This is a genomic window from Pseudomonas sp. GL-B-12 (assembly GCF_019955895.1).
Taxonomy (GTDB): domain Bacteria; phylum Pseudomonadota; class Gammaproteobacteria; order Pseudomonadales; family Pseudomonadaceae; genus Aquipseudomonas.
The window spans coordinates 1-56,312 of sequence record NZ_JAHBCX010000025.1 but is presented as its reverse complement, the minus strand read 5'-3'; the positions used below and the strand labels follow the sequence as shown (position 1 = coordinate 56,312).

The window sequence follows — 56,312 nt, the reverse complement described above, 5'->3', positions numbered from 1 at the left end:
GAAGAGCCGATAACGATTAAGCGCAATGCGGTCGTATGTCCAATCTCGAAGTTTGCGAGGGAAGATGCGCAATAGATTCACGGGGCGCCAGAGTGCGGGAAACTGGGCGATGATTTCGAAAAATGCATCCGAACGTGCCCAGTAGTGTCGGTCGCGGATCACCGCCATGGTGTCGAATTGATCCATGGGCAAACCCGCCCACGCGAGCAGAGCCTGCCCCTCGGGTGACTGAACCGCCGCCAACCGCAGGCGCCGCTGGCGATCATGGCGAATCAACAACCTCACCCAGCCATTGCACAGCTTGCAGACACCGTCGAACAAGACCACCGTCTCTCCAGGTTTGAGCAGTGGCGCGGGTGACGGGCGGATGTGCGAGGCTGGCATAAGCGTGGGTCCAAGGGAGCCTGGTTATCCCGGAACACTGGATTTTGTGTAAACGGGATTTCGGTTAAAACGACAAATGCAGCACCTTGAGTGCTGCATTTGAGGCTTGAGACCGCACATTATTGTCGGCCTGGGGACGCGCTACTCAGATCAGCTTTTGGCGCGATCGGTCGCCTTGGCTTTGCTTTCAGCTACAGCGCCTTCAGTCTTCTGTTTCTGTGCAACCTGGAAGGTTTTCATCGAGACTGTCCGGGCCGACTCCATGCGAGCGAAGGTCCGGTCACCGCCACCGGTGGCCATGGCCAGAGAAGAAGCGGTCAGGGTGGCGACTACGAAGAGAACTTTCATGGATTTCATTTGGGTATCCTCAAGTGAGATTTTGTTAACAGCTAAAAGCGGAATTTATTTACTAAAGCTGAACTTCCTTGTTCAACCTGGCGTCACCATCCAGCCAGAGCGGCGTTTCCTGGTGACCAGGTGCCTTGCTCCATGCGCCCTTCGGAGTCTTTGTTTTTTGCCCAGGCAGTGAGCAGTACCATCATCGCGAATCCACCAACGATGAGAACCGGATAGGCTGCCAGCAACTCCACCAGCGAGTACTTCCAGGCCAGCGGACGACCAACACCGAGCATGGCGGCATAGAACCACGACACGCCAGAGAGGGCGCCGGAGAACAGCGCCAGCATGCGCAGGTTGAAGGAGAGTTTCAGTAACGAACCGGCTTTTTTCAGCGCCGGCAATACAGCGCTATGCAACAGGAAGCCGTTAAAGGTCAACAGTACAACGATGCCGATCTTGGCTTGCAGTTTTGGATTGAGGAAGTACTCCATCCCCTTGCCGGCATAATCGATCCCGATAATACCAATGCCCGTAATCCAGAGCGCTACAAGTGCAAGCGATACGGTTTTTTGAAGGCTTTCCATGTGCGCGTCATCGTGGTGACCTGACGCATCGCCTTTCAGGAGTTGCTTGACCATTGCAATGTCACTGGTCAAAACCAGCCCGATTGCCACACAGCAAGCGATAAGATGGAAATATACAACGCCCAAACGCAAATATTCCACGGTGGACGAAGAAAGCATACTAAGTTCCATGGTTACCTCTTGGTTATAATAGTGAATCAACATGGCTCTCATGTACGGCTTAGTTGATATTTGCCGTTGCTGATTGCAATCAAGATCCAGAAGTTTCTATTAATTAATCTTGCGGCGTTACGCTGGCAAGACAATAGCGGGTTTCGCGAATGAACTTTTAGTCATTCGATCATGTCCATTTTCAGGTAACAAAAAACCTCAATCGCACTGGGTGCATAGGAGGTTTAACTTCCGCTTCTGGGGTCAGGTGAGGGGGCAGAGCCCGTGTCATCTGTTGCGTATTCTGAACGAAAAAACCCGGCTCCGTTCATTTTTTGATCAATTATCCTGACCAACGGCAGTGAAATGGCTAGTCGCTCATTGCCTGCCAGGATAGCGCCAGCCAGCACCATTACTGGCTTTGCGGCGAGTTCGGAGGCAGCTGAGAGCCCCGCCGATTTTTTCGTCTTTTTTTGTGGATTCCATGGAAAAAACGGGGGGGGTACAAGCTGGTCGGCCATAAAAAAGCACCTGGTCGGGTTTACAAACCAGGTCAAGGTACTGTCATTTCCCCCCCCTGAAAAAGTCAGATTCTCCACATGTGGGGGTACCCACGGAGAAAGACCGAACCCGGGAATCGCGTAGTCGTTACTCAAGCAACTGATCAATCAATACCGCATTGGTATAGATCAAGCTGCCATCGCTCGCACGGTGCCCGACCAGATGAAACTGACCGCGTTCGTCGTGCAAATAGACACGCATTTGACAGTCGGACAAGGGGGCGTATCCCTCGGGCATGATCAAGTCCATCGAGTCCATATCGACATCGACCATGGCTTCAGGCTCGTGGGTCTTCTGCAAGCGCTCTTCGGCCTCCTCCAGACGGACATGCAGAGGTCCGTCGACGTAGAAATGGACTTCCCCCATCGGGATGGACTTTTGGGCGCCGCTGGTTTTGCACCAGCCTTCGATCGTCAGGGCACTCATGACGAAACCTCCCATGTGGATTGTTGGACTCTGTAGCTATCGTCTCTGCTCAATGCCGTCACTTATGTTTGATGACTACACCAGGGCAGGGTTCGTCTTTTGGGGCCGCTTCTGGCCGAACTCTGCCGTCCGTCATCAGAAATTCAGTATAGCCGGTCGCCGGGCCTCGCTTGCCGACCTCGCGGTACAAGCCGATGGCTCTATACTTCTTACTGACTTTGCCGCCCGGATGGGTGGTAGTTGTCTGCCCTGCTTGGACGTCAGTGGCGATGCTTTTGCATAACCGATGAACAACAGGAATAGGATGAAGAGGAAATGGCAATAGCAATTATCTTGATACTAATCGTTATTGCATCAGTGCTATTCCACATATTGGCGCCTTGGCAGGCGACACCGGCAGCATCCAACTGGGGATCCATAGACACCACCCTGTTCATCACCCTGATCATCAGCGGAATATTTTTCATTGCCATCACGGTATTCATGGCGGTAGCGGTGATGCGCTATCGTCACAAGGAAGGTTCCAGGGCGGCCTACCAGCCAGAAAACAAAAAACTGGAATTATGGTTGATTGTCGTTACCTCGCTAGGTATTGCCGGGATGTTGGCGCCAGGACTGGTTGTTTACAACGATTTCATCCGGGTGCCGAAGAATGCTTACGAACTTGAAGTAGTCGCCCAGCAATGGCAATGGGCCTTTCGATTTCCCGGCCAGGACGGGAAGTTGGGCAAGTCGGATATCAAGTTTGTCAATTCCGCCAATCCCCTCGGTGTTGATCCCAAGGATCCTGCAGGGCAGGACGATGTGCTTGTAATGAATAATGAAGTTCGCCTTCCGCTCGATCGGCCGGTGAAAGTCTTGTTGCGCGCTAAAGATGTACTGCACGATTTCTATGTACCGCAAATTCGCAGCAAGATGGATATGGTGCCAGGGATGGTGTCGTACTTTTGGTTTACGCCGACTAAAACCGGAAAATACGAAGTCCTTTGCGCTGAATATTGTGGCGTAGGTCATTACAACATGCGCGGCCATATGATCGTGGAAGAGCAGGGCGTCTTCGATCAATGGCTCAAAGGCCAGCCGACTTTTGCGCAGACATTGACCACAGCTGCCACGCCCAGTCGAGACAGCGTGCTGGAAAAAGGCCGCCAGTTGGTCGAACAACTCGGCTGCAAGGCCTGCCATAGCCAGGATGGCGGTGCCAGTCTCGGCCCGGGATGGAAGGATTTGTACGGCCGCACTGAACAGCTTGCCGATGGCACCAGTGTGCTGGTCGATGAGGCCTATCTGAAAGAGTCGATTCTCGATCCGAAGGCCCGATTGGTACAGGGCTACCCGCCGGTCATGGTGGCCTATACTCTCAATGGCGATGAACTGGGTGCTGTCATCGCCCTGATCAAATCACTGGGTGCTGCGCGGCAAGACGATGAACCTTCGACTGGCGAAGCGTCGAGCCCGGGTGAAGACCTGGTGGCGCAGGGACAGCGACTGGCCGGGTCGCTCGGCTGTCTGGCCTGCCACAGTGTCGATGGCAACAAGGGCGTCGGCCCCAGCTGGCAGGGCCTGTATGGCAAGACGGAAACCTTTGCCGACGATACGAGCGTAAAGGTCGATGAGGGCTATCTCAAAGATTCGGTTCTTCATCCCAATGCCAAAATCGTCAAGGGCTATGCGGCCGTCATGCCGGCATTGGCTCCGAGTGACGAGGAGCTGAATGCACTGATCGCTTTCATCAAATCCAAAGCGAATGCCGACGCTGATGCGAGCAAGGCGGAGCCAGGGAAGTAGCCGTAAAGCAGCCAGGAATGCACCGAAACTTCGACAGGAGGATGACGTGATGGCCTATGCGGAGCAAGCCGAAACAGAAGCACTGCACGAGCCCAAAAGTTTCCTGACCAAATACATCTGGAGTCAGGACCACAAGGTCATAGCCATTCAGTATTCGTTGACGGCCATCTTCGTGGGGCTCATCGCTCTGGTGTTGTCCGACTTGATGCGCATGCAGATAGGCTTCCCCGGTAGTTTGGCGTTCATGGACGCCAGTACTTATTATCAGGCGATGACCATGCACGGCATGATCATGGTCATTTACTTGCTGACGGCCTTGTTTCTAGGCGGCTTCGGCAACTATCTGATCCCGCTGATGGTGGGCGCCCGCGACATGGTCTTCCCCTACGTCAACATGCTCAGCTACTGGTTTTACCTGGTGGCGGTACTGGTGTTGCTCAGCAGTTTTTTTGTCCCTGGCGGCCCCACAGGTTCCGGCTGGACGCTCTATCCGCCACAGTCCATAGCTCAGGGGACACCGGGGGTCGAGTGGGGCATCGTCCTGATGCTCGTCTCACTGGCGATTTTCATTGTCGCGGCCACCATGGGCGGGTTGAACTACGTCACTACGGTGTTGCAGGCGCGCACGCACGGCATGACCTTGTTTCGCATGCCACTCTCGGTATGGGGCATCTTCATGGCCTCGATCATGGCCTTGCTGGCGTTCCCGGCGTTGTTTGTCAGTGCGGTCATGATGCTGTTCGACAAACTGTTGGGCACCAGCTTCTTCATGCCGGCGATGATCTCGCTGGGGCAGCAGCTCGATCACCAGGGTGGCAGCCCGATATTGTTCCAGCACCTGTTCTGGTTCTTCGGCCACCCGGAGGTCTATATCGTTGCTCTCCCTGCGTTTGGTCTGGTGTCCGACTTGATCAGTACCCATGCGCGTAAAAATATCTTCGGCTACCGAATGATGGTGTGGGCCATTATCGCGATTGGCGTACTCAGTTTTGTGGTCTGGGCGCACCATATGTATGTCAGCGGAATGAACCCGTACTTTGGCTTTTTCTTCGCCGTCACCACCTTGATCATCGCGGTGCCGACCGCGCTGAAAGTCTACAACTGGGTGCTGACCCTGTGGCAGGGCGACATCCATCTGACCGTGCCGATGCTGTTTGCCCTGGCCTTTATCGTCACCTTCCTGGTCGGCGGCCTGACCGGGTTGTTTCTCGGCAATGTGATCGTGGATATTCCGCTCTCGGACACCTATTTCGTCGTGGCCCATTTTCATATGGTCATGGGGGTCGCCCCGGTCCTGGTGGTGTTCGGCGGCATTTATCACTGGTTCCCGAAAATCACCGGGCGCATGTGGAACGACACCCTGGGCAAGCTGCATTTCTGGATTACCTTTCTGGGCACCTACGCCATCTTCTTCCCCATGCACTACCTGGGTTTCCAGGGCATGCCACGACGCTACTACGCCTATGAAAACTACGCGTTCATCCCACAGTCTGCGCAAGAGTTGAATGCCTTCATTACGGTGGTCGCATTGATCGTCGGCGTGTCCCAATTGCTGTTCGTGTTCAACCTGGCCTGGAGTGCATTCAAGGGCAAGCCGGCAGGCAGTAATCCCTGGGGCGCGGCCAGCCTGGAATGGCAGACGCCGAACACCCCGCCGAAACACGGTAACTGGGGAGAGAAGCTGCCGGTCGTGCATCGCTGGGCCTATGACTACAGTGTGCCGGGGATAGAGCAGGATTTCGTGCCGCAAACGGTTTCCGCCGAGGAGCTGGAGCACATGCGGCAACTCAGTGCCGGAACTAAAATAGCGGACGTCAAGACATGAACAGACTGCTATTGAGAAACGCCGACGGCGCTGATCCCGGCGGCAGCTGGAGTCGCGACCCTGAGGGAATTCAGGCCGGCGAGGGTGCCGATAGAAGGCAAACCGCAAGGGTAGGTCTGCGCTTGTTTCTGGTGGTGGTGAGTTCGTTATTCTTCCTCTTCCTGATCGCCTTTGTCGCCCGTTCACAAATGGCCGACTGGCTACCCCTGACAGAGCCTTTGGCGCCGCTAGGCAATCTCCGACCGCTCTGGCTGAATTCGGCTTTTCTGGTATTGAGTTGCATCGCACTGCAGTGCTCGCGCATGGCCGCCCGACAGGCTCGGCTGGGCGCAACTGTCATTGGTTTTGCATTGGGGGGTGTCTTTGCCATTGCCTTTCTGGCGGGGCAACTCTGGGTCTGGCAGCAGTTTGTCGCCTGGGGCTACTTTGTCGCGAGCAATCCGGCCAACAGTTTCTTCTACCTGTTGACCGGTCTGCATGGGCTCCACCTACTGGGCGGGCTGATCGCCTGGTGCTGGATCGTCGCTAAATTCCTGCGTCATGTGCCGCTGGTGCAACTTGGCGCCAGCGTAGAGCTCTGTGCCATCTATTGGCATTACTTGCTGGGCCTGTGGTTCGTGCTATTCGCGCTGTTGGCCAGCACGCCGCAAACCTATGAAGCCATCGCCAGATTCTGCGGCCTGAGGTGAACAGCCATGGCATTGCACCCACAAGCCCAAGCCCAAGCCGAGATCAGTTCATCCAATCCACCAGGCTTGCCGCCAGCACCGGGATGGCAGGGCATCGCCAGCGATTGGTCCTCGGATAAAGAGGCCTTCAAGCAGGTGCCTTGGGGCAAGGCGATGATGTGGATATTCCTGCTCAGCGATACTTTTATATTCACCTGTTTTCTGACCGGCTACATGTCGGTACGCATGACCATCACCAGCGCCTGGCCGAACCCCAGTGAAGTGTTCGCATTGACGATCGGCGGCAGGGAAATCCCGCTTATTCTGATCGCCATCATGACCTTTGTGCTGATCAGTAGCAGCGGCACCATGGCCATGGCCGTCAATTTCGCCTATCGCCGTAATCGCGCGAAAACCACGGTGCTGATGCTGGCGACCGCTGCCCTGGGGGTGACTTTCGTCAGCATGCAGGCATTCGAATGGAGCAAGCTCATCGCCGAAGGGGTGCGTCCCTGGGGCAACCCCATGGGGGCGGCGCAATTTGGTGCCTGCTTTTTCATGATTACCGGGTTTCACGGACTGCATGTGTCAATCGGCGCCCTCTACCTCAGCATCGTGGCGCTGAAAGTATGGCGCGGAGATTATGAGCGCTCCGGAAACTACCAGAACGTCGAGATAGCCGGGCTTTACTGGCACTTCGTGGATCTGGTGTGGGTATTTATTTTTGCATTCTTCTATTTATGGTAGAGGAGCACGAGTGATGGCACATGCTCAGGGTCAGCAACATCCAATCAGTCTGTACCTTAAGATCTGGGGGCTGTTATTCGTCCTCAGCACGATGTCGTACCTTGTCGACTATTTCCACTTCCATGGCTACCTTCGGTGGTCCCTGATTATCACTTTCATGCTGTTGAAGGCAGGTTTGATTGTCTCCATCTTCATGCATATGGCATGGGAGCGCCTGGCCATGGTCTACGCCATACTGGTGCCACCTTTGTGTTTACTGGTGCTCATCGGGCTGATGGCCACCGAGGCAGACTATGTTTTCCTCAGCCGGGTCATTTCCTTTGGCCAATAAGCAGCTTTCGGATGGCCTTGATTCTCCAGGCGCTAACCCGATATCACTCGCTTGAATTGATGCCATTTGTGCTGCCAGGCCACTGTCCAGTGGGGGGCTGCCGCTCCCGTGCCAGCGATCTTCAGTTTTGGATGATGTTTGATTACCTGGTCCAATACCGATTCTTGATTCGGTTCAACATCCACGAAAAAGATATGTTTGCCCTCGGTTACCACCTGCTTGAAATTGCGGAAGTGAGTGTTCGGCACCTGGAACCCAAAAAAACCGCCTTCCCAGATGCAGAAGCCCAATACAACAATGGCAAGGAAGATGAAGGGCATCCAGCCTGCGGCGGATTCGGTCCAGCCCATCCAATAGGCACCACCCAGGACCAGCGCCGCGAGTGGCACACCGATCACCGCACCAATCTCACCAGAGTGAACAGCATCCTGTTCCATTAACGAGTTGACCTCGTGGAGGTGATGTTGTTCTACATCAGCAACTTGTTCACTGAGCACATGAATCTGTTCGGAATTGATGCCGCTGGCTTCCAATTCATATTCAACGGTTTCGAGATCGTTGAGATTGTCGCTGATGTAATAGTGTCGATTCATGCCACACCTCCAAACTCGTGTTTGCTGTAGACCTCCTCTGTCCGGCAGCAGTGATTATCTGTACCCTGGGGAACGTTGCACACTTCATGCAATCTGAGAAAAAGTATAGCACTCACCACCCTGTGGATCGGTCGCTAGTTGATCTGCACAATGACCGGACCCTCCGTTACGATCGGCGGGTTCGCGTGGATGTTCGAGGTATTTTTCTGAATCCAGTCACGCGCGACTTTCAGGCTCGCATCACTGCCGGCCTTGTCCGCGCAAACGGTGATCGACGTACCACCGTCACCCGTATTCAGCAGTGTGTAGCTTACGAGGCCAGGCACTGTCCGCAGGGTTGCTTCGATGTCGACTTTGCGCTCTTCTAAAAGCTCGAAAAGCTGCTTTGCTCCAGTACCCAGGTAGGTTCTTATCACCGCATACATAGTCGTCTCCTTTGGGAGTAACTTCTTGATGCCAATCCAGATCCGTTGATGGCGGCAATCACTCAGGTTTCAGTTCGCCCTGATTTATTAAGCTTAGCCAAACGCCAGCGACAATCGAAATGCAACGACCACCGGCCACGTTTGGCCGATTTCTGCTTGTCAGCAACGGCAGGCAGAAATCCGCCCGTTGCAAACAACAAGTTAGCCCGGCGCTAACTGAACCTCGAACATTGACGCAACTGCGCCGGACTCACTCCAAGGCGTTGCTTGAAGGTGGTCGCCATATGCGCCTGGGAATTGAAACCGCAGGCGTAGGCGATCTCCGTCAGTGTGGCAGTCGAATCGCGCATCAAGGCACGGGCCCTGGCGAGACGTCGGTCGATCAGGTAACTGTGCGGGCTTTTGCCTGTGGCGTTTTTGAATGCCCGCATGAAATATCCTTCGGACAATCCAAGCAGGCCCGCCATCGCCGGTACGCTCAACGGGCTATCGAGGCCTGCATCAATGAACTCATCGAGCAAGCGCATCCGGCTGCCGGTTATCGAGCCATGGGGTGCTGTCGACACCGCTTCGCTATCCGTCGCCCGCTCGGACAATGCCAGTGCCCAGGCTTCCCAATCGTTCTCCACAGAGGCCAGCAACAGCGCGGCGCGCATTCGCCGTGCGAGGGCAGTGGCCTGCCGATCGATGCGATTGTTGAAGGTACGATCCCCCACCAACGCCATACCGTCGGTGCGCATCACCCGCAGGTATTCACCGCCCTGGGGTGATTCGGACAGCACGTCACACCCGGCGGGGACAAATGCCAGGCCGTTGGGCACGGCATCGAAGGGGCGTATTCGGTCACTGCCGATGGCGTGCAGGCCTCGCTGGCTGTCGAAGGCAAAGCCGATTCCCGCCTGGGTCGCGACATATCGGGTCGCGTAGGCGCAGCCGGGGAGCAATTCGATCGCCCAGGGACCGGCCTCGATACGGCGGACCGGTTCGGACAGGAGTGGTGGCGGCAGGCGATTTCGATGACTCATGGACAGCATAGTAGTGAAGAGTGGGGGCAAAAGTCAGGTCAGTTTTCTGAAAGCCGGAACACTGCGCCCGTGTTCAGACTGGGCAAAATCTCAGGGGGGACAACTCATGCACAGACTGACTCGCGACGACATCGAACAGGCCGCTCGCAGCGTTTACCAGGTCATGCCGGCCACCGCCCAGTACCCTTGGCCCTTGCTGGCTCAGCGGTTGGGTTGCACGGTGTGGGTCAAGCACGAAAATCACACGCCTACCGGTGCTTTCAAAGTACGTGGCGGTATCACCTTCATGCACTGGCTCAAATGCGAGCACCCGGCCGCGAAGGGCATTGTCAGCGCTACCCGCGGCAACCATGGCCAGAGCCTGGCGCTGGCGGCTGGCGCACTGGGTTTGAGGGCGTTGATCGTCGTGCCGCAAGGTAACTCGGTAGAAAAGAACAACGCCATGCGCGGCTTTGGCGCTGAAGTGGTCGAGTATGGCCGCGATTTCGATGATGCCCGTGAAGAGGCTGCCCGCCTGGCGCGAGTGCATGACCTGTTCCTGGTTCCGCCGTTTCATACCGAGCTGGTCAAAGGCGTCGCCACTTATGCGCTGGAGCTGTTCAACGCCGCGCCAGACCTGGATACCGTTTATGTGCCGATTGGCTGTGGATCGGGGATTTGCGGGGTGATCGCCGCCCGCGACGCGCTGGGTCTGCAAACAGAGGTGGTTGGCGTGGTTTCCAGTGAGGCTCTGGCCGCAAAGTTATCGTTTGACGCTGGAGCAATACGCGAAACCGCCTCTGCCAACACCTTTGCCGACGGCCTTGCCGTGCGTAAGCCGATTCCTGAAGCCTTTGCCGTCTACTCCGCAGGTGCCGCACGGATCGTAGCGGTCAGCGATGACCAGATCGCCGAGGCCATGCGTGTGTATTACACCGATACCCATAACCTTGCCGAAGGGGCCGGTGCGTCGGCGTTGGCAGCGCTGATCTCGGAGCGTGAAGCCATGTCGGGAAGAAGGGTGGGGGTGATTCTGTCCGGTGGCAACGTCGACAGATCGGTGTATGCGCGAGTGATTGCGTGAAGGGGACCTTGAGAACGACTGCTGATCGGGCGAAACAGTTGCTCCTGGCCCAGTGGATCAGCGAGCTGCTGGCTTGAGTCCGGTTCGGGGTTTGTACGAGTCTTCGCTTATGTGGACGATTGATCCGGTTTTTTTCCGGACCCACCATTGCCTTTGGCCAGGCGGGCACTGCGGCGCAGTTCCTGTGGCGTGCGCCCTATGACTCGCACGAAGCTGCGAAGCATGTGATCGGCATCGCCGAATCCGAAGCACCTGGCGATCTCCTCGAAAGTCTGGTGCCCGTCCTCGACCAGTGGCCGCGCTGACTCGATACGCAGGCGCTCGATAGCTTTCGCCGGCGTCACCCCGACCGATGCTGCGAACACGCGGCCAAACTGGCGTACGCTCATATGTGCAACGTCTGCCAGGCGTTCAACTGACAGATCATCACGCAGGTGATCGCGCACATAGCTCAGCACGGTGCGGATCCGATCCGAGCCTGGGTCGAAATCCAGCAGCGAAGAGAACTGATACTGGCCACCGGGTCGCCGATAGTAGACAACCAGCATGCGCGCGACGGAGCGTGACACCTCCTTGCCCAGGTCCTGCTCGATCATCGCCAGGGCCATGTCGATGCCCGCCGACATACCGGCGGACGTCCAGACATTCCCGTCTTCGGTCCAGATTCGATCTCCGTCCACGCGCAGTGACGGATAGCGTGCTTGCAATTGCGGCGCGTAGTTCCAGTGCGTGGTCGCGACACGACCGTCGAGCAGGCCGCTCTCGGCCAGCAGGAAGGCGCCAGTACAGACGCTGGCAGTGCGGCGAGCGCGCGGGGACATCTGCCGTATCGCCGCTGCCATCGGCAGCATCCTGTCATCGATCGGAGCGGTGGGGGCGCCGACGATGATCAGCGTGTCGAGGTGGTCGACCACCTGCAAGGCTTCGGTCGCGACTTGCAGCCCGCTCGAAGCGCTGATCAATCCACCTTCAAGCGAAGCGACTGTGAATCGATAGCCAGAAGGGCGCGCACGATTGGCGTTGGAGAAGGCTTCGAGCGGGCCACTCAGATCGAGCAATACGAAGCCCGGATAGACCAGGAAACATATGTGACGCTGCATGCACGGAACATCCACAGTCTGAATGGCGGCCATAGTACGCGCTTGGTGTCTGGAAGGTCACGGGGGGGCATTGAGCCCACCCGTCTCATGCAAGGTGAGGAGCTTGTCGGCCGAAATCCAGGGATATATGTCCATTTCGTGCCGTCTTCTCGCCGTACCGTGAATGCACCACCCCCACACTGCGGACGTGCAACATGACCTTCAACCGAATTCATCCTGCCAGACTCATCTCCTGCGCCACCTTGCTGGGGGCGATCCTGATGGCGCCCGGCATCGGCTTCGCCGCCGAGAACCCCTACGCCGATCCAGCCAAACCCGCGCTCCCGGCCTCCACCTTTGAATGGGATTCCAGTCGAACCGCACTGGTCGTGATCGACCCGCAGATCGACTTCATGAGCCCGGAGGGTGCGGGCTGGTCGGTCTTCGGCCAGAGCGTGACCGAGCAGAATCTGGTGCCGAATCTGACCCGGCTTTTCACGGCGTTCAAGCAGGCCGGAGCAACCGTCGCCATCTCGCCACACTACTACTATCCCCAAGATCATCAGTGGAAGTTTGAGGCGCCAGCGGAGACCGTTCAGCACAAGCTGGGTATGTTCGACCGCAAGGGCGCTTTGACGCTCGATGGATTCCGCAATTCGGGTGCCGATTTCATGAAGGAGTTCAAACCCTTCATCGAAGACGGCAAGACCCTCGTCGCCTCACCACACAAGCTGTATGGCCCGCAAAGCAACGACCTGATGCTGCAGTTGCGCAAGCAGCGGGTCGACAAAATCATCCTGGCGGGCATGGCCTCCAACCTGTGCGTCGAATCGCACCTTCGCGAGTTTCTGGAGCGCGGTTTCGAGGTGGTAGTCGTACGTGACGCGGTCGCCGGCCCGAAGCTGCCTGACGGCGATGGATACGGTAGCGCGCTGGTCAATTTCCGCTACATCGCCAACGGCCTGATGACAACTGATGAGGTCGTGAAAAAGCTGGAAGGGCGCTGACCTTGGGCATGCCCCATTTCCTGACCAGACAGGGGAGTACCCGCACGGGATGTGCTCAACGCATGCCGATGTGGTCAATCAGGATCTGTTGAAGTTCATTCGCGGCTGATCCGGTCGAGCCATGGCTCTGCTGCTCGCAGGGCCATGGCAGGGCTCATGGTTCGGCCCCATCACTCTTCTTCTCTGAGTGCATGGATCCGCCCTGATTTTTCCGCAGCTATCAGCGCGGCATGGTCTTTCGCATTTTGATTGGCATAGGCGATGGAAAACTTGCCGATGGCCTGGTCGAAGGAATCCAGCTTGCCCAGGTAGCCACTGATGAGCGCCGCATCCCCGGATTTGGCGTGGGCACGGGCGAGGGTATGACCACACCACTCGGCGTACATCTTCATCCGTGCGGCGGAAACACCTTCGATGGGCGCTGACATTTTCATGTCTCGCAACTGGCGTACAAAGAAATGCCGGCCATTTTGCCCGCGTGTCCAGCCCAGAAAGATGTCGCTGGAGGACTGCATCAGTCGTTGTCCTGTGACAACACGCTGCCCCTGGTTCTCGTAGTCGCTGTTGCCCGCATAGGGCGCCAATACCGAGGGGCAGGCTTCCTTGAATTGCAGGAGCAAGGGGTGGTTTTCCGCAGAAAAGAACAGGCCGACGAAACAATAGGTCCCCACGCTCCCGATCCCGACAGCCTTGACGGCAATGTCTTCGAGACGGTAGCGATCGAAGAGCACGCGCCGTTCATGGGGCAGTGACAAACGATAATCATGCAGTGCGACACGGACTCGCTGCCTGAAGCCCTTTTCATACACATGAAAAAGCAAGGGCGACTGATCGATCAGTCGTCGCCGCCCGCCAACCTCGCTGCTGATCTTGGGGTAGAGGTAATCACCGAGACGCAACCTGGCCTTTGCGATCACTTGCTCGCGAATTTTCCTGATCTCGGCATTGGGCGCCATATCGATGATCGCTTGGGCATCCAGGCGGTCATACCAGACCTCCAGCGGGCCCATTTTCGAAAATTTGCGCAGGCCTTCGCGGTAAGCACAAGCGCATTTGACGGCAATGTCCCGTGCCTCTTTATCGTTGAGTCGGTTATCGCGCGCGGCCACGGCAAAACTGATCGCCAGGCGTTTGACATCCCATTCCCAGGGAGCTGGGAGCGTTTCGTCGAAATCGTTGATGTCAAAAATCAGATTGCGCTCAGGTGTCGCGAACAACCCGAAGTTCATCAGGTGGCAATCCCCGCAGGCTTGCACCTTTACGCCAGTGGTTGGGGTCGTGGCCAGGTCATGCGCCATCAAACCTGCAGAGCCACGTAAAAAGGTGAATGGACTGCGCAGCATGCGCCCGTAGCGCAGCGGCACCAGGTTGGGCAGTCGATAGCGGTTGGACTCTTCGAGCAGTTCGATAGGGTCGCGGCGCTTGCCGGGTGGTTTCCATTCGGCGTGAGCCGAATGCGGCAGGCGTTCGCGTAGTTGCTCACCTGCGAATAGACGCTCCTTGCGCGAGAGAAAGACCGAATCGTCACCGGTGTCGCCCGATGGCTTGGCCAAGCCGTCGGCAGATTTGCTTTTGCGGGGGGGCATGGCCACTCCTTTGCTCAACGAAGTCTGACTCGCTCGGGCACAGGATCTGGTAATGCGACTGTTCCATCAGCCCCCGGGGTGGGCGTGCACTGGCATCCTGGAAAGTGTCGAAGCTGTTTTTCAAGCGTAGCAGCTCAGGTCATGGATGCTGTATTGCCAGTACTGAATGTGCGCTGGATTCGAAGTGGTTTGCGGATGACTGCAGGCAACTCGAACTTGCCGGTGACAGGTAGGAAATTGAACCACTGGTCGGGTCTGGCGACGAAAGTTCAGCGCAATAGCGGTTTTTTTTTCGGCATATGACCGGAAACGATTCAGCTGCGTAGCGACGCGGGTTTCAGCCAAAGAGGCAGGGATCCCCAGGTACCGGAAATAGTACCGCTTGTCGATGTTTCTGCTTAAAAAATGAACGATCGGGATATGCTGGGCTCTGATTTCCCAGCAGGTGGATCCTTAGGGTCCCGCTGCACTCACTAGTAAAATGGACGTATACCTCATCTGCATTGAATGGAATGCGCATGGGGATTTTTTTTACCTGAGACCTGGAGTGATAGTATGCCGTCATCACTGACTCGCGGGGCGAGTCGCTCTCTCTTGTAATACCAAATTATTTAGTTGCTTCAATCTTTGCCAACTTGACCTTGCAAGTGCGAATAAATAATTCGCATGCCTAGGGCATGGTCAATTTGCACTGCTGCTATAAGTGGAGATGTGGTCTTGGATATTAATACAATGATCGGCCTGATCGGCCAGAAAGAATCCATGGAGTTTTTGCGTTTAGGCGTTGTGTACGTTCATCTGTTGGCTTGCTGCGTAGCGATTGGCCTGGTGTTTGCCAGCGATGCCGCCATGGTCAAGGATTTATTGAAAGGTCGCGTGTCGTCGGGGCACGACAATGAACATATGGCCAGTCTGCAGAAGTCTGTTGCCAATGCGTTGATATTCTTGTGGGTGACTGGCGCTGCGATTATAGGTATTGATTACCTTGATAAAGGCATGAACTATTTTGCCAATCCAAAACTTCAAGCCAAAGTCATTATTGTATTGTTGCTGACGTTCAACGGCATGTTGTTGCACCGCTATGTATTGCCTGCAATGTTGAAGGCCAGTTCGTTGCTTGATCTTAAGGTCAATGTACGAATGTTTGCCCTGTTCTCTGGCGCACTGTCGGGCGTGTCCTGGTTGTATGCCGCCATGCTCGGTGTCGGTCGACCGCTGGCCTGGAAGTATTCGCTCACCGAGTTGCTGATGGCCTATCCGGTGTTGATCGTGCTCGGCTTTGCGATGATGGTGGCGCTGACCGAGTGGGCGCGTAAACGCAACGAAGCAGCGCCAGCTCATGAGACTTCGTGGCTGTTTGCGGGTATTCCTGCGCTGCGCTGAGCTGACGAAAATCCAGGGAAAGACGGGTGAAACCCTCTGAACCGTTCAAACATCAGACCCCCTCCTTGTGAGGGGGTTTTTTGTGTTTGTGGGTATCAGCAAGTCAAAGAAAACCGGCTTGATTGGCCGGTTTTTTTTCGAGTGAAATACGCCCATTTCATTTCAGCGCCAAAGCGTTGATCGTTCCGAAGCGCGTAATCAGTGGTCCCCCCAGGGCCGGACGGCGGAATCCGATCCTCCTTTCGGCAAGGAGAAGGGTAGCGAGGTTGACCTCGTGTCTACCGCTCATCGCCAAGGCATAAAATAATCTTTGACATCATTGGGGCTTTGGTTGAATATTCATCTATCGCATGCGATCTAATCGAAAGCGATATGAAGCAACAACAACCCTTGCCGTTTGGAGACTCAGCCATGAACACCGGAAGCCGCCGCACAATGTTTATCTCGACCGCTCACGCTTCCCATGGCCAAAACGGCAACAACTGGATCATTGCACACGCCAATTGATGAACGTCGTCTTTTTAAGTGTCACAAACATCGCATGCGATATAATCGCACGAAACATAAAATCCTGAGGAAGTCCCCATGAGCAAGATCGAAAAAGTACTGGCAACCGGCAAAACCTACACCACCCATAACAGCGCAGGCAACACCTCGCGCGGCCATAACGGCAACCTCGATATCGTGCTGTCGTCCCCCGGCAGCGACACACCGGCACACGTGCTCACCGCCGTCCAGCCACACCCGAAAGCCGAGCAACTGTTCGCCGGAGCGTGGTCGGCCTGCTACATCGCAGCGGTGGGGCTCGCCGCCCAACAGATGAAGGTGACACTGCCGACAGATACGGCCGTCGACATTGAAGTGGACCTGGGCCAGACCGGCGCGGCTTACTTCCTCCAGGCCCGACTGACTTTGCGCGTGCCGGGGCTGGACCAAGGGGTGGCGACCGAGTTGGCCCACAACGCCGATGCAATCTGCCCGTACTCCAAGGCCACACGCGGCAACATTGATGTCGACATCAACGTCCTGACGGCATAACCCACTGCACGGCCGGCTCACCGGGGATTGTCCCGGTGAGCCGGCCGTCGGTGTTTATACGCACTTCCGATACCATCGCGTACGACGTATAGTTTCAGTCTCGCCAGATTGACCCAAGAGAACGTCCATGAAAAACACCGACAAGACATCCGCCCTGGATCTCAAACTCTCCGAGTTCCTGTGTTTTGCGGTCTATTCAACCAACCTGGCCTTCGGCAAGGCCTACAAGCCGATGCTCGAACGGCTCGGCCTAACCTACACGCAATACATCACCCTCGTTGCGCTGTGGGAGGAAGACAACCAGACCGTCGGCAGCCTCGGTGAAAAGCTGTTTCTCGAATCCAATACCCTCACGCCGATCCTGAAGAAGCTGGAAGCGATGGGTTATTTGCTGCGCCAGCGCGACCCGGAAGACGAACGCCAGGTGCGGATCAGTCTCACCAAAGAGGGGCGAAAACTGCGCGAAGGCCTCACCGAAGACGGCTTTCCGCAAACCGGTCTTGACCCTGACGACTTCGTGCAAATGCAGAAGGCCATTGTGAAGCTACGGGGCAGTCTCATCCGGTCGACGAAAGACAGGGAGTAAGTTCTATCGAGTAAAGTGAGTGGCCCCGGATTTGCGATGTGCACCAAGTAACGGATCAGATCTGAGCGGCTCATTAAACCCGGGGGGCAATTTGGCTATCCGATGTTGTGCGGCGGTTGCACGGCAGGACTGGCCCTCTGGTCTTGACACCCCCCCGATTTCGGAGCGAGCTCCCCCCACTAATGGGCGCGATTCCCCGGCAGAATTCGCGTCTCCATTAGCTCAAGAATTTCAAGTTCTGAGCAATGTTTGCCGGGCTCTCAGGTCGGCCGATATGTGTTGTTACATCGATGGCAAGGTAATTGCTGAGTGAGCGTATCCCGACCATGAAAGGTGCAGAGTCGGGAAACTGTGGAGCTGTAAGTACCCCCATTGAGTGATTGCATGTAACCAATACCCCTGGCTGCTCAATAGAAGTGCTGCAGTCCTCCTCTGCAACCGTCCAGGGGAAATGCTTATGAGCCACTCCAGATATACGTGTGCGCGGGTAGCGCTGCACGGGTTGTGCTTTCTAGCCTGCCTGCTGACGGTAACGCTGATGGCGGCAGACGAACCTCAGGGCAATGACAATCAAAGTAACGATAAGTGGGTGGAGCCAGCACGCTCCAGGCTCATGCATGTGATTGGCGGGATGCCGTTCTTTCCGCATCGGGCCAACACCACCGGCAACCTGATCTTGAATGTGAAGGACTTTGACAATGCCCAGGTCTGTGGCGCTTGCCATACGGAGATCTACAAGCAGTGGCGCTCGTCGATGATGTCTCAGGCCTGGGATGAACCCATCTATCGGGCCTTGCTCAAGCGTGCGAGTTCGGCCACCGAGGGCAAGGTCGATAACTTCTGCACTGGCTGCCATACCCCGATCGGTCTCACGACCGGGCAGATCAATTCGCAAGTCAACCGCTCCTCGATTGAAGACAGCGCGAAGAATCATCCGATGCCCGGGGTCGATTGCGAGACCTGCCACAACATCAGTGCCCGCACGGGCCTCGATAACGGCGCCTATGTCCTGAGTCCGCGAGCACACGGCAAACCCACCAAGTTCGGCCCGCGCAGGGATGCCGTTTCGCCTTATCACGACACCGTGTATTCCGCTCTGCACACCCGCTCGGACTTTTGTGGCACCTGCCACAACGTCACGCACCCCTTCAGCAGCGTGGCGGTGGAGCGCACCTATGACGAATGGCAGGAGAGCACCTACAGCCTTAACAATGTGACCTGCCAGAGCTGCCACATGCCGGGTTTTGCAGGCAAGGCCGCGATCATGGGGCCAGACCGCGAGTCGGTCGCCTCGCATTGGTTCAGCGGAGCCAACGCGATGATGCTCAAGCATCTCGGTCAGGAGGAGGGCGCGCAACGCGCACGCGACATGCTCGGGCGCGCCGGGGACATCAAGTTCGAGCAAGTGCCGGCAGCCATGACGCCCGGGCAATACACCTCGGTAGCGGTCAAAGTGACCAATGTCGGCGCCGGGCACAAGCTGCCGACCGGCTTTCCCGAGGGTCGGGAGATGTGGATCGATTTCCGGGTGCAGGATGCCAGTGGTCGCGAGATCTATCGCCTGGGTTCGATCAAGGACGGCAAGACCGAGGTCAACACGCGAAACTTCAAAGTGCACATAGGCGACAAGGACGGCAATCCGTTGGACGTCGAGGTCTGGAATGCCACGCAGATTCTTTCGGACAACCGCATTCTGCCCAAGGGCTACGATATCGGGGAGTTCTCCTTCCTGGTGCCGGCCGACGCCGTCGGGCCGCTGACCCTGACAGCCGATCTGAACTACTGGCCGTTTTCCCAGAAACTGGCCGACTACCTGCTCGGCAAGGATAAAGTGCAGGTGGAAATCACCCGGATGGCCAAAGTCACGCAGAGCGTACCTCTGTCGACCAGCCTTTCAACCGTCGGGTCAAATACTGCACACTTTTGACGGCATCGGCCAAAACGCTTGAGCTCCGCGCAAAGCGAATGCCGACATGCATGAGCGGATCAACAGTGGTGAGTCCCGGTTTGATCACCGAGAAACTCACACCCCTATGCCGGTCATCGAAATGGCGAGCCAGAGGTGTCGGGTTTTCATACGGATCTTCCTTGCTTGGGTGTTGAGAAATGAAACGTGAGAAACCACAGCGCCAGGGCAGTCGTACTGATCAACGCGCCCAGCAGGCTGACTGCGAGCCAGCCCCATAGCGCATAAACCTGCGTCGCGGCCGCAGCTCCCAGCGCGCTGCCCACCGAGTAAAAGCACATGTAGGCACCGACCATGCGACTTTGCGCGTCGGGTCGCGCCGCAAAAATCAGGCTCTGGTTGGTGACGTGTACGGCTTGCACCGCGAAGTCGAGCAAGAGCACTCCGCAAGCCAGCGCGATCAGTGACGTCTGTGCAAACGCGATAGGCAGCCAGGACAGCGTCAGGATCGTCAGCGAAATGCCGGTTACGCGTTGCCCAAAACCCTGGTCGGCCCAGCGACCGGATCTTCTGGCTGCCAGGGCGCCGGCGACGCCAGCCAGGCCAAACAGGCCGATGGCCGTGTGTGAAAGTGACAGCGGCGGGGCGCTCAATGGCAGGACCATGGAGGTCCACAGTACGGAAAAAGCGGCAAAGATCAGCAAGGCCAGCAGGCCCCTGATTCGCAAGACCGGTTCGGTCATGAACAGCGTGAACAGCGACCGGATGAGTGCCGGGTAGGTGTATCGACTGCATGCAGACACTGCGGGAGGAGTCACTTTCCAGAGCACCGCCGCGAGGGTCAGCATCAATCCCGAGGAAACGAAATACACAGCGCGCCAGCCCGCCAGATCTGCGATCAGCCCAGAGGTAAACCGCGCCAGAAGAATGCCCAGGACAATGCCGCTGGTGACGGTTCCCACGGCCTGGCCACGTTGTGACGGCGTTGCCAGTGCGGCGGTATAGGCCACCAGCACTTGAACCACCACTGCCAGCAAACCCACTGCGATCATGGCTCCCAACAGGGTCAGCCATTGCTGTGCTGCACCGACCCCCGCCAGCGCAATCGCAGACAGCAGCACTTGCGTCAGAATCAGCCCTTTACGGTTAACCAAGTCGCCCAATGGGACGATGAACAGCAACCCCAGTGCGTAACCGACCTGAGTCGCCGTCACCACAAACCCGATCATTGATGAGGCGACACCCAGGCTCTGCGCCATTGAATCGAGTAAAGGTTGCGCGAAGTAAACGTTGGCGACTGCCAGCGCGCAGGTGACAGAAAATAACAACGTGAGTGATGGCGAAAGCCCCGAGGCCTGCGTGACGAAAGGATGGGTGGTTGAGTCGGCATTTGCTGTCACGTGAGCCTCCGTGGCGTTAAACTGGTTTCAATTAAAAACTGGTTTCAATTAAAAACTGGATTCGATTGTTGCTGAATCAAGTTTCAAAATGCAACCACATTGCTCAAGATTGAACGACAGACGTGGCAGTCCTTATCCAAAAGGTAAATACGATGGTCGAAGACGCTTCATCGCAAAGCAGCGAATGCCCGGTGGCAAGAACACTGGAAGTCATTGGGGATCGATGGTCGCTGATGATCATCCGCGACGCGTTTGACGGCATTCGCCGATTCAGCGAGTTTCAGAAGAGCCTGGGGGTGGCCAAAAATATACTGGCATCGCGCCTCAAGACGTTGGTTGAAGTCGGTGTATTCGACGTTCGACCGGCGTCGGATGGAAGCGCCTACAAGGAGTACGTCCTGACGGACAAGGGACGAGAGATCTTTCCGGTGGTGGTCTGCATGAGGCAGTGGGGCGAACGTTTCCTGTTCAAGCGGGAAGAGACGCGTTCTGTGTTGTTGGACAATGAGTTCGGCCAGTCCCTGGTGCCGATTGAAGTTCGCTCGTCGAGCGGTCAAAAACTTGGCCCCTTCGACTGCCACAGGGTGAGAGTGGTTGCAGGCGAGTCGTGAATCGATCAAAGGGTTTGTGTGACTGGAGCGACTCGGGGTTCCGGCCTGCACCGCGCAGGCGAGGCCCAGAACCCTATCGACGAGCGGATCAGGCAATGCTGGTGGGGTCGGCAGGGCTTCCACCCCATTCGAGGAAACGGAGCTTGTGAACCTCGCCCTCGCTGTCTTCGTAGACCAGGGTCACCGGTACCACGCCGGTCTTGTCGGATGTATCGGTGCGCTGCAGTACCCGCTTCACATCGATTTCCATACCGTAGTGGTATTCGACGGCTGAGACATGCGCGCCGGGTTCTTGCAGGCTGTTCTGGTCGAAGACACTGGGTGCGAGACTGGAAATCACCGCACTGACAATTGTGGCCATGCTCATAAGGCTTTACCTCTACTGGATTTCACTTGACAGGGACCTAATGTGACACGCGATGAAAGTGAAGTTCACTTCACCGCGACGAACGTGCCTGCCTGAAAAGCCTGTAGTGGCTGCAAACTTCCGGCAATTCCCCGCGCTTGACGCCTCTCGACCATTCGTCCTTTAACCCCCGTATTTGTTGGTCAAAGTCCATTTTTGAAGGAGGTCATGACATGTCATGACGGATTTTTCGCGCGGTGGTTGTGACGCTACATGGACCGAAAACGCCTGCTGTCGAGCCGGAGTTGCATGTACCCAAGCGCAGGAGAGCGACTGTTGGTCGGATGAAAGATGGGGCCGGGTTTTATGAGGCTGGCTGTTTGTTGAAGTGTTTAGAGGCGTTTTAAAACAATGGGTTGGAGTCTGAAAAATCAGAATCCTGTCATGACGAATGCTTGTTGACGCTCGAATTTAGTCCGACCTAAGTCTTACTTCCGAACGCATGGAGCCCGGGACATGCGACTGGTAGCCGGCGTCATCCCCGGTTCCCTGCTATTAATCAATAAGTGTTCGAGTGCTGATCCTTTCGGGAGCGCGTCATGAATCCATCCATTCGCATCGGCATTGCCGACGATCATCCTATGTTGCGTGAGGGTGTTGCCAATACGTTGAGAAAACGGGCGGATCTGCAGGTCGTGGATCAGGGCGCCAATGCGCAAGATGCCATGGATATTGCTCGGCGGGTGCGTCCGGATGTGATGCTGATGGACGTCAATATGCCGGGCGATGTGTTCGCCGCGGTGCGGTTCATTTCCACTCAGCTGTCGAATGTGAAGGTGCTGATGCTGACGGTTTCAGAATCCGAAGACGACGCCTTTTTGGCACTGGAGGCTGGCGCGCGCGGGTATGTGTTGAAAGGTGTCAGCGGACCGGAACTGGTCCTGGCAATCAGGTCGGTTGCCAGGGGTGAGACGTATATCACCCCCGAGTTTGCCAACAAACTGCTGAGTAACAACAAGAAGCACGAAGCGCAAATTCAAACGTTTGATCTGACCCATCGCGAGGAGGAGGTCATTCGTGAGGTTTCAAAGGGGCTGACCAATAGGGAGGTTGCGTCAAAGCTGATGATCAGCGAAAAAACCGTCAAGCACCACATGGGCTGCGTAATGCAGAAACTGCACGCCCGAAATCGTGTCGAAGCGGTCACAGCCCTACGGCATTACAGGGAGCGCGAAGCTGTCGGACGACTTCACATCGGCGCAGCAAAAACACAAATGGATGCCGGAGCGCCCCCTATAGTTTGAACTGTGCATTGACCGACGTACCGGAGGCGCAGGAGTCGATGCTGAACAACCCGCCCAGAGATTCAATGCGATAACGCAAACCGGCGAGCCCCAATCGGGTTCTGCCGGATGCCTCTTGCAGCATGGCGTCCGCCGCCATGCCTGGACCACTGTCCCTGACGCTGATGTTCAATACTTCATCAATGTATTGCGCCTGGATCACCTGACCCTCGCCGTTGGCATGCCGGTAAGCGTTGTTGAGGGCTTCTTGCACAAAACGGTACAAACAGAGTTTGAGCGGCAGTGGCGCGGCCTTCGGTAGCAGCCCCAGGGTTAATGTGACCTTGGTGCCAGTGCGTTGCTCGTGCCGTTGCGCCACCAGTTGCAACTCTTCCACCAGGCTCATTTCATTGATTTCCGGAAGTGCCAGGCCTCGCGATAAATCGCGGACCTCACGCAATGCGTCGGTGGCGGCGCCACGAATGGTTTCCAGCGACTCCTGATCGACAGCGGAGCAGTTTTCGGCCAGGTCGTCGAGCCGGATCAGAATCAAGGTCAATAACTGCGCCGGCCCATCGTGCAGATCTGCACCAATGCGCCTCAAGGTGAGTTCGTTGACATGGGAAAACTCCTGGGTAGCCGTCGCCATCTTGCGCTGGAGTTCGGCATTGCTGATGTGCAGACGGGTTTGCTCCTGCAGCCGTAAGCGCAGTGCCACTTGTTGTCGCTGGATGATCTTGTCAGCGCGTCGCACGATGAAAAAAAGCAACGTCAGCATTGCCAAGGTCGCGGCGCCAACGACCACCCATACCTGCTCTCGGACGCGATTGATCTCGCGCTTCAGACTACCGGCCTTTTCATAAAATTCGCCCACCGCGATGACTTTCCTGGTGCTTGAATCCCGCAGGGGCGCGTAGATCTCATAGAGCGGCACGTTGAGATTGCGCTCGAACTCGTTCTCATCCTCGTTCAGCCCTTCAAGGTCGGTGACCACTTTGCCCTTGAGTGCCTCGGTGATCTCATCCATTGGGAATTTTTGGTTGGTGATGGCTTTATTCGTGCTGTAGACCACCGTGCCATCAGCTCGCCAGATCTTGATCGAGACAATGTGATGTTTGAGCGAACGACTTTCGGTGAGGTGGTCCAGGGACTGGACACTTGCAGCCGAGAGCTTGTTGTCCCGGCTCATCTCCTGCACATAGGGTTCCAGAAACGTATCCATGTACTGAGCGCCTGCTTCTGCTGCGCTATTTACCGCGGCACTTTCTATTCGTGCGCTCACCAGTTTGCCGACGAAGAACATGGTCAGTCCCAGGATCACCGCAGCGGCAATGACAAACTGGGTCGAGTGACTCAGATTGCGCGCCTTGACCCAGATCCGTGTGCGCCAGATTCCATTGCGAGCCGCATCGGAAACAGGGGGTGGCTCAACCAAAGCCTCAGTCTCCTGCGCGATAAAAGTCTCGTTTTTTGATTCGACTTGCGCATCTTTTCCCATCGATTTGGTCCCCGGTCATCGTGACAAGTCGGTTGGAAACCCTGCAACTCAACGGATATCTGGAAATTGGCTGTGGGCGCCACGCCTATGACTGACAGTAGTTCACTGTATAGCGATCCGACGTCCGCCCTTTGCAATTTCAGGCAAGGCGTTATGCCGGGCGTCAGTTCAAACCGGCCGCACCGCCAGGATTTGCTCGATCAGCCACGCCAACGCCGGCTCATGTTGGCGTTGCGCCAGATACACCAGTTCGAGTTGGAACGAGCCGACGTCGAACGGCAATTCGAACACCTGCAGCGGTAACAGCTGCGCGAATTGATTGGCCAACTGGGTCGGCAGGACGACGCTCAAGTCTGAATGGGCGACCAGGTGCGCCGCCTGCAAGTAGTTGGGTGTGGTGTAGACGATTTTCCTCGACAGGCCTTGCTTGCCCAGCCATTGGTCGACCATGCCGCGCGACTGACCGCCACTCACCCAGAGATGGCGCAGGCCCAGAAAGTCATCCAGTGTGAGTGTGTCTCGTGCCAGCGGATGCTGCTTGCGCACCGCCAGTCGCAGGGTTTCGCTGTGCCAGGCCCGGCGGGTGAAACGCGCCGGCACTTCTTCGAAGCGTCCCAGAACCATGTCCAGTTCACCCCGGTCCAGCAGTTCGGCAGGAAGGCTGGGGGCAAGGTGAGCAACGTCGATACGCAGGTTTGGCGCCAGTTCTCCCAGGCGCGCCAGCAAGGGCGGCATGCACAGCTGTTCGACAAAGTCGGTCAGGGCGATGCGCACCTGCTGCTGGCTCAGGCGTGGGTCGAAGGTCTCCCCGGCATTGAGTGTCTGTTCGATCTGTTGCAAGGCCGCACGAATCGGCCCCTCCAGCGCCAGCGCCCGGGAGGTGGGTTGCATGTGGCGGCCAACACGCACCAGCAACGGGTCGTCGAACAGTGAGCGCAGGCGGGCGAGGGCGTTGCTGACCGTGGGCTGGCTGAGCGCGAGACACTCGGCCGCTCGCGACACGTTCTGTTCGCGCAGCAGCATATCGAGGACCCGGAGCAAATTCAGATCGAAGCTTTTTAAATTCAAATTACAAATACCAGGCATATGAAAATGAAATTTCAAAAATAGTAGGCGCCTGCTTAGGGTGACGGCAATCTTTTCCACTGCGCCAACCCATGAGGCCCGCCATGAAGTATCAAGCTCCCCTGCGCGACATGCGTTTCGTGCTGCACGAAGTGTTCGATGTCAGCGGTCATTGTGATCGGTTGAACAAGGGTCTGGACCGGGAAACCATTGACGGCGTCCTCGAAGAAGCCGCGCGCTTCGCCGGCGAAGTGGTCGCACCGCTGAACCGCAACAGTGACGAGCAGGGTTGCCAACTTCACGACGGACACGTCACCACGCCCCAGGGATTTCGCGACGCCTACCGGCAGTACGTCGATAACGGCTGGGCGAGCATGACCGGGCCGCTGGAGTTCGCCGGCCAGGGTTTTCCACAACTGATTTCGGCCAGCTTCCATGAAATGCTGATGGCCGCCTCATTGTCCTTTCGCATTTATTCCGGCCTCACCGAAGGCGCGGTGCTGGCTCTGCATCGCCATGGCAGCGCGGCGCTCAAACAGGCTTACCTGGAGAAAATGGTCAGCGGAGAATGGTCCGGCACCATGTGCCTCACCGAGCCCCAGGCTGGTACCGACCTTGCCCTGCTGCGAACCCGTGCCCAGCCTCAAGCCGACGGCAGCTATCAGGTCAGCGGCAGCAAGATTTTCATCAGCGGCGGCGAGCAGGACCTGACCGCCAACATCATTCACCTGGTCCTTGCCCGTTTGCCGGATGCACCGGCCGGCGTGAAGGGCATCAGCCTGTTCCTGGTTCCCAAGTTCATTGCCGCTGGCGATGGAACACAGGGGCAGCGTAATTCGCTGAGCTGTGGCGCACTGGAACACAAGATGGGCATCAAGGGCGCGTCCACCTGCGTGATGAACTTCGATGGCGCACAAGGCTGGTTGATCGGCCAACCGAATCAGGGGCTGGCGTGCATGTTCACCATGATGAACGATGCACGCTTCCAGGTTGGCTTACAGGGACTGGGCATCGCCGAGGCAGCCTTCCAGGGTGGCCTCGCTTATGCCCGCGAACGCCTGCAATCGCGGGCCATCAGCGGTCCGGTGGCGCCGGACAAGAGTGCCGACCCGATCATCGTCCACCCCGATGTTCGCCGCATGCTGCTGACGCAAAAAACCTTGAGCGAAGGCTGCCGTTTGCTCGCGGCCTACACCGCCCTGCAACTGGACCTCGAACACGGCGACCCGCAACCCGAGGTTCGCCAGAACGCGAGTCGTCGGGCGGCGCTGCTGATTCCGATCGTCAAGGCCTTCTTCACCGACGTCGGCCAGGAAGTCGCCAGCCTGGGCGTTCAGTTGTACGGCGGCCACGGTTACATCCGCGAGTGGGGCATGGAGCAGTTGATGCGTGACAGCCGCATCACCCAGCTATACGAGGGTACCAACGGTATCCAGGCGCTGGATCTGCTTCGGCGCAAGGTGCTGGGCGATGGCGCCACGGAACTGGACGCCCTGATCGATGAACTGGCCGTGCATGCCGATGCGGCCGGCTCGCAAGCAGCGCTGAGGGAAATGGCCGAGGCCATGCAGCAGCGTCTCACCGAGTGGCGTGAGCTTGGCGCCGAGGTGGTCGAGGCGTGTCGGCGTGATGTGCAGGAAATCGGCGCCATGTCGGTGGACTTCCTGGCGTACAGCGCTTACGTGCTGGTGGGCGGGCTGTGGTTGCAGGCGGCTGTGCGTGCCCAAGACGCACTGGATGCAGGTACCGACGAATCCGGGTTCTATCGGGCCAAGCTGCAAGCGGCGGATTTTTACTGGCGCCGGGTGCTGCCCCGTGCCAGTGGCCACCGCGAATGCCTGCGGGGTGGAGCCCATTGCCTGATGGCCATGGACGAGGCCGACTTCGCATTTTGATGGCTACGCCGTGCGGCGGTAACCGAGAGACTCCGGTTACCGCCGCGCTGCGTTGTGTTGCGACGGTTACACCCACCTATGTTCAGGCTTGCGCGGCGCTGACCTTGCCAGTGATCGTGGCGTTTTTGCGGACTGCTTGATACAGCAAGCTGGACACCATGAACCCGACAATGGCCAAGACGCTCATCAACGAGAACACGTAGTTGTAGCCTTGTTGACCCGGGAAGTGGTCAAGGATTGCGCCATAAATGACGTAGGCAAACATGCCCGGCGCATAGCCGATCAGGCAACCGATCCCGAAGGCTGAACCAGTGATGTGTTGGGGAATGCCGACTTCACCCATGGGGGCCCAGAACACACCGCGCATGGAAAAGACAATCAGCGCGAAGGAGAGGGTGGCCGCCATGCCTGCGTAGATGTAATCCGGGCTTTTCGGGATGAGCATAATGACGCCCATCAGGGGCAACAACGCCAGGAATGCCCACTTCAGATAGCGGCTGGAACTCTTGAACTGTTTGTCGGCAATGAAGCCGCCAGCAGGGCCGCCCAGGATCTTGAGGAAGTACTGGTTGATGATGCCGTAGGCGCCTACCAGGGCCACGGGCAGTTCGTACATTTCCTTGAGGTAGGGAATGAAATAGGTCAGGCCGCAGTACACGATGTAGACCATGAACACGTTGAGGCTGACCAGCCAGATGCCCGGCACCTTGATGGCCTCGAGCAGGTTCGACAATCCGTTCTTCGGCTTGACGGTCGACTGGGTATTGCCGCTCTTGAGCAGCAGCCAGGTCAGGGTACCGGCAAGAATGTCGATGACCGAGTAGAAGAGGATCGCCGACTTCAGACCGTTTTCACCGGAGCCCATGGCGACGAAGACGCCCAGCGCAGAGAAGGCGACCAGGGTATCAATGACGCCACGCCCGCCTTCGAGAAGGCCAAACAGGCGCCCCTGTTCCTTATCGTCGCCCAGGTTGCGGATGGCTTTGAGCAGCGAAGGCCAAAAGAGGCAGTCGGCACACACGGCCAGCAGGCAGAACACCACCAGCAGATTGCTGAAGGGCGGAAAGGTCGCCAGGTAGAGCCCGAGCCCGCCGGTACCGATCAGGCCGAGGGGGATCAGCTTGCGCGTGTCGTACCGGTCGGCGAGCATGCCGCCCACTACGAACAGCGCGGTGGCGATGATGGCGTTGGCGCTCAGCAGCACGCCGATTTCAGTGTGGGATAGCCCCATGAATTCTTGCATGGGGATATAAAAGGCGTCTTTGAGATTCGCCAGCTTGTAGATGGTGCCGCCACCGAGGATGAGAATCAGGAATCTGAGCCATTTGGCCTTGTCTTGGGATGTCATTATTGTTCTCCAGGCGTAATTGGGTAGGCAGTGCCGGTCGGCACGTCAGGTTCAGGCGTTAGCGCAATGGGCCAGGGTCAACTCGGCCAGGGTTCGGAACTCGGCCAGCAGACCTCGTACGTAGGCGACCTGGTTGTTTGCCCAACGGTGCTCATCGGCCAGCATTCGCTCCAGCGAGAAGCCTTCCGGCAGCGCTGTTTCACTCATTTCCCGGTACGCAATGAACGGGTCGGCGGCTTCGTCGAGCTGGCGGAACGCCGGGGCGATGTAGTGGTTTTCCTGCTCAAGGATGAAGGCGATCACTTGCGGGGTTGATTCGCCGAGCATCAGCAATTCGAACAACATGCGTGCGCTGGGCAGGTCGTCTTCGTCACTGCCTTGCAGCACGCCGTAATGCCCGAAGCCGTTTTGCTCAGGGACGATGCGCACACCCTTGAGGTGGGTCTGGCGTATGTGCGGGGCCAGGGCGCGCAGTGCCGCCAGGGGCTGTTCGCAGGCATTGATCATGTTGCCGAAGTCGAATAGGGCGTGCAGGCGAGGGTGGTTCAGCCGGCTCAGCAGTTGCGCGATTTCGCCACTCTTGAGTTCCTCATGCTGCTCGAAGTCGAAGTACAGGTCGTGCTCGTCTGCCTGCTGCGCGAGGTAGTGCAGGTCTGACTCGATTATGTCCATGACCCGGGACAGCGCCCCTTCGTAGCGTGAGTAGACACGGATGTTGCGGGTGCCCAGCGCCTTGGCAATGGCGATCACTTGATCGACATCTTTTTTCAGGGTGCTGCTGATTTCCAGATGCACGTCCAGCCCGAGTGTTTTGGCCTTGGCAGCGAACGCCTGAAGCTGCGCGGCTGTCATTTGACTCAGGCTGTTTTCCTCACCGTCGAGCAAGTGCAGGCTCAGGCCCTGCAGTTCGTGGCGATAGGCGAAGTCCAGCAGGTGGCCCGGTGTGACACGGCCGTGGGTCAGGTTGGTCAGCAAGGGGTAGGCATGGGCAAACAGGCGCAGTTGTGCCAGTCGGTCAAGCAACTGGCGGGCCAGTGCCGCGGTCAGTAGGGGGGGAGCCTCGGCCTCGACAGCCTTATGGCTGAGCAAGGCGTTGAATCGTTCCTGGATCTTATTGTTCATTCGAGTCGTTCCTGGTTCAGACACCGGGTCTACCGGCGCAGCCTTTATCGCGCCAGTCAGGAACTCTCGATAGATCCATTATCAGTTAAATCATAAGACCACTTGCCTTGCGTCAAGTGGCCGGCTGCAGATAGCCCATCTTGTCCAGCGCCTGGGCCAGCGCTTCGACGCGCGCTTCGGCCTGGTCCTCAGGGGTGCTGGCAAAGCCGATCAACAGTGCCGGCGGCAGGACATGCTCGACGCAGTAGTCGCTCAGGGGATAGGTATGAATGCCATGCTGGCCGAGTTCCCTGGCCACGGCGTCGTCATCGAGATGCGCGGGTAACCAGGCGATCAGGTGCATGCCGGCTTCCACCGGCGTGATCCTGAAGAAAGTCCCCAGGCGTTTCTGCAGGTGTTCGACCAGTGCCTGCTGGCGAGCCTGGTACAGCGCGCGCATTCGACGAATATGGCCGAGAAAGTGGCCTTCGCGCATGAAGTCCGCCGTGACGGCCTGGAGCAGTGTGGGCGGGCTGCGATCCATGACCGCCCGCAAGGTGCAGAAGGGTTCGATCAAGGCGTTCGGCAGTATCACGTAACCCAGTCGTAGCGAGGGGAAGAGCACCTTGCTGAAGGTTCCGGCGTAGATGACCCGGGCCCATTGGTCCATGGCATAGAGTGCCGGCAGGGGGCGGCCGTTGTAGCGAAACTCGCTGTCGCAGTCGTCCTCGATGATCCAGCTTTGATTCTGGGCGGCCCAGTCGATGAGTTCCTGGCGTCGCCCATAACTCATGGTGACGCCCAGGGGATGCTGACGAGAAGGTGTGGTAAACACCAGGCGGGCGTCAGGACACAGGGCCAGTCCTTGCTGGACATCGATCCCCTGTTCGTCGATGCGCAACGGCACGACCTGACCACCTTGGGCCTGGAGCGCAATGCGCGCCGCGATATGCCCCGGATCCTCCATCCAGAAACTGTCCTGCGGATTGAGCAACAGCATGCCCAGCAGGTTGAAGGCTTGCTGGGCGCCGGACACGATGACCACCTGATCGGCACTGCAATCAATGCCACGGGCATCGAAGACGTATTCGGCAATCGCCTCGCGCAGGGCCAGCAATCCCTGTAGTTCGCCATAGCCGAGCATGGCCTTGGTCGGCTTGTGCAGGTGGCGGTTCAACAGCCGCTTCCAGACCGATTGCGGGAAGGCATCGTAGGCGCTGTGGCTGGGCAGGAACGAGGTCGGGCTCCCGGTCGCCCAGTCGGCATAGGAAACGCCGCGGAAATGATCGCTGCGCAACGACAGCATGGACTGGCTCAGGTCGGACAGGCGAGGAGGCTGGCGCTTGTACTCATCGTCATCGATACCGCGGCTTTCCCATTCATGGCCGACATAGGTCCCGGCCCCGGTCCGCGACGTCAGAAAGCCTTCGGCAATCAGCTGATCGAAGGCATTGAGAATGCTGATTCGCGACAGCTGCAGTTCCTTGCTCAAGGTCCGGGTGGACGGCAGGCGCACGCCTCCCTGAATCCTGCCACTGAGAATCTGTTTGCGAATCTGCAAGTAGAGTTGGCGGTACAAGGGGATGGAACTGGCACGGTCCAGCTCGATACCTGACAACAGCAAACCTGCGGAGGATTTCATTTTTGGTTCGTCTGGATGAAGTGTGGTTTGACCTGAACGGCCGTCAGGCACCAGGGTGCGAAAGGGTATCGAGCGGTGCTGGATAAGTCATCCACCACAGCGTCACAATAATATGGCTGCTGAGTACGGCATTGCACTAACCGATCTTGTCGTGGTCCATACACCCCGCACGACCCTCAGCGGTCGAACCGACCGGCCCCGGATCGGTAACTTGATCAAGGACAGCGAAAGCATGATCGCCGCCACATAACAAGCAACGCCCCCCACCCGGTTCAGTGAATCGGGCCTCGCCGTACGTTCATCCCTCAATCCCATTCGAAGATTTAACCCATGTACCTACGCAAAATTGCAGTTGGGCTGTCGGCCCTTGTTTTGCTCTCGACCGGGGCGCAAGCCCGCAGTCTGCTGGACCTCCTCAAGCCACCCACCGCGCAACATGAACAAGCGTCCCGCTCGGGCTCGATCAGCCAGAATGCGGCCCTGGACCTCTATTCAAGCAAACAGAAACAGGCATCATTTGACGGCTGCGCCGACCTGTTCCCGGCTGCGAAACCGATCAACACGGCCACAGTGCCCGCATCGATGAAACCCCTGGCGCTGTGTTCCGACAACTTTGCGGTGCTGTACTCGCAAACCAGCAAGACCCCGCTGGTGGTGGTCGAACGCCTGAATGCGGCCCAGTTGCAGGATGCCAAAGGGGAGGAGCGCACCAACCAGTTCTACCCGGACCCACGCATTCCCAAGAGTGGGCGCGCCGAGTTGAGCGACTACCGCAGCCAGCACCCGGCCGTGGACCGTGGCCATCAATCCCCGGCAGCCGATGCCCCGAGCCCCAAGGCAATGGCCCAATCCTTTGCGCTGTCGAACATGGTGCCGCAAGACCCGACCAACAACCGGAAGGTCTGGAGCAAGGTCGAGTCTGATGTCCGCAAGTTTGCCAAGCGCGCCGATGGCAACGTGTTTGTCTTTACCGGCCCGCTCTTTGACCCGGGTCACTCGACCATCGGCGATAACCAGGTCTGGGTCCCGACCCGCCTGTTCAAGCTGGTGTACGACGCATCGTCCAAACGTGCCTGGGCCTATGTGCTGCCTAACGCAGAAACCCGAATCGAGAAGCCGATGGACTATGAGACGTTCGTGAAGAGTACCGGGCTCAAGCTGCTCGGGAACCTGCCCGTGACAGGTTCCGCCGGGCGCACCTGATGGCTGGATGAGCAGCACCCCAGAGGTTGGAGGTAACCGATGGGGTGTTTCATTCACCGATAAAATTTCGGCAAGGGGTAACAGATTGTAAAAATGGACTATACCCAATAGGGCAATCGCTCCGGACCCCGGGACATGATGCCCCTGAAGGCGCTCGTCCCAGGAACTTCAACGTCAAGCAGACCGAGAGATTCTGGATATGAACGCTTTGAAAATCGCTGCCAGCGATGCGGTCCGGGATTGTTTTCGTAATACCCGTGAAATCGTCCGATTCGACCAGACGGACTTTACCGATGTCGCTGTCGCCGTGCTCTGCGTTGATGACTTGGCCGCCGGGGTGCTGGATGCCATCAAGCGCACCGGCTTCGACATCCCGATCTTCCTGGTGGCCTCTCAGGGCCGCAGCAATCGCTCCCTGGCGATCTACAAGCAACTGCAGGATGTCATCTTGCAGGTCAATGGCGTCTTCGACTTATCCAGCAATAATGCCGAATACCACGGCAACCAACTGGAGACAGCGGCCAAGGCCTACGAAGAAAGCCTGCTGCCACCGTTCTTCGACTCGCTCAAACACTACACCGAAGCGGCCAACGCGACCTTTGCCTGCCCCGGCCACCAGGGCGGCCAGTTCTTTCGCAAACATCCGGCCGGTCGGCAGTTTTTCGACTTCTTCGGCGAGACGCTGTTTCGCGCCGACATGTGCAACGCCGACGTCAAGCTCGGCGACCTGCTGATCCACGAAGGCCCGGCATTGTTGGCGCAGAAACACGCCGCGCAAGTGTTCAACGCCGACAAGACCTACTTCGTGCTCAACGGCACCTCGGCGTCGAACAAGGTGGTGACCAACGCCCTGTTGACCCCCGGCGACCTGGTGTTGTTCGACCGCAACAATCACAAATCCAATCACCAGGGCGCGTTGCTGCAGGCCGGTGCCACGCCGGTGTACCTCGAAACCGCGCGCAACCCTTACGGCTTCATCGGCGGCATCGACGCCCACTGTTTCGAAGAGGACTACCTGCGCGAACTGATTGCCGAGGTCGCCCCGGACAAGGCGCAACTGCCGCGGCCGTTCCGCCTGGCGATCATTCAACTGGGCACTTATGACGGCACCATCTACAACGCCCGGCAAGTGGTCGACCGCATCGGCAAACTGTGTGACTACATCCTGTTCGACTCGGCGTGGGTCGGCTACGAGCAGTTCATTCCGATGATGAAAGACTGCTCGCCGCTGTTGCTCGACCTCAACGAGAACGACCCGGGCATCTTCGTCACCCAGTCGGTGCACAAGCAGCAGGCCGGTTTTTCCCAGGCCTCCCAGGTGCACAAGAAGGACCGCCACATCAAAGGCCAGGCGCGCTATTGCAACCATCACCGGCTCAACAACGCGTTCATGGCCCAGGCGTCCACCAGCCCGTTCTACCCGTTGTTCGCCTCGCTGGATGTGAACGCGCGCATTCACTCAGGCCGCAGCGGCCTGCGCCTGTGGGAAGACTGCGTGAAGTTCGGCATCGAAGCGCGCAAGTTGATCCTCGAAGCCTGCACCATGGTCCGCCCGTTCGTGCCGCACAGCATTGAAGGGCGCGCGTGGGAAGACTATCCGACGGAAGAAATCGCCAATGACATCCGTTTCTTCGAGTTCCATCCCAAGGACCGCTGGCACGCCTTTGCCGGCTACGCCGAGAAGCAGTACTTCATCGACCCGTGCAAGTTGCTGTTCACCACGCCGGGCATCGACCCGGTGGACGGCAGCTACACCGACTTCGGCATTCACGCCGGCATCCTGGCCAACTTCCTGCGCGAGAACGGCATCGTCCCGGAAAAGTGCGACCTCAACTCGATCCTGTTCCTGCTCACGCCGGCCGAAGACTGGGCGAAGATGACCCACCTGGCCGCGCAAATCGCCCGCTTCGAACGTTTCATCAGCGATGACGCGCCGATGAGCCGGGTGCTGCCGGCGATCTACGCGCAGCATCAGGAACGCTATCGCAACTACACCATTCGCCAGCTCTGCCAGGAAATGCACGACCTGTACCGCCACCACAACGTGCAACAGTTGCAGAAGGACATGTTCCGCAAGGCACACTTCCCGAAAAAGGCCATGAACCCGCAGCAAGCGCAAATCGAGTACATCCGCGGCAACGTCGAACTGGTGGCGCTGGCGGATGCCGACGGGCGTATTGCCGCCGAAGGCGCGTTGCCCTATCCACCGGGGGTGCTCTGCGTGGTACCGGGTGAAATCTGGGGCGGCGCGGTGCTCAAGTACTTCCTGGCCCTGGAAGAAGGCATCAACCGCTTGCCCGGTTTCACACCGGAGTTGCAGGGCGTGTACCTGAAGCAGGAAGGCGGTCGTACCCGGGCGTATGGGTACGTGATCAAGGCCTGATGCTGTAGTGCTCACAAGCGCCAACCTACAAAGTTCATGTGGTCAAACAGTAAGCGTTAGCCCCTGTCCGGCCGCGTGCTGTACGTCGCCAGACCCAGGTTCAAAACTCTGCAAAAGGCAAGGAGTTTGCGATGGCTGATTCAAGCAAGAAAATGGGCCTGATGGGGCTCACGACGCTGGTAACGGTCAACATGATGGGCTCGGGTATCATCATGTTGCCCACCAACATGGCTCAATTGGGTGCCGTCTCTTTGTTGTCGTGGATTTTCACGGCGATTGGTTCGATGGCCATCGCCTACTGCTTTGCCCAGTGTGGCGTCTTCTGCTCACGCTCCGGCGGCTTGTCCGCCTACACCGAAGAAGCCCACTCAAAGTCGGGTTTTTTCCTCTGCTCGTACCTGTACTTCCTGTCACTGGCCATCGCCAACGTGGCCGTGGCCATTTCGGCGGTGGGCTACATGACCGCCTTCGTGCCCTGGCTGGGTACGGGTGCGATTCCACTGTGCGTCGGCACGATCGGGCTGATCTGGCTGACTACCTTTGCCAACTTCGGTGGCCCTAGCATCACCGGCAAGATCGGTGCGTTCACGGTGTGGGGCGTGATCATTCCGGTCGCGGGCCTGAGCATCATCGGCTGGTTCTGGTTCAAGCCTGATGTGCTGGCCGCCGCCTGGAATCCGCACAGCGTGGCGATCTCCGAAGCCATTGGCAAAGCCATACCCCTGACCCTGTGGGCCTTCCTGGGCATGGAGTCGGCGGCCCAGGCCACCGATGCCGTGGAAAACCCCAAGCGCAATGTGCCGTTGGCCTGCCTGTTCGGTACCCTGGGTGCCGCCGTGGTCTATGTGCTGTCGACCACCGTGATCCAGGGCATCATTCCCAACGCTGAGCTGGCCAAATCCTCCGCACCCTTCGCGCTGGTCTACGCCACGATATTCAGCCCGATGGTCGGCAATATCGTCATGGCCCTGGCGGTCATGGCCTGCGTCGGCTCGCTGTTGGGCTGGCAATTTACCCTGGCGCAAACGGCCAAGATGACGGCTGACCAGAACCTGTTCCTCAAGCTGTTCAGCAAGGTCAACTCCATGAATGCGCCCGTCATCGGCATGATTGTCTGCGGCGTGCTGCAGACCCTCATGGCCCTGTCGACCATCTCGCCCGATGCCGCCGCGCAGTTCAGCAAGCTGGTCAGCCTGGCGGCAGTCACCAACCTCATCCCCTATATCACTGCGCTGACGGGCCTGCTGGTGATCATGCACAAGGCCGGGGTCTCGTCAGCGATTCACACGCGTAACGTGGTGGTCTTGCTGATTGCAGTCACGTACTCCTTGTACGCCCTGTATGCCTGCGGCAAGGACGCAGTGATGGGCGGCACCCTGGTGCTCGCTTTCGGCTACCTGCTCTATGGATTCCTCGCCAAGCGCTTCACCGACGCGCCAGCGGCCAACCAGGCCAGGGCCGCAAACCCTTAGGCGTGGCCAACAGGACTGCACAGACATCTGCATACGGGGAAACCGGACATGAACGTACCATTTGCCACAACCACCAGACTGCTGCTTGCCTTCGCACTCTCGACGCTGCCGCTAGTGGCTGGCGCCAACACCGTTGAACGCGTGCGCAGCAGCCACACCTTGACCTTGGGCTACTTGCCTGACCTGGCCCCTTTCAGCAAGCAGGAAGGCGACAAGGCCAGCGGTTACGCCATCGACCTGTGCCTGAAAGTCGCCGACAAGCTCAAGAGCGAGCTGGGTCTGCCCGACCTGCAAGTGCGCTACCAGCCCGTCAAGATTTCGGACGAGGTCAACGCCGTGAGCCAGGGTAAAGTCGATATCCTCTGCACGCCGACACCGCCCACCCTGGAGCGGCGCAAGATGATCAGTTACTCCATACCGATCTACACCGCCGGCCTCTCGGTCGTTGTGCGCAGCGATGCTCGCGAACCGCTGCTCAATGTGCTCAATGGCAAGGTCGCCAATACCGGCCCGACCTGGCGTGCCAGCATCAACAACGGTCTGGCCAACCAAACCTACGCGACCCTGGAGGGGGGCGTGACCGAAGACTGGATTCGCGAACAGATGCGCCTGCTCAACGTGATCGCTTCGCTGGTGACCGTGGACAACAACGACGAGGGCATCAAGCTGGTCGCCGAGGGCAAGGCCGATGCCTTCTTCTCCGAACGCATGCTGCTGCGCAACGAAGTCACCAAGGAGGGCGCGGCAAAGAACCTGATGCTCCTGGACCGCATCTTCGAGTACTCGCCGGTGGCGATGATCGTGGAGCGCAACGACGAAGACTTCCGCTTGCTGGTCGATATGGCCCTGAGTGAAGCCTATCACTCGGGGTTCATAGAAAAGGCCTACGACCAGTACCTGGGCGGAACCAACGCTACCGTGAAAAAACTGTTCAGGGTGTATGCGTTGCCTTAGTGGCATCGTGCAAACCCGTGGCGAGGGAGCAAGCTCCCTCGCCACGGGTGATTTGATCGGCTCGGGCCAGCATCAATCCGCGAAGATCATGGCGAAGTAGCCGGGGACCGTCAGCAGGACTCCTGAGACTTCTGTCACTGAATAACAGCAGAAAACTTAGTCCACAGCATTTATCAATCAGGTCGACGAGCCTCCTCAAGGGGACCTGCTACAGTTACCCAGTGCTTGTTCAAGGCAGTACTTGCAGTCAAGTAGCAAACTACTCAGGAGCTTTGTTATGCGAATCATCGCGGCCGCTGTGTGCACACTGCTATTCTCCCTGGCTTTGCCATCAATGTCGTTTGCCGGTTCAAATTGCGATGATGCGGGCAGTGCAAGTGATGTCAGAAACTGCGTAAAAAACAACAATGATCAAAAAGGGAAAGGCAATTGCAATGACAACGGCAATTGCGGCAAGGCCAAGGATAAGGCCAAAAATAATGCTGATGATTACTCGGTCAGTTGCATGGAAATCAATAACCTTGTCCTGCGTCGTCAGTGCCTTGATAAACGCAGAGATTGAATGTCGGGATTGCGCTGTGATCAACGGTGCGCCGGGCATAGTTGCCTTCACAAATCCCGGCATCCGCTGCGATCGCTGCGCTAGTTGGATTTGCCACTACCTGCATTGCCCGGAATTACAATCCGTTGCATGAGTGACGTCCTGTCGCGAAAAAAGCCGGCAATTGTGCAGGGGCTTGAAGGCCAGTCAAATAAATTTGAAATGCATGGCGATGCTCGACAGAATCGCGCCCCTGTCTGGCCGAAGGTGTCGGACGTTCGTGGTGAAAAGGGGCCGCAGTTGAACGAGCAGACTTTGTCCATGCGCCTGGAGCGCGTGGCGGCGCATGTGCCAGCCGGTGCGCGCTTGGCCGATATCGGTTCGGATCACGGCTACCTGCCGGTGGCGTTGATGCACCGTGGCGCCATCGCGGCGGCGGTGGCCGGCGAGGTGGCCTTGACGCCGTTCCACTCGGCCGAACGCACCGTGCGCGAAAACGGCCTGGACCAGCAGATCACCGTGCGCCTGGCCAACGGCCTGGCGGCGATCGAGCCGGGAGACGGGATCACGGCGATCAGCATCTGCGGGATGGGCGGCGAAACGATCCGCGACATCCTCGACAGCGGCAAGGCATGCCTGAGCGGTCAGGAACGCCTGATCCTGCAGCCCAACGGCGGCGAGCAGCCACTGCGTCAATGGCTGATGGAAAATGGCTACCGCATCCTCTGCGAGGAAGTGCTGCGGGAAAACCGCTTCGACTACGAAGTCATCGTCGCCGAGCGCGTCGGGCCGGTGGAGTACACCGCCGAGCAGCTGTACTTCGGCCCGTTGCAGATGCAGGCCCGCAGCCCGGCGTTCCTGGTCAAGTGGCAGCGCAAGCTGCGCCAGAAGCAGAAGACCCTGGCCCACTTGGCCCGGGCGCAGCAAGCCGTGCCCGAGGAGACAGTACAGGACATCGCGCGCCAGGCCCGGTGGATCAGCGAACTGCTGGCTTGAGCACCGTCCCGGCTCGTTTGGTGTTTCAGGTAGCAGCGCTGACTGCTACGCCTTTTTCCCCCGACGCAACGTCATGCAGGGAAATCCTTGAAGTTTCCGGCAATGCCAGTCCGCCCGCCAGCGCGAGCAATGCAATCGCGATCAGATAGAACGCCGGCGACAAGTTGCTGCCGGTCGTGCTGATCAGCCACGTCGCCACCAGCGGTGCGGTGCCGCCGAAAAGGGTATACGCCATGTTGTAGGTGATAGCCGAGGCGGTGTATCGAGTACGGGTAGGGAAGGTTTCCGAGAGCAGGGCCGCCGTTACCACGCCACACAACACCGCGCCAATCGCCAGGAGCATGACGCCGATGATGGACGCGGCGAACGAGCCGGAGCTGGCCATCAGGAACGATGGATACACCACCACAATCAACAGCGCGCAAGCCGTCATCACCGTAATGCGACGCCCGACCCGGTCCGAATACAGCCCGGCCAGCGGGCAGATCGCTGCAGCGAACAGCAATGCAATCAGTGACACCAGCAACGCTGTTGCGCGACTCAGGCCACCGGCGACTTGCAAGTAGGTCGCGAAATAGGTGGTGAACATATAAAACGAGAGTGCCGTGAGTGACACAAAAGCACCCAGGCAACAGATCGCCGCACCATGGTTGCGCAAGGTTTCCTTGAGTGGGGAATGGGCGACTGCGTGTTCCTCGGTCACCGCCTGGAATGCCGGTGTCTCATCGAGCTTCCAGCGCAGGTAAAGACCCACCAGGCCCAGCGGTGCGGCAATCAGAAAGGGCAGGCGCCAACCCCAGCTACCCATAGCTTCAGCCGATAATGACGCCTCGAGTGCGTAGGCCACCACGGCTGCCGCGGCGAAGGCGGAAAATGTCGACACCGGAATGAAGCTGCCGTACCAGGCGCGTTTATCACGCGGTGCATGCTCCATCAGGTAGGCACAGGCACCAGCGTATTCTCCGCCGGCGGAAAAGCCTTGGGCGCAACGGATCAGGGACAGAAGAATCGGCGCCATGACCCCGATTGCCGCATAAGTGGGCAGCAGACCGATCAAGGTCGTCGCTCCGGCCATCAGCAGAATCGTCATCGCAAGGGTTCGCTTGCGGCCGATCCTGTCCCCCAGCATGCCGAAGAAAATCCCTCCAAGGGGTCGAAACGCAAAGGCCACGGCGAATACCGCAAAGGTCTTGAGCAGCGCGGCACTGGCATCGCCGCTGGGGAAAAATTGCTGGGCGATGGTCGTGGCCAAAAAGCCATAGACAGCGAAGTCGAACCACTCGACGAAATTGCCGATGCCGGCGGCCACAATCACTTTTCTCAGCGTTGCTGGGCTGACTTGTTCTGTCGTTGCGCTTGTCATGCTTGACCTCGGCAGTTCGTGAGTATGCTATCGATTATCGGGGCAGGCACAGCGGCGGCTCACTTCAAAAGTGTCACCCACATAGTCAGTACCGACTTCATATCGTTGAATCAGGCATGATTCGCGCCAGATTGGCCGATAGTCGCGGGTTGCCAAGGGCGCTATTGACCGAGGGTGAAAAAAGGGCGGTGTTTTTCTCGAATTTGTAAAACGCTGACGGTATTGTCGATCGCCGGGATCAGATCGATTTAAAGGGATGAAGATGACATTGACAGTCGAAAGCCTGGTCAGGATCGCAATGGCCAATCCAGTAAACACAGAAATTTCCACCCGCTTACCTGAGCTCGGTTTGAACCAATGCCTGCTCACGGCCGGTTGCTTGTTCCAGGCCGTGTGGAATCACCAGTCACAGCTCCCGCCAGAGTGGGGAGTGAAGGACTACGACGTCTTTTACTTCGATGAGGATCTGTCCTGGGAAGCAGAGAATGAGGTCATCCAATCAGGTGAGCGTCTGTTCAGGGATCTCGACGTGAACATTGAGATCAAGAATCAGGCTCGCGTTCACCTGTGGTACAGCCAGCGGTTTGGCGGGGACTATCCTCAGCTTCAGTCGGCTAAGGACGGGGTTGATCGCTACCTGATTGCCGGTACCTGCATTGGATTGGATGTTGCAACTGGCGAGGTCTATGCGCCCAACGGCCTGGCCGACACAGAGCACGGGCTACTTCGAATCAATCCAAAGAATCCCAGGCCAGACCTGTTCGATCAGAAGGCCAAAAGTTATCAGGCTCGCTGGCCCTGGCTCAGGATCGTAGAGCCCCCACAGCCGGTAGTGCCACGACTCTGAGAAGAGTGAAGAGATCAAAAAACCATGACATGGCTGTAACCGGGCGTGGGGGCATATCCGGATTTGCAAGCTAACGCTTTAAAAAGCACGAACTTGATCGTCTGGCGATACCGTTCAGTTTTTCTTCTTGATCAGTTTATTCATGTAGTACTTCAGGCTAAAACGATCTTTGGGTCTCGGTTTGTAGTGGGTTTTGTTTCTTTGTGCCGGATCGATCGCCATGGTTCCTGCGGTGTAGTAATAAAGCGCGATAGACCTGCGGGTGATGTGCTCCGGAGTCGTCAAAGGCTCTGGGTGCCCATGATTGCTGTCTTTGTCTGTGTTGAAAATGACACAGCGATTATAAATGGGCAGGACTTTTTTAAGGCAGGTCTTCATGCCGACATCCCAAAGTTCCAGGTTGCCGCCGTATTCCTCTTGCCAGTCTTCATTCAGATAAATGATGATATTCAGTCTGCGCTCAACATTAAGTTTTTTGTTGAGCCTGAAGTCCGAGTGTACCCCGAGGAAACCACCGCTTTTGGTTTCATGCAAGCCGCCACCGGTATAGTAGGGGTCGGGTATCAAACCTTCGATACCCGTGAGCTTTTCAAGAAACTGCAACATGGGGGCCGAGTTAAAGGCGTTGAAAACAGTCTTCAAATAGGGGTCGCATTCGTTGGGGCTGATTTGACGTTTTCGTTGACCCTTATAGCCACGCTCGTAGTGCATTTCGTTGTTGGTTGGCTCGACCGGGAAGTGCGAGCAGATGCTCGCAATCAGGTCTTCGTGCAAGAAGTTGTCGATGACTATGTGCGGAAATGGCGTAGCCTGAACATAGCTACCGGTCAACGAGGCACCAAAGGCGCTGGCGGCATTTTGGTCGAAATCAAGCTCCGGTGACAGGGTGATAGGTAGTGCTTGAGTGATGGGTGCCATTACCGCTCCAATGACTTGATATAAAGACTTATGGGTGACTTAAAACAGCGTTGAACGCACTGCTCGTTGTGTCTATTCGTCGCTTGGTTTTTTTCTGTCATCCTTGTTCAGGCGCTTAAGGATGTTGTTGTACATTTTGGTTCGTCTATGAGTTTTATCATAGCCGCCAGCCGCTGCGACAGTGCCGGCCTGAATGTGATCCAGATAGCTGAAGATTTTACGCGGCGATAACATTTCAACGGCATAGCCAAGCTCGGTCATGCGGTCCTGGAGAGTATAGCCGGGCACGCGATCATCCATCGAAAAATGCATGTTGTGCTGTTTGACAAGTTTGCAGTTCCACAATGTACAGAAGCTTTTCAAGTACACTTCCTTGTACGGTTTTGGTTCTCTGGAACGCAATCCCATGGAGATTTTCAGGCGTCTGAAATGGTGTTTGAACAGTCGTGAGCTAAAGCGCCAAAGCGTTCTCGTGGCACCACGGTTTATTTGCTCAACACAACCGACGGCCACGACTTTTGGGTTTTTCAAGCATTTATTCAGCATCATCGGAAAAACATTTTTATCGAAAATAAATGTATCAGTGTGCATCAGGAATAAATAATCGGTATCAATTCGCTGCAGAACCAGGTCAAGTGCTTTGCCATGCGCGATATGGCCTGCTTCTGGCTCAGAAACAGAGCGCTCGATTAGATTGATCCAGTCAAGCGTTCGCAAATACTCAGTGCTTTCATCGGCGGAATAGTTGTCAACTACCCATACCGGGACGCTGTTGCTGCCAAAATGCTGGTGCAATAAGTCCAAGCATATTTTGGTGATTTCTGGTGTTTTGTAATTTACTATAACTATGCTGAAGGCTTTGGAGCTTTCGGCCAGTAAATCAGGGTTGTTCATTGTTCATGTGCTCAATATTGTAATACTTAATTGTGGAAATAATTTAATCTGCATGCAACTTTTGCTTGTTTTTCGCGCAAAATCTTGGGTAATGATTGAGCACAATTTGTTTAGTCGCTTTGTCATGCATAATAACCATGTCTGACTCAGACCTGATGGAGAGCAGTAGAAGCGGACTTCATCGTATAAGGATCTGCTCTATAGGTAAACATCCGTGGCCTGATTCGTTACATCCGCAGGCGGGTCAGGCGAGCGTCTTGGTACGGTGTGAACCGAGCTTGCGTAAGGCATTGCACGCCGCGTACATGGGCCGGTTGAGCGTGTATGGGGGCGTGGCTGGGCCAGAAAGCTGAAACGGGGGCGAGTAAGGTTGTCGTCTGGTTTTGTGATGGGTTGCAGGGACACTTTCTCCATTGGATCAAAGCAAATACAGGACAGCAAAGGACCACAACCAGCCGATGCCGAGGGTGAAAAACAGGTAGAAAACCAAAAACATCAAAGGGTGATGCCACATGGCACTAACCTCCCAAAACCCCGTGTTTTTACAGGGGTGCCTGGTAAATTGGGTACCGAGAAACTCATGGAGTGGAATTAGCAATAATCAAGCCATTTGAGTAAAAGAAGCCTGGCTACCAGTCCCGGGCCTCCAGCGCTGCAAGCTGCCTCCTTCAGACGAAAACCGACACTGAATCCACCCCCGAAAAAGTGAGATTCCCCACATGTGGGGGCGTGCGTTCGGATGCCACCCAGCGGGAGCCTGAGACCAAGCCAGTGCCAGGGGCGATCAACGCCTGTTTCCAATGTTATGCAGTGAATGCGCACCATGGGAATCTGGTTCAATGCTCCAAGCTGATATCATTGAAGAATTTAAAGGCCGAGTAGAAAAACATGAATCGTCGTAAAAAGTTAAATCAGATACTAAAGGCTAACGCCAAGAAGGCTAGTGCCAAACTGGCACCGAAAAGCAAGTCAAAATACATCAGCAAAGCGGACCGATTGAAGCTGGCTGCTGAATCAAGTGACGACTCAATCACTTCCTCTGAAGGCTGAGTCATTCAGCTTCGGCACCACCGGAATCTACAAATTTGATTGGGCTATACATTCCGATGGTACGTACCGCGAAGACGCGGCCTGACACTACATTCAAATCGAAGCCGCTTGGCGGCGCTGAATCGAACCCGGGGCCTATCGAATGCCGGTACCCGCCATGGACTCTGGTACCCACTGCGCCGTCGATAGCGGCTCGATGTAGCGGATGCCGCCATGAGGGCCCACCACGCCATTGATGTTGTAGGTGCCTCGCGACAGGTCGTACGTCATGAAAGGCGTGGCGTCCGGGACCTGCTGGTCATAGCTCTGGCTGAAGAACGCGAAGGAACCGCGGTACAGCTGGCCACTGGTGTCGTACTGATCGGAGGCCACCGCGGCCCAGGTGTCTTCATCCAGGTAAAAGCGGCGCTTCTGGTAGATGTGCGTTGCACCGGGCTTGAGGTTGCCCTCCACGACGTAGACCCGGTGTTTTTCCCAGCGTACGAAGTCCGGGGCGATGAAATTGGGGGTGGTCAGCGATTTGGCATCGCGGGCGTAGGTCAGTTTGTAAGTGTTGTAGGGCACGATCATTTCCTGCTTGCCCACCAGCGTCCAGTCGTACAACTCGAGTGCACGGGCAGTGCCGGGGTTGGGTGTGTCGTAGGCCAGGATCGAAATCTGTTTGACGCGGCGTTGGGCAGGCATGTACTGCCAGGCGCGGCCAGGAAACTGCGCCGGGTTAGTGGCGTTCTTGAGCATGATCGACTCGCCGGCTCGGCGCGCTGGTCCGGTATAGGACAGTTTCAACTGATAGTAAATGTCGGAGCTGTTGATCGGCTTCGACATGTTCTCGTAAATCGGGAAGGAGACAAATGCCTCGCCGGTGACCGCCAGGCTCGGTACGCCCGCCGTGTCGACGCTCCAGGAGTCGTACTTGGAATGGATGTTGACGCCCTGGTAACGCAGCAGGAAGTTCCACATCGCTTCGGCGCCGGATTGCGGAATCGGGAACGGCACCCCGGGCATCACATTGTCGATGGCGATCCCGCCATTGAGGGACCGGGCGGCAGTGGCATTCCTGCGGCTGTTGTCCAGCACCGCCTGCGGGAGCGATGCCGTGCGGTGGGTCGGATACACGTCGATGCGAAAGCCGGGGTAGCGCCTGGCCAATGCCACGGTGGTGGCGGTCAGCATGCGTTTGTACGAATCGACGTTCTTGCCGTTGATCACCAGCAGCGGTTTTTCGTGGGCAAAGGGGTCCGGACGCATGCTGTCGCCAGTCTTGAAGCTGGAGGGGGCAGTGGTCAGGCCACCGCTGTAGGGCGGAATGGAGCCATCGGCATTACCGGCCTTTTCGGCACCCACCCACGTCAGGCTGGTGCCCAGCCGGGCGGCTTCCTGACTCGATACATAGGCTTGTGCATCGATGGCCAGTGCCATGAGGGGGACAGCAGCCAGAAAACTTTTCACGAATTTCATATTGTTATTCTCCTGCCTGGCGTACCAGGCAACTCGTGACTCAGGCGCAACAGTCGCAACCGTCGGTTCAATCGCCAGAGACTTTTTCAGAACTACCATTTAAAAGCTCCCCCATCGGGGGCGCTTTTCATTTGACGACAGATCCTTGGCTATTGATGACAGAACCAGCGCCCGCCGAGGGCGGGTTCGTTCATGGCGGTGTGGCTCGAAAACGAGTCTCACGAGATGCCACTGCGGCCGGGTAGACGCAGGAGGCATGCGCAAGCGGGTGAGCTTGGGGGAGGGCGGTACATGGCAGGCGAATCAGTCGAGCAGTGACACCAGCCGTGGTTCGATTGACCGGGCATGCAGATCAAGCAATGCCAGCGTGACAGGCAGCTTGAAGCGTCGGCGTCCGGCGCTGCCCGGATTCAGGAACAGCCGTTCTGCGCGCCATTCAATGCACGGTTTGTGCGAATGGCCGGTGATCACCAGGTTGATACGGCTATCAAGATTGCTCGCCACATCAGCGATGTCATGCACCAGCAGAACTCTCCAGCCGTTGAGCTCCAGGCGCAGACAATCGGGTAACTCGCGCGCCCAAGGTACGTCCAGGTCATTGTTGCCACGCACTGCATCCACCGGCGCGATTGCGGCCAATTGGTCGAGGATCTGCGCGCAACCGATGTCGCCCGCGTGAAGGATGCGATCACAGCCTTGCAGGACGGCAATCGCTTCGGGGCGGAGCAAACCGTGGGTGTCGGAGATGACGCCGACTTTCATCGCGGGCGGCTCGAGCGGCATTCATGTTCCAGAAAATCGGCAAGTAACGCGTTCAAGCGGATGTCTCCTGTGCTGAGCTTTGTTGAACGAAGCGGTCAATCAACCACCTCGCAGCCGGCCCCGGTGGCAAGTCCGTGCGGTAAATGACGTCGAAGGCGTAAATGCCGCTCTTGTATTCCGGAATGTTCAGTTGCACGAGTCGGCCGCTCTCCAGGTCTTCCTGGACCATCGGGGCTGGCATGTTCCCCCAACCGATGCCTTCACGCAGCAGCATGTGCTTGGCGCCCAGGTCCGCCAGACGCCAGGTGCGGTTACTGAGCACGGCGAAATCCTTGTCCTTGGTCAGGACCGATCGATCGGACAGCACCAGTTGCGTGAACTCTCGCCCGGCGCCCGGAACATTCGAGTCGCTTGATGCCAGAGGATGATTCGGGGCCGCCACCGGAATCAACTCGACACTGCCGACACCCATTCTTTCGATACCGTCGATGCCCTCGTTCATGGGGCCGCTGACACCGATGATTGCGCCGCGGTTGACCACCAGTTCAGTGACCGCGCCGAGGGCTTCCATATGCAAGTGCAGGGCAACCGTAGGGAACTCTTCGCGAAAGGATTTCAGTGCATCCACCACGCGTTCGGGGGGCAGCATGACATCGAGCACCACGTGAACTTCGGCTTCGAGCCCCTGAAGCAGGCCTTTGACCTTGGCGCGTAATCCATGAACACCGTTGGCGATGGTCCTGGCTTCGGCCAACACCGTGCGGCCGGCATCGGTGAGTTGGGGTTTGCGGGTCGTCTGGCGGTCGAACAGCGACACACCGAGCTGCATTTCAAGGTTGGCGATCGAGTAGCTGACGACCGAAGTGGCGCGATGAAGTTTTCTGGCGGCCGCCGCAAAACTGCCGACTTCCACGACCGTCAGGAACACCCGCAGTTGGTCCAGTGTCGGTGTTCCGGGGTCAGAGATCATGCCTGTTTCCTTGAATCAGACGTCGCTTGGCAAATTGCACGATTGAACTCCTTTACCGGTGATGTGGGTTTGCTTTTCTAATTTATCGAATCTAATGATCTAAATTAGTCAGCTATTCAGGTTAGCTGACGAAGAGCAACATTTCCTCACCAGGGCGGTTCCTGTCGAATCGCACCCAATTGAAGGAAATACCCCATGACGACTTCTGCAAACATCGCTCAAACAACCACCTCTGAACAGAGCCGTTCCGATGTCACCCAAGCCTCGGCCTCGTTGATCGGCCGTGTACTGCTCAGCGCCATCTTCATCCTTTCCGGTTTTTCGAAACTGGCCGCTCCGGCAATGATGGTCGGCTACATCAGCTCGGTCGGGCTTCCGCTTCCTCAATTGGCACTGGCAGTGGCGATCATTGTAGAGATCGGTGGTGGCCTGGCGTTGATCGCCGGTTACCGCACCCGCACCGTCGCCGCCGTACTGGCCGTGTTCAGTGTGTTCACCGCACTGGCGTTCCATAACGCACTGGGCGATCAGAACCAGTTCATCCACTTCTTCAAGAACATCGCGATGGCCGGTGGCCTGTTGCAGGTCGTCGCTTTCGGTGCCGGTCGCTTCAGCCTCGACGCCCGTCGTCGTTGATACCCCCGCGCTGCGCAGGGCCAGCTCCCTCGCAGCGCAATATTTTCTCCCTCTTTTTTCAATAGTCGAGACCTCCATGAAAGCCCTACGCGTGTACGAATACGGCAGTCCTGAAGTTTTGCATCTGGAAGACATTGCAGACCCAGTCGCGGGTGTTGGTGAAGTGCTGATCGATGTCGCCGCAGCCGGGGTGAATCCGATTGACTGGAAAATCCTGTCCGGCGCCATGAAGGCATTCATCCCGTTACCGCTGCCTTTTACCCCGGGCGTTGAAGTGGCCGGCATCGTCGTCGCGCTGGGGGAGGGTGTCACTGAGTTCAACATCGGTGATGAAGTGTTCGGCTTCATCAACATCGTCGGTGGCTATGCGACCAAAGCGGTTGCCCAGGTTTCCAAGCTGGCGCTCAAACCAAAATCCCTCAGTGCCTTGCAGGCCGGTGCTGTCCCCGCAACGGCCCTGACGGCCTGGCAGGCGCTGACCGAGCACGCTGGCGTGCAACGTCGCCAGAAGGTGTTGATCCATGCCGCGGCCGGTGGCGTGGGCAGCATGGCCGTGCAGATTGCCAAGTACCTGGGGGCTGAAGTCTACGCAACGGCCTCTGCACACCATCATGCCTACCTGAAGGAAATCGGAGCGGACTACACCATCGACTACACCACCCAGGCTTTCGAGGAACTGGTGTCCGGCCTCGATGTGGTACTGGATCTGGTGGGTGGCGAAACACAAACCCGTTCGTTTGCGGTACTGAAAAGAAACGGTGTGCTGGTATCGCCGGTGAGTGCTCCAAACATGTCGCTGGCCAACGACTACGGCGTGACGCTCGCCAACTTTGCCACCCGCTCGGATGGTCGGCAGCTTTCGCTCATCGCCGAACTGTTCGACAAGGGACACCTCACGGTCGACGTTGAGGCATACCCCTTGAGTGAGGCGAAAGTCGCAATCGAGAAAAGCATGGGCCGTCACTTACGGGGCAGGCTTGTCCTCGATCCAACGAAGTAAGTTGTCGTCAGTCATCCCCGACAGGATCAGGCAAGTTGTCAGAAGGATCTGACTAACTGGTCGACCGGCGTTATCCCTACTCTGGACTGGCAGCGAGACACCGTTCTCGCGTCACCAGGCACTCAAGTGAGGGATTAAGGTCATGTCGAACATCTCGAAAAAAGTCGTTCTGATCACCGGCGCGAGCAGCGGTATAGGCGAAGCGACCGCGCGTCTTTTAGCCAGCAGCGGTGCCCATGTCGTGCTCGGCGCACGTCGTACGGAGCGCCTCGAAATACTCTGCGCCGAGATCAACGCCAGCGGTGGAAGTGCCCACTTCCAGGCGTTGGATGTCACCCGGCGAGCCGATGTTCAAGGGTTTGTCGACTTTGCCCTGGACCTGCATGGCCGGGTCGATGTGATGGTCAACAACGCCGGGGTGATGCCGCTGTCGAAACTCGAGGCGCTGAAAGTCGCCGAATGGGATCAGATGATCGACGTCAATATTCGCGGTGTCTTGCATGGTATCGCGGCCGGTTTACCGCTGATGCAAAAACAGCAATCAGGCCAGTTCATCAATATCGCATCGATTGGCGCCTACACCGTCAGCCCCACGGCATCGGTCTACTGCGCGACCAAGTTTGCAGTGCGCGCCATCTCGGAAGGATTGCGTCAGGAGGTCGGCGGGGACATTCGTGTCACGGTGATTTCGCCCGGCGTGACCGAGTCCGAGTTGGCCGAGAGCATTTCCGATGAAGGCGGGCGTGCCGAGATGCGCGAGTTCCGCAAGATCGCCATCCCAGCAATGGCCGTCGCTCGCGCTATCGCTTACGCCATCGAGCAGCCTGCCGATGTGGATGTCAGTGAGCTGATTGTCCGACCAACCGCCAGTCCGTTCTGAATCGAGGGTTTGAACATGACGGTTAAAAAATCTGCTGAACAAGACAAGTACGTCGGTATGTGGGTCACGGCTGACGGGCTCATTCGCCATGAGCTTTTACCGGGTGGTCGATACGATGAAGCCCGGGGCCGGAAGGCGAGTGCCTACCAGGGGCAGTATTGGCTGGAAGGTGACCACATCGAGTACGTGGATGACACCGGCTTCACGGCTGATGGGGAGTTTCGGGACGGGATTCTCTATCACGCAGGCATGATTCTTTTTCGCGAGATGTAGAAGCCGAGCGTTGTAGTGGCGGCTGCTCATTGGAACCAGTGCGAGCACAGCCGCCACCCGCCATTGACTATCGTTCTTGTACCCGATCAACAGCTCGCCTCACCTGGCTCAACAAGTGATCGACATCCTCGGCAGTGGTGGCGAACGAGGTGACGAAGCGAACGACATTCGGTCCCCAGCGATCATGGTAGAACCCGAAGCCGGCCTTTAGCAGCGCTTCGATTATTGCCGAGTCCAGCCGACAGAACAGGATATTCGCCTCGGTGCCGCCGAGCACGTCAACGCCGCTCAAGCCTTCAAGCCCCTGCGCCAGGCGCTGGGCGGCAGCGTTGGCCTTGCGTGCGTTGCGCAGCCAGAGATCGTCGGTCAGGTACGCATCGATCTGCGCCGACAGGAAACGCATCTTGGAAAAGAGATGACCTGCACGCTTGCGGCGGTAACTCATCTCTGTGGCGAGGGAGGTGTTGAACAGGACGATCGCTTCCGCTGCCAGCGCGCCATTCTTGGTGGCACCAAAGGACAGGGCATCCACACCGGCCTTCCATGTCATCTCGGCCGGGGAGCAGCCAAGCGACACCAGGGCGTTGGCAAAGCGCGACCCATCCATATGCAATCCAAGGGAAGAGGACTTGCAGACCTCACCAATGGCTGCGATTTCATCCAGGGTGTAGATGCTGCCGACTTCAGTGGCCTGGGTGATGCTGACGCAGGCGGGTTGGGTCGTATGCACGTCGCCGACTTTGTCGCGAGTCCGCTCGCGCAGTCGGACGATATCCAGCTTGGCTGCCGGGCCGTCGACGGTCATCAGCTTCGCACCGTTGGAAAAGAACTCCGGCGCGCCACATTCATCGTTGTTGATATGACTGGCCGGATGGCAATAGATGTTGCCCCAGGGTGGCGTCATCGTGCTCAGGCTCAAGCCGTTGGCGGCGGTGCCGGTGGGCACGAGAAAGACTTCCACGTCGCGCTCGAAGATCTCGCAGAACTTGCGTTTGACCTGCGCCGTCAGCTCGTCGGTGCCATAGGGACTCGCCTGGCCCGCGCTGTGTTTGACGATGGCTTGTGCCACCTCCGGCGATGCGCCGGCGATGTTGTCACTTGAAAAACCCAGCGCGGGCGGTCTGTTTGTTTCACCGTTCATCATCCAGTTCTCGGCTGCGCAGGCGAAGGTGTTTCGCCTGGATTGGCGCATCCTATGGAGGGTGAGGGTTGCCGCGCTTGTAAAAAATTGACGGTCGCTTGATGGCCGACGGCCTAAGTCCTGTAGCGCGAGGGCGCGACGCCGAATGCCTGTCGAAAGGCGCGGTTGAAATGGCTTTGATCGTAAAAGCCGACGGCGTGGGCGACATCGATGATCGGTTGCCCGCTGCGAGACAGCAGGTCACAGGCCCGTTCGAGGCGCAGGCGAAGCAGCCACGCGTGTGGCGTCATGCCGACGGTCCGCTTGAACTGCTTGAGAAACGGGAAGCGCCCCAGCCCACAGAGTCCGGCGAGATCATCGAGGGTGATTCGCTCATCGATGTGGCTGAAACAATAGTCCCTGAGGCGAGACCATTGCAGGGGCGATAGCGTGCCGGTAATCGTTTCGGGCCTGGTCGCCCGTGACTGGCTCAACAGGTGTTCAAGCAGGGTGATCCATTGCGTCTGCACCGCCAGGCTGCCTGGCCCAACGGCCTGCTGCATCGTGTCGTGCAACCCGCGCAGGTTGCTGGCAAGCCCCGCGTCCTCCAGCATCACACCGGTCAACTCAAGCTCTCTCGGTTGACCGCTGATCTCCTCGGTCAGGCTCGCGACCAGTGCCTGGGACAGACGGAATGTCTTGAGCGTATAAGCGTCGCCGCCCTCGGGCACACCATCGTGGATTTCACCCGGCGGCATCAGGGCAATCCTTCCCGGACCTAAAAGAAACGACTCGCCTTTGGATCGATGACGCTGGATGCCTTCGGTGACCAAACCAACGTGGAAATCGAGGTGGTAATGGCGATCGAAACCGGAGTCTACAAAGCGTGCGGACCCCAGCACCAGGCCTGGTACTTCGGACACGTGATGGTACTTGGCATGCTCAGTCATGGGACCCGTTCAACAATCGGCGAGGAGGGCGAGGCACTCAAAGTTTAGGTTCACAGGAGGCATAGATCTATGGGCTGACAGCAATGGGCGCGATTACTGATACACCGGCGGTGCGTCTACCGCATTCATTTTCTGGATCACCAAACCGATGAACGCCGATACCGCGAGTGGCAGCTGCCGGCGGCTCGGATACAGCACGTTCAGGCCGTAGCCTTTGGGCTGGTATTGCGGCAATACCGGGACGAGCGCTCCGGCCTGAACGTCGAGCCAGGCCATCACGGGTGGCAGCAGTGCGATGCCGAGGCCGGCCACGGCGGCCCTGCGCAGTGCCTGTGCGGTATTGCCACTGAAGCGCCCGGCAACTTGTACTTCCTCCTCACCCTTCGGACCGACCAAGCGCCATGTGGCGTGGCCGCCGGGTTGCGCGGAGATCACACAATCGTGGTTTACCAGGTCCTGCAACGTGCGGGGTGAGCCGTGCGCGGCAATGTAGGCGGGGCTTGCGACCATTCCGACGCTGCGCGGGTCAAGGATCTGACGGCCGACAAAACCGGAATCGTGCAAGGACCCGCCGCGAAAAGCGACGTCGATCTGCTCTGCAATCAAGTCTGCCTTCGCATCGCTGAGTACAAAGTCGAGCCGCACGCGGGGATGCGCGGCGAGAAATTCGCTCACCCACGCCATCTGGAAGAAATCGAAGAAATCCGCTGGTGCCGCCACACGCACCAGGCCGCTGGGCTCGTTGCTGCCCGTCACCAATGCCTGTCCGGCTTCGAGCAGGCCGTCGACAGCACCTGCGCAGCGCTCATGGAAGTCCTGGCCGGCACTGGTGAGCGTGAGCTTGCGGGTGGAGCGTTGCAGCAGCCGCGTGCCGAGATGCACCTCGAGCTGCTGGATGCGGCGACTCACGGTATTGGGCGGCATGCCCAGCCGTCGTGCCGCCTGCGCAAAGCTGCCGCAGCGTACTACCTGCACGAACATGGCGATGTCATTGAGGTCGAGCATGGCCGGTCATTCCTCGCGTGGGTGGACGAGTGCAATCCAATTGTATCGTCTAATCAAGCAATCGGTCCCGCTCTATTGTTTGAGGTATCGGGCCGCGAGGCTTCCCACTTCGAGTGATCATGATGAACCTTCTGCAACCACCTCACATCGCGATGGACCCCGACTCTGCACGCGAAACCGGAACTCACCGCGCAATCAGCTATCGCACCACAGGCAGCGGGCATGGCGCTATTGTCCGGTTGATGAGTCCTTCGGACCTTGGCCACCTGATCAAGCCGTTCGTTTTCCTGGATCTGTTTGAAGGCGAGAGCTCATTCATCAACGGCATGCCCATGCACCCGCACTCGGGCATCGCCACCGTTACGGTCATTACCGAAGGCAATTTGCGCTTCGAGGATGCTGGTTCGGGTACCGGGATGATTGACTACGGCGGTGTTGAATGGATGCGGGCGGGAGGCGGAGTCTGGCACGGCAAGGAAATGTCGGTCGGTACATCGAAGCGGATTCAGGGTTTTCAACTGTGGGTTGCACTACCACCGGCGCTGGAAAACGCCAGTGTCGACAGCCAATACCTGGAGTCGGGCGTGATGCCTGAAGTGGGGCCGGCGCGGGTTATTCTCGGCTCGTACCAGGGTGTCCAGAGCCCGGTGCGTGCTCCCGCTGGCATGAATTACCTGCTGGTCACGCTACGTGCCGGGGAATCCTGGACCTATGTTCCACCTGGCGAACATGAGTCGTTGTGGTTGAGTGTCAGCCGCGGCGTTTTGTCTGCATCAGGCTTGGTCAACGCAGGAGAAATGGCCATCTTTGAACCAGGCAATGGCGCCGTTACGCTCAAAGCCCAGCACAAAGATACGGTCTTCGTGATCGGTTCAGCCGCACCGCATCCCTATGATCTGGCGCTGGGAAACTACTCGGTGCACACCAACCCGCAAGCCTTGCGTGCGGGAGAGACGAAAATTGCCGAGATTGGTGTTCGCTTGCGGGAGTACCTGAAAAAGCCCAACGGGTCAGTCAGCGTACCGGTATTCAAATAACCCATGAACCATGGTGGCGCGCCATCCGGGTCAGGATGGAGCGCCTGTGCCACTTCGCAGTCGCCGCCCCCTAACTTTGTGGCACCACCCGCGCTTCGTTTCCGGCACCCTCGACATAAACGTTCATGCCTTTTTTCAGCCCCGGGTTGATCGGCTGGGTCACCTGAACCAGTACGCCGCTGTGGGTGCGAACGATGATCTGCTGCGCGTCCACGGGCTGATCATATTTTTTCTTTTCGACGTAGTTGCCGCCCGCCGCACCAGCCAGCGCACCGGCGACCATCGCCACATCCCGGCCGGTACCCTGGCCGATCAGGCTTCCCAGGGCCAGACCGCCAATACCCCCCATTATGGCGCCGACACCGCTATCGTGATTGGTCTGCATCTGGGTCTGGGTAATCTGCTCGATTTTCCCCGAGCGAATTTCCATCTCGCCAGCGCCTCCGCTCCCGGCGCCAACCGCGGCACAGCCGCCAAGCACCAGACCAAAAAGCGTAATCGTCAGCCAGGAAGCGATTGTTTTCATCGTCGAACTCCATTTTCAGAGGAAGTGGATCATGCAAACGTATCCATTCACGTTAGACGAGAATGCCTGACTCGCTCGGTTGTTTGGCTTCGCAGCAGGTTGCGCGATGCCTGCGGTGAGTCCGCCGGGTCGCGAATGAACACCGCTGCGGCTGGACGTCGTGCACTAGCTATCGCTGAAGAAAGAGTAACGCCGCGAACGGATCGGTCAGGGTGTTGCTTGCCACGAAGGGTCAGTGGCACAAGCGCCTGAACTGCTTGATCCAATATAGCTTGAACGCAGTCTTATATTCCATAAAGGTAGTACAAACTATTTTTATAGTGCGTTTTAATCTATTCAGTATTTTGAATCGATTGGAGCACTTGTCTGTGAAAACTAAGGCGCTTTTACCTTTTGGCTTGGCATTGCTGGCTACATGCTCGACGGCTTTCGCTGGCCCCACTCTGGATCGTGTAACCAGGAGCGGGGAGCTGACCGGCGTTCTGATGGAAAGCTATCCGCCATTCTCCTTTCTCAATGAACAGAACCAGCTGGACGGGTTTGACGTGGATGTCGCCAAGGCTGTTGCGCAACGGTTAGGGGTGAAGCTGAAGCTGCAGACACCGTCCTGGGATGTCATCGCTGCCGGACACTGGAACGGACGATATGACATCTGCGTCTGCTCGATGACCCCGAGCAAGGCACGGGCCGAAGTGTTCGACTTCCCGGTGGAGTATTACCAGTCCCCGGCCGTGATCGTGGTGAATGCCAAAGACAAGAACATTGTCACGGGCAAGGATCTGTCAGGTAAAAAAGTCGGTGTGATCAGCGCGTCGACCTATGAAGCCTATTTGAACAAGGATCTGGTGATCGAGGGCGCCGAGGACAAGCCGTTGAGCTATCCATTCGAAAGCGTCCAGGTCGCGCCCTACGACAACGAAACGGTGGCCTTCCAGGATCTGGCCTTGGGCACGGGCGTGCGCCTGGATGCCATGGTCACCAACCTCATCACCGCTCGCGAACGCATCGCCCAGGATCCTCGCTTCAAAATTGCTGGCGACACGCTGTATGCAGAGCCCAACGTGGTCGCGATCGAAAAGGGCGATCCGCAATGGAATGCCAAAGTCACTGAGGTCGTCACCCAACTCAAGGCCGACGGCACATTAAGCAAGATTTCACAGAAATGGATCGGTGCCGATATCAGCCAATGACAGCCCTCAATCCACACCCGGCCAAGGCGGCTGTCGCCTCCGAAACCGAGACGCGTCGTTTCAGCCAGCTACTTGGTTTTCGCTCTCGCCTGTATTTGACCTGGGCAGTGCTGTTCGGCCTGTGCGTCATGTTTTTCATGAGCTTCGATCTGAAGTTCTCGATCATTCTGCAGAAGTTGCCCAACCTGGTCGGCCTGCATT

General features: G+C 57.7%; 55 protein-coding genes and 1 pseudogene (1 of these 56 running past the window's edge). 29 read left to right on the top strand and 27 right to left on the bottom strand.

The annotated features are described in order from the left end of the window. The 5 genes from KGA85_RS15490 to KGA85_RS15470 all read right to left on the bottom strand — a co-directional run. Nucleotides 1–384, bottom strand: partial view of a thiol-disulfide oxidoreductase DCC family protein gene (locus tag KGA85_RS15490; RefSeq protein WP_223455844.1) — the 5' portion only. Its footprint begins 123 nt before the window's first position; 384 of the gene's 507 nt are visible here — the first part of the coding sequence; it begins with the start codon at nt 382–384; its stop codon lies off the left edge, out of view. A 150-nt stretch (nt 385–534) separates the two neighbouring features. Next, nucleotides 535–741 (bottom strand): co-regulatory protein PtrA N-terminal domain-containing protein, encoded by a 207-nt coding sequence (locus tag KGA85_RS15485; protein ID WP_223543207.1) that lies wholly within the window; start codon nt 739–741, stop codon nt 535–537. A gap of 83 nt (nt 742–824) precedes the next feature. After that, complete coding sequence (locus KGA85_RS15480; RefSeq protein ID WP_223455842.1) at nt 825–1,478, bottom strand: hypothetical protein; 654 nt, start codon at nt 1,476–1,478, stop codon at nt 825–827. A 224-nt stretch (nt 1,479–1,702) separates the two neighbouring features. Next, nucleotides 1,703–1,978, bottom strand: coding sequence for a hypothetical protein (locus tag KGA85_RS15475; RefSeq protein WP_223543206.1), 276 nt, complete (start codon nt 1,976–1,978; stop codon nt 1,703–1,705). 127 nt (nt 1,979–2,105) lie between these two features. Then, the gene (locus KGA85_RS15470) at nt 2,106–2,444 is read right to left on the bottom strand and encodes a hypothetical protein (RefSeq protein ID WP_223543205.1); all 339 of its coding nucleotides are present in this window, start codon (nt 2,442–2,444) and stop codon (nt 2,106–2,108) included. 315 nt (nt 2,445–2,759) lie between these two features. Between KGA85_RS15470 and KGA85_RS15465 the strand changes: the two genes are divergently transcribed. From KGA85_RS15465 to KGA85_RS15445, 5 genes are read left to right on the top strand one after another with little or no spacing between them, the layout of a single operon-like run. Continuing rightward, nucleotides 2,760–4,232, top strand: coding sequence for a cytochrome c oxidase subunit II (locus KGA85_RS15465; RefSeq protein ID WP_223543204.1), 1,473 nt, complete (start codon nt 2,760–2,762; stop codon nt 4,230–4,232). Between the two features lie 49 nt (nt 4,233–4,281). Further along, entirely contained in the window at nt 4,282–6,057 is a 1,776-nt protein-coding gene (gene ctaD, locus KGA85_RS15460; protein WP_223455864.1) for a cytochrome c oxidase subunit I, read from the top strand. Continuing rightward, nucleotides 6,054–6,746 carry a cytochrome c oxidase subunit 3 gene (locus KGA85_RS15455; RefSeq protein WP_223455839.1) on the top strand — a complete coding sequence of 231 codons (693 nt, stop codon included), beginning with the start codon at nt 6,054–6,056 and terminating at the stop codon, nt 6,744–6,746. The genes ctaD and KGA85_RS15455 overlap by 4 nt, the downstream gene beginning before the upstream one ends. A gap of 6 nt (nt 6,747–6,752) precedes the next feature. Further along, the gene (locus KGA85_RS15450; RefSeq protein ID WP_223543203.1) at nt 6,753–7,472 is read left to right on the top strand and encodes a heme-copper oxidase subunit III family protein; all 720 of its coding nucleotides are present in this window, start codon (nt 6,753–6,755) and stop codon (nt 7,470–7,472) included. 13 nt (nt 7,473–7,485) lie between these two features. Continuing rightward, nucleotides 7,486–7,803, top strand: a complete 318-nt coding sequence (locus KGA85_RS15445; protein ID WP_223455837.1) for a cytochrome C oxidase subunit IV family protein — start codon at nt 7,486–7,488, stop codon at nt 7,801–7,803. A 32-nt stretch (nt 7,804–7,835) separates the two neighbouring features. Here the strand turns inward: KGA85_RS15445 and KGA85_RS15440 are convergent, their stop codons facing one another. The 3 genes from KGA85_RS15440 to KGA85_RS15430 form a co-directional block, all read right to left on the bottom strand. Beyond that, a complete protein-coding gene (locus KGA85_RS15440) occupies nt 7,836–8,396 on the bottom strand; it encodes a magnesium transporter (RefSeq protein WP_223455836.1) in 561 nt (186 codons plus the stop codon). A gap of 134 nt (nt 8,397–8,530) precedes the next feature. Next, the gene (locus tag KGA85_RS15435) at nt 8,531–8,821 is read right to left on the bottom strand and encodes a hypothetical protein (RefSeq protein WP_223455835.1); all 291 of its coding nucleotides are present in this window, start codon (nt 8,819–8,821) and stop codon (nt 8,531–8,533) included. Between the two features lie 212 nt (nt 8,822–9,033). Further along, a complete protein-coding gene (locus tag KGA85_RS15430; RefSeq protein WP_223455863.1) occupies nt 9,034–9,855 on the bottom strand; it encodes a helix-turn-helix transcriptional regulator in 822 nt (273 codons plus the stop codon). Nucleotides 9,856–9,952: 97 nt separating this feature from the next. On the opposite strand from KGA85_RS15430, the gene KGA85_RS15425 reads away from it, so the two are divergent. Beyond that, entirely contained in the window at nt 9,953–10,909 is a 957-nt protein-coding gene (locus tag KGA85_RS15425) for a threonine dehydratase (RefSeq protein ID WP_223455834.1), read from the top strand. 107 nt (nt 10,910–11,016) lie between these two features. On the opposite strand, the gene KGA85_RS15420 is transcribed toward KGA85_RS15425, so the two are convergent. Continuing rightward, the gene (locus KGA85_RS15420) at nt 11,017–12,009 is read right to left on the bottom strand and encodes a GlxA family transcriptional regulator (RefSeq protein ID WP_223455833.1); all 993 of its coding nucleotides are present in this window, start codon (nt 12,007–12,009) and stop codon (nt 11,017–11,019) included. A 194-nt stretch (nt 12,010–12,203) separates the two neighbouring features. Here KGA85_RS15420 and KGA85_RS15415 point away from each other — a divergent pair, with 194 nt between their 5' ends. Continuing rightward, entirely contained in the window at nt 12,204–12,995 is a 792-nt protein-coding gene (locus tag KGA85_RS15415) for a cysteine hydrolase (protein WP_223455832.1), read from the top strand. A 170-nt stretch (nt 12,996–13,165) separates the two neighbouring features. On the opposite strand, the gene KGA85_RS15410 is transcribed toward KGA85_RS15415, so the two are convergent. After that, nucleotides 13,166–14,581: a DUF2252 domain-containing protein gene (locus KGA85_RS15410; RefSeq protein WP_223543202.1), complete on the bottom strand. Its 1,416-nt coding sequence runs from the start codon at nt 14,579–14,581 to the stop codon at nt 13,166–13,168. A 732-nt stretch (nt 14,582–15,313) separates the two neighbouring features. Between KGA85_RS15410 and KGA85_RS15405 the strand changes: the two genes are divergently transcribed. The 4 genes from KGA85_RS15405 to KGA85_RS15390 all read left to right on the top strand — a co-directional run bounded on the left by KGA85_RS15405 (nt 15,314) and on the right by KGA85_RS15390 (nt 19,515). Beyond that, nucleotides 15,314–15,964: a hypothetical protein gene (locus KGA85_RS15405; RefSeq protein ID WP_223455862.1), complete on the top strand. Its 651-nt coding sequence runs from the start codon at nt 15,314–15,316 to the stop codon at nt 15,962–15,964. A gap of 585 nt (nt 15,965–16,549) precedes the next feature. Then, nucleotides 16,550–17,002 carry an Ohr family peroxiredoxin gene (locus tag KGA85_RS15400; RefSeq protein WP_223543201.1) on the top strand — a complete coding sequence of 151 codons (453 nt, stop codon included), beginning with the start codon at nt 16,550–16,552 and terminating at the stop codon, nt 17,000–17,002. A 127-nt stretch (nt 17,003–17,129) separates the two neighbouring features. Then, on the top strand, nt 17,130–17,588 hold the full coding sequence (locus KGA85_RS15395; RefSeq protein WP_008051025.1) for a MarR family winged helix-turn-helix transcriptional regulator: 459 nt from the start codon (nt 17,130–17,132) through the stop codon (nt 17,586–17,588). A gap of 457 nt (nt 17,589–18,045) precedes the next feature. After that, nucleotides 18,046–19,515, top strand: a complete 1,470-nt coding sequence (locus KGA85_RS15390) for a multiheme c-type cytochrome (protein ID WP_223455829.1) — start codon at nt 18,046–18,048, stop codon at nt 19,513–19,515. Between the two features lie 146 nt (nt 19,516–19,661). Here the strand turns inward: KGA85_RS15390 and KGA85_RS15385 are convergent, their stop codons facing one another. Continuing rightward, entirely contained in the window at nt 19,662–20,894 is a 1,233-nt protein-coding gene (locus KGA85_RS15385; protein WP_223533188.1) for an MFS transporter, read from the bottom strand. Between the two features lie 152 nt (nt 20,895–21,046). Between KGA85_RS15385 and KGA85_RS15380 the strand changes: the two genes are divergently transcribed. Then, entirely contained in the window at nt 21,047–21,505 is a 459-nt protein-coding gene (locus tag KGA85_RS15380; protein WP_223455827.1) for a winged helix-turn-helix transcriptional regulator, read from the top strand. An 88-nt stretch (nt 21,506–21,593) separates the two neighbouring features. Here KGA85_RS15380 and KGA85_RS15375 read toward each other — a convergent pair whose 3' ends face one another. Then, the gene (locus tag KGA85_RS15375; RefSeq protein WP_223455826.1) at nt 21,594–21,872 is read right to left on the bottom strand and encodes a DUF2790 domain-containing protein; all 279 of its coding nucleotides are present in this window, start codon (nt 21,870–21,872) and stop codon (nt 21,594–21,596) included. Nucleotides 21,873–22,450: 578 nt separating this feature from the next. Here KGA85_RS15375 and KGA85_RS15370 point away from each other — a divergent pair. Next, complete coding sequence (locus KGA85_RS15370; RefSeq protein WP_223533186.1) at nt 22,451–23,155, top strand: response regulator; 705 nt, start codon at nt 22,451–22,453, stop codon at nt 23,153–23,155. Here the strand turns inward: KGA85_RS15370 and KGA85_RS15365 are convergent. Both KGA85_RS15365 and KGA85_RS15360 read right to left on the bottom strand, forming a co-directional pair. After that, nucleotides 23,145–24,632, bottom strand: a complete 1,488-nt coding sequence (locus KGA85_RS15365) for a sensor histidine kinase (protein ID WP_223455824.1) — start codon at nt 24,630–24,632, stop codon at nt 23,145–23,147. The genes KGA85_RS15370 and KGA85_RS15365 overlap by 11 nt on opposite strands. Before the next feature lie 168 nt (nt 24,633–24,800). Beyond that, on the bottom strand, nt 24,801–25,718 hold the full coding sequence (locus KGA85_RS15360) for a LysR family transcriptional regulator (RefSeq protein WP_223455823.1): 918 nt from the start codon (nt 25,716–25,718) through the stop codon (nt 24,801–24,803). An 83-nt stretch (nt 25,719–25,801) separates the two neighbouring features. On the opposite strand from KGA85_RS15360, the gene KGA85_RS15355 reads away from it, so the two are divergent. Then, nucleotides 25,802–27,592 (top strand): acyl-CoA dehydrogenase C-terminal domain-containing protein, encoded by a 1,791-nt coding sequence (locus KGA85_RS15355; RefSeq protein ID WP_223533184.1) that lies wholly within the window; start codon nt 25,802–25,804, stop codon nt 27,590–27,592. A gap of 82 nt (nt 27,593–27,674) precedes the next feature. Here KGA85_RS15355 and KGA85_RS15350 read toward each other — a convergent pair whose 3' ends face one another. The 3 genes from KGA85_RS15350 to KGA85_RS15340 all read right to left on the bottom strand — a co-directional run bounded on the left by KGA85_RS15350 (nt 27,675) and on the right by KGA85_RS15340 (nt 31,683). Next, nucleotides 27,675–28,940 carry an MFS transporter gene (locus KGA85_RS15350; protein WP_223455821.1) on the bottom strand — a complete coding sequence of 422 codons (1,266 nt, stop codon included), beginning with the start codon at nt 28,938–28,940 and terminating at the stop codon, nt 27,675–27,677. 51 nt (nt 28,941–28,991) lie between these two features. Continuing rightward, nucleotides 28,992–30,062, bottom strand: coding sequence for a sugar phosphate isomerase/epimerase family protein (locus KGA85_RS15345; RefSeq protein ID WP_223533180.1), 1,071 nt, complete (start codon nt 30,060–30,062; stop codon nt 28,992–28,994). Nucleotides 30,063–30,174: 112 nt separating this feature from the next. Beyond that, on the bottom strand, nt 30,175–31,683 hold the full coding sequence (locus KGA85_RS15340) for a PLP-dependent aminotransferase family protein (RefSeq protein ID WP_223455819.1): 1,509 nt from the start codon (nt 31,681–31,683) through the stop codon (nt 30,175–30,177). A 330-nt stretch (nt 31,684–32,013) separates the two neighbouring features. Between KGA85_RS15340 and KGA85_RS15335 the strand changes: the two genes are divergently transcribed. The 6 genes from KGA85_RS15335 to KGA85_RS15310 all read left to right on the top strand — a co-directional run bounded on the left by KGA85_RS15335 (nt 32,014) and on the right by KGA85_RS15310 (nt 39,232). Beyond that, nucleotides 32,014–32,886: a DNA/RNA non-specific endonuclease gene (locus KGA85_RS15335; RefSeq protein WP_223455818.1), complete on the top strand. Its 873-nt coding sequence runs from the start codon at nt 32,014–32,016 to the stop codon at nt 32,884–32,886. Between the two features lie 199 nt (nt 32,887–33,085). Further along, the gene (gene speF, locus KGA85_RS15330) at nt 33,086–35,269 is read left to right on the top strand and encodes an ornithine decarboxylase SpeF (protein ID WP_223543200.1); all 2,184 of its coding nucleotides are present in this window, start codon (nt 33,086–33,088) and stop codon (nt 35,267–35,269) included. Between the two features lie 131 nt (nt 35,270–35,400). Next, nucleotides 35,401–36,741 (top strand): putrescine-ornithine antiporter, encoded by a 1,341-nt coding sequence (potE, locus tag KGA85_RS15325; protein ID WP_223455816.1) that lies wholly within the window; start codon nt 35,401–35,403, stop codon nt 36,739–36,741. A gap of 48 nt (nt 36,742–36,789) precedes the next feature. Further along, complete coding sequence (locus KGA85_RS15320) at nt 36,790–37,695, top strand: amino acid ABC transporter substrate-binding protein (RefSeq protein WP_223455815.1); 906 nt, start codon at nt 36,790–36,792, stop codon at nt 37,693–37,695. Between the two features lie 277 nt (nt 37,696–37,972). Next, entirely contained in the window at nt 37,973–38,257 is a 285-nt protein-coding gene (locus KGA85_RS15315; RefSeq protein WP_223455814.1) for a hypothetical protein, read from the top strand. 279 nt (nt 38,258–38,536) lie between these two features. Then, on the top strand, nt 38,537–39,232 hold the full coding sequence (locus KGA85_RS15310) for a tRNA (adenine(22)-N(1))-methyltransferase (protein ID WP_317848725.1): 696 nt from the start codon (nt 38,537–38,539) through the stop codon (nt 39,230–39,232). 25 nt (nt 39,233–39,257) lie between these two features. Here the strand turns inward: KGA85_RS15310 and KGA85_RS15305 are convergent, their stop codons facing one another. After that, nucleotides 39,258–40,595, bottom strand: a complete 1,338-nt coding sequence (locus KGA85_RS15305) for an MFS transporter (RefSeq protein ID WP_223455812.1) — start codon at nt 40,593–40,595, stop codon at nt 39,258–39,260. Nucleotides 40,596–40,857: 262 nt separating this feature from the next. On the opposite strand from KGA85_RS15305, the gene KGA85_RS15300 reads away from it, so the two are divergent. Beyond that, nucleotides 40,858–41,442 carry a nucleotidyltransferase family protein gene (locus KGA85_RS15300; RefSeq protein ID WP_223455861.1) on the top strand — a complete coding sequence of 195 codons (585 nt, stop codon included), beginning with the start codon at nt 40,858–40,860 and terminating at the stop codon, nt 41,440–41,442. A 114-nt stretch (nt 41,443–41,556) separates the two neighbouring features. Here KGA85_RS15300 and KGA85_RS15295 read toward each other — a convergent pair whose 3' ends face one another. Then, a complete protein-coding gene (locus KGA85_RS15295) occupies nt 41,557–42,360 on the bottom strand; it encodes a 2OG-Fe(II) oxygenase (RefSeq protein WP_223455811.1) in 804 nt (267 codons plus the stop codon). 72 nt (nt 42,361–42,432) lie between these two features. Further along, a complete protein-coding gene (locus tag KGA85_RS15290; RefSeq protein ID WP_223455810.1) occupies nt 42,433–43,254 on the bottom strand; it encodes a glycosyltransferase in 822 nt (273 codons plus the stop codon). Nucleotides 43,255–44,142: 888 nt separating this feature from the next. Between KGA85_RS15290 and KGA85_RS15285 the strand changes: the two genes are divergently transcribed. Beyond that, nucleotides 44,143–44,304 (top strand): DUF2986 domain-containing protein, encoded by a 162-nt coding sequence (locus KGA85_RS15285; protein ID WP_223455809.1) that lies wholly within the window; start codon nt 44,143–44,145, stop codon nt 44,302–44,304. A 135-nt stretch (nt 44,305–44,439) separates the two neighbouring features. Here the strand turns inward: KGA85_RS15285 and KGA85_RS15280 are convergent, their stop codons facing one another. From KGA85_RS15280 to KGA85_RS15270, 3 genes are all read right to left on the bottom strand, one after another. Beyond that, nucleotides 44,440–45,762, bottom strand: a complete 1,323-nt coding sequence (locus tag KGA85_RS15280) for a DUF1329 domain-containing protein (protein WP_223455808.1) — start codon at nt 45,760–45,762, stop codon at nt 44,440–44,442. A gap of 303 nt (nt 45,763–46,065) precedes the next feature. Continuing rightward, on the bottom strand, nt 46,066–46,524 hold the full coding sequence (locus KGA85_RS15275; protein ID WP_223455860.1) for a metallophosphoesterase family protein: 459 nt from the start codon (nt 46,522–46,524) through the stop codon (nt 46,066–46,068). 52 nt (nt 46,525–46,576) lie between these two features. Further along, on the bottom strand, nt 46,577–47,494 hold the full coding sequence (locus KGA85_RS15270) for a LysR family transcriptional regulator (RefSeq protein WP_223455807.1): 918 nt from the start codon (nt 47,492–47,494) through the stop codon (nt 46,577–46,579). A gap of 195 nt (nt 47,495–47,689) precedes the next feature. Here KGA85_RS15270 and KGA85_RS15265 point away from each other — a divergent pair, with 195 nt between their 5' ends. From KGA85_RS15265 to KGA85_RS15250, 4 genes are all read left to right on the top strand, one after another. Then, the gene (locus tag KGA85_RS15265; RefSeq protein ID WP_223446919.1) at nt 47,690–48,130 is read left to right on the top strand and encodes a DoxX family protein; all 441 of its coding nucleotides are present in this window, start codon (nt 47,690–47,692) and stop codon (nt 48,128–48,130) included. Between the two features lie 76 nt (nt 48,131–48,206). Next, nucleotides 48,207–49,130: an NADP-dependent oxidoreductase gene (locus KGA85_RS15260; RefSeq protein ID WP_223455806.1), complete on the top strand. Its 924-nt coding sequence runs from the start codon at nt 48,207–48,209 to the stop codon at nt 49,128–49,130. A gap of 142 nt (nt 49,131–49,272) precedes the next feature. Next, nucleotides 49,273–50,010 carry an SDR family oxidoreductase gene (locus KGA85_RS15255; RefSeq protein ID WP_223455805.1) on the top strand — a complete coding sequence of 246 codons (738 nt, stop codon included), beginning with the start codon at nt 49,273–49,275 and terminating at the stop codon, nt 50,008–50,010. Between the two features lie 15 nt (nt 50,011–50,025). After that, nucleotides 50,026–50,283, top strand: coding sequence for an Atu4866 domain-containing protein (locus KGA85_RS15250; RefSeq protein ID WP_223455804.1), 258 nt, complete (start codon nt 50,026–50,028; stop codon nt 50,281–50,283). 67 nt (nt 50,284–50,350) lie between these two features. Here the strand turns inward: KGA85_RS15250 and KGA85_RS15245 are convergent, their stop codons facing one another. The 3 genes from KGA85_RS15245 to KGA85_RS15235 form a co-directional block, all read right to left on the bottom strand. Then, nucleotides 50,351–51,427, bottom strand: coding sequence for a threonine aldolase family protein (locus tag KGA85_RS15245; protein WP_223455803.1), 1,077 nt, complete (start codon nt 51,425–51,427; stop codon nt 50,351–50,353). 110 nt (nt 51,428–51,537) lie between these two features. Next, nucleotides 51,538–52,353 carry an AraC family transcriptional regulator gene (locus KGA85_RS15240; RefSeq protein WP_223455802.1) on the bottom strand — a complete coding sequence of 272 codons (816 nt, stop codon included), beginning with the start codon at nt 52,351–52,353 and terminating at the stop codon, nt 51,538–51,540. A gap of 93 nt (nt 52,354–52,446) precedes the next feature. After that, nucleotides 52,447–53,358 (bottom strand): LysR family transcriptional regulator, encoded by a 912-nt coding sequence (locus KGA85_RS15235; protein WP_223455801.1) that lies wholly within the window; start codon nt 53,356–53,358, stop codon nt 52,447–52,449. A gap of 122 nt (nt 53,359–53,480) precedes the next feature. On the opposite strand from KGA85_RS15235, the gene KGA85_RS15230 reads away from it, so the two are divergent. Continuing rightward, nucleotides 53,481–54,395, top strand: coding sequence for a pirin family protein (locus tag KGA85_RS15230; RefSeq protein ID WP_411741746.1), 915 nt, complete (start codon nt 53,481–53,483; stop codon nt 54,393–54,395). 70 nt (nt 54,396–54,465) lie between these two features. On the opposite strand, the gene KGA85_RS15225 is transcribed toward KGA85_RS15230, so the two are convergent. Then, a complete protein-coding gene (locus KGA85_RS15225; protein ID WP_223543199.1) occupies nt 54,466–54,921 on the bottom strand; it encodes a glycine zipper 2TM domain-containing protein in 456 nt (151 codons plus the stop codon). 368 nt (nt 54,922–55,289) lie between these two features. On the opposite strand from KGA85_RS15225, the gene KGA85_RS15220 reads away from it, so the two are divergent. Both KGA85_RS15220 and KGA85_RS15215 read left to right on the top strand, forming a co-directional pair. Next, the gene (locus KGA85_RS15220) at nt 55,290–56,111 is read left to right on the top strand and encodes an ABC transporter substrate-binding protein (protein ID WP_223543198.1); all 822 of its coding nucleotides are present in this window, start codon (nt 55,290–55,292) and stop codon (nt 56,109–56,111) included. Continuing rightward, nucleotides 56,108–56,312: pseudogene (locus tag KGA85_RS15215) on the top strand (amino acid ABC transporter permease); the annotation flags it as partial. The gene KGA85_RS15220 and the pseudogene KGA85_RS15215, both read left to right, overlap by 4 nt.

Coding starts and splice junctions, on each gene's coding strand:
- KGA85_RS15485 (WP_223543207.1), bottom strand. CDS start 741: ATGAAATCCATGAAAGTTCTCTTCGTAGTCGCCACCCTGACCGCTTCT.
- KGA85_RS15480 (WP_223455842.1), bottom strand. CDS start 1,478: ATGGAACTTAGTATGCTTTCTTCGTCCACCGTGGAATATTTGCGTTTG.
- KGA85_RS15475 (WP_223543206.1), bottom strand. CDS start 1,978: ATGGCCGACCAGCTTGTACCCCCCCCGTTTTTTCCATGGAATCCACAA.
- KGA85_RS15470 (WP_223543205.1), bottom strand. CDS start 2,444: ATGAGTGCCCTGACGATCGAAGGCTGGTGCAAAACCAGCGGCGCCCAA.
- KGA85_RS15465 (WP_223543204.1), top strand. CDS start 2,760: ATGGCAATAGCAATTATCTTGATACTAATCGTTATTGCATCAGTGCTA.
- ctaD (WP_223455864.1), top strand. CDS start 4,282: ATGGCCTATGCGGAGCAAGCCGAAACAGAAGCACTGCACGAGCCCAAA.
- KGA85_RS15455 (WP_223455839.1), top strand. CDS start 6,054: ATGAACAGACTGCTATTGAGAAACGCCGACGGCGCTGATCCCGGCGGC.
- KGA85_RS15450 (WP_223543203.1), top strand. CDS start 6,753: ATGGCATTGCACCCACAAGCCCAAGCCCAAGCCGAGATCAGTTCATCC.
- KGA85_RS15445 (WP_223455837.1), top strand. CDS start 7,486: ATGGCACATGCTCAGGGTCAGCAACATCCAATCAGTCTGTACCTTAAG.
- KGA85_RS15440 (WP_223455836.1), bottom strand. CDS start 8,396: ATGAATCGACACTATTACATCAGCGACAATCTCAACGATCTCGAAACC.
- KGA85_RS15435 (WP_223455835.1), bottom strand. CDS start 8,821: ATGTATGCGGTGATAAGAACCTACCTGGGTACTGGAGCAAAGCAGCTT.
- KGA85_RS15430 (WP_223455863.1), bottom strand. CDS start 9,855: ATGCTGTCCATGAGTCATCGAAATCGCCTGCCGCCACCACTCCTGTCC.
- KGA85_RS15425 (WP_223455834.1), top strand. CDS start 9,953: ATGCACAGACTGACTCGCGACGACATCGAACAGGCCGCTCGCAGCGTT.
- KGA85_RS15420 (WP_223455833.1), bottom strand. CDS start 12,009: ATGCAGCGTCACATATGTTTCCTGGTCTATCCGGGCTTCGTATTGCTC.
- KGA85_RS15415 (WP_223455832.1), top strand. CDS start 12,204: ATGACCTTCAACCGAATTCATCCTGCCAGACTCATCTCCTGCGCCACC.
- KGA85_RS15410 (WP_223543202.1), bottom strand. CDS start 14,581: ATGCCCCCCCGCAAAAGCAAATCTGCCGACGGCTTGGCCAAGCCATCG.
- KGA85_RS15405 (WP_223455862.1), top strand. CDS start 15,314: ATGATCGGCCTGATCGGCCAGAAAGAATCCATGGAGTTTTTGCGTTTA.
- KGA85_RS15400 (WP_223543201.1), top strand. CDS start 16,550: ATGAGCAAGATCGAAAAAGTACTGGCAACCGGCAAAACCTACACCACC.
- KGA85_RS15395 (WP_008051025.1), top strand. CDS start 17,130: ATGAAAAACACCGACAAGACATCCGCCCTGGATCTCAAACTCTCCGAG.
- KGA85_RS15390 (WP_223455829.1), top strand. CDS start 18,046: ATGAGCCACTCCAGATATACGTGTGCGCGGGTAGCGCTGCACGGGTTG.
- KGA85_RS15380 (WP_223455827.1), top strand. CDS start 21,047: ATGGTCGAAGACGCTTCATCGCAAAGCAGCGAATGCCCGGTGGCAAGA.
- KGA85_RS15375 (WP_223455826.1), bottom strand. CDS start 21,872: ATGAGCATGGCCACAATTGTCAGTGCGGTGATTTCCAGTCTCGCACCC.
- KGA85_RS15370 (WP_223533186.1), top strand. CDS start 22,451: ATGAATCCATCCATTCGCATCGGCATTGCCGACGATCATCCTATGTTG.
- KGA85_RS15365 (WP_223455824.1), bottom strand. CDS start 24,632: ATGGGAAAAGATGCGCAAGTCGAATCAAAAAACGAGACTTTTATCGCG.
- KGA85_RS15360 (WP_223455823.1), bottom strand. CDS start 25,718: ATGCCTGGTATTTGTAATTTGAATTTAAAAAGCTTCGATCTGAATTTG.
- KGA85_RS15355 (WP_223533184.1), top strand. CDS start 25,802: ATGAAGTATCAAGCTCCCCTGCGCGACATGCGTTTCGTGCTGCACGAA.
- KGA85_RS15350 (WP_223455821.1), bottom strand. CDS start 28,940: ATGACATCCCAAGACAAGGCCAAATGGCTCAGATTCCTGATTCTCATC.
- KGA85_RS15345 (WP_223533180.1), bottom strand. CDS start 30,062: ATGAACAATAAGATCCAGGAACGATTCAACGCCTTGCTCAGCCATAAG.
- KGA85_RS15340 (WP_223455819.1), bottom strand. CDS start 31,683: ATGAAATCCTCCGCAGGTTTGCTGTTGTCAGGTATCGAGCTGGACCGT.
- KGA85_RS15335 (WP_223455818.1), top strand. CDS start 32,014: ATGTACCTACGCAAAATTGCAGTTGGGCTGTCGGCCCTTGTTTTGCTC.
- speF (WP_223543200.1), top strand. CDS start 33,086: ATGAACGCTTTGAAAATCGCTGCCAGCGATGCGGTCCGGGATTGTTTT.
- potE (WP_223455816.1), top strand. CDS start 35,401: ATGGCTGATTCAAGCAAGAAAATGGGCCTGATGGGGCTCACGACGCTG.
- KGA85_RS15320 (WP_223455815.1), top strand. CDS start 36,790: ATGAACGTACCATTTGCCACAACCACCAGACTGCTGCTTGCCTTCGCA.
- KGA85_RS15315 (WP_223455814.1), top strand. CDS start 37,973: ATGCGAATCATCGCGGCCGCTGTGTGCACACTGCTATTCTCCCTGGCT.
- KGA85_RS15305 (WP_223455812.1), bottom strand. CDS start 40,595: ATGACAAGCGCAACGACAGAACAAGTCAGCCCAGCAACGCTGAGAAAA.
- KGA85_RS15300 (WP_223455861.1), top strand. CDS start 40,858: ATGACATTGACAGTCGAAAGCCTGGTCAGGATCGCAATGGCCAATCCA.
- KGA85_RS15295 (WP_223455811.1), bottom strand. CDS start 42,360: ATGGCACCCATCACTCAAGCACTACCTATCACCCTGTCACCGGAGCTT.
- KGA85_RS15290 (WP_223455810.1), bottom strand. CDS start 43,254: ATGAACAACCCTGATTTACTGGCCGAAAGCTCCAAAGCCTTCAGCATA.
- KGA85_RS15285 (WP_223455809.1), top strand. CDS start 44,143: ATGAATCGTCGTAAAAAGTTAAATCAGATACTAAAGGCTAACGCCAAG.
- KGA85_RS15280 (WP_223455808.1), bottom strand. CDS start 45,762: ATGAAATTCGTGAAAAGTTTTCTGGCTGCTGTCCCCCTCATGGCACTG.
- KGA85_RS15275 (WP_223455860.1), bottom strand. CDS start 46,524: ATGAAAGTCGGCGTCATCTCCGACACCCACGGTTTGCTCCGCCCCGAA.
- KGA85_RS15270 (WP_223455807.1), bottom strand. CDS start 47,494: ATGATCTCTGACCCCGGAACACCGACACTGGACCAACTGCGGGTGTTC.
- KGA85_RS15265 (WP_223446919.1), top strand. CDS start 47,690: ATGACGACTTCTGCAAACATCGCTCAAACAACCACCTCTGAACAGAGC.
- KGA85_RS15260 (WP_223455806.1), top strand. CDS start 48,207: ATGAAAGCCCTACGCGTGTACGAATACGGCAGTCCTGAAGTTTTGCAT.
- KGA85_RS15255 (WP_223455805.1), top strand. CDS start 49,273: ATGTCGAACATCTCGAAAAAAGTCGTTCTGATCACCGGCGCGAGCAGC.
- KGA85_RS15250 (WP_223455804.1), top strand. CDS start 50,026: ATGACGGTTAAAAAATCTGCTGAACAAGACAAGTACGTCGGTATGTGG.
- KGA85_RS15245 (WP_223455803.1), bottom strand. CDS start 51,427: ATGATGAACGGTGAAACAAACAGACCGCCCGCGCTGGGTTTTTCAAGT.
- KGA85_RS15240 (WP_223455802.1), bottom strand. CDS start 52,353: ATGACTGAGCATGCCAAGTACCATCACGTGTCCGAAGTACCAGGCCTG.
- KGA85_RS15235 (WP_223455801.1), bottom strand. CDS start 53,358: ATGCTCGACCTCAATGACATCGCCATGTTCGTGCAGGTAGTACGCTGC.
- KGA85_RS15230 (WP_411741746.1), top strand. CDS start 53,481: ATGAACCTTCTGCAACCACCTCACATCGCGATGGACCCCGACTCTGCA.
- KGA85_RS15225 (WP_223543199.1), bottom strand. CDS start 54,921: ATGAAAACAATCGCTTCCTGGCTGACGATTACGCTTTTTGGTCTGGTG.